The organism is Qipengyuania sp. B-5 (assembly GCF_056857815.1).
In genome coordinates this window covers 1-56,072 of the sequence record NZ_JBSXNU010000021.1, presented here as the reverse complement: position 1 = coordinate 56,072, position 56,072 = coordinate 1, and the positions used below count along the sequence as shown (strand labels likewise).

At 62.5% G+C, this 56,072-nt stretch carries 52 protein-coding genes, 2 tRNA genes and 1 pseudogene; 38 read left to right on the top strand and 17 right to left on the bottom strand.

Going from position 1 to position 56,072, the window contains the following annotated elements; genetic code table 11:
• Nucleotides 1-240: 240 nt before the first annotated feature.
• Together AC13CE_RS01785 and yghU are read right to left on the bottom strand one after the other, a co-directional pair.
• Nucleotides 241-315 (bottom strand) — tRNA-Gln (locus tag AC13CE_RS01785).
• A gap of 63 nt (nt 316-378) precedes the next feature.
• Entirely contained in the window at nt 379-1,230 is an 852-nt protein-coding gene (gene yghU / locus AC13CE_RS01780) for a glutathione-dependent disulfide-bond oxidoreductase (RefSeq protein ID WP_482971290.1), read from the bottom strand.
• 94 nt (nt 1,231-1,324) lie between these two features.
• On the opposite strand from yghU, the gene AC13CE_RS01775 reads away from it, so the two are divergent.
• The 5 genes from AC13CE_RS01775 to AC13CE_RS01755 all read left to right on the top strand — a co-directional run bounded on the left by AC13CE_RS01775 (nt 1,325) and on the right by AC13CE_RS01755 (nt 7,051).
• Entirely contained in the window at nt 1,325-2,326 is a 1,002-nt protein-coding gene (locus tag AC13CE_RS01775; protein ID WP_482971289.1) for a DNA topoisomerase IB, read from the top strand.
• A gap of 130 nt (nt 2,327-2,456) precedes the next feature.
• Nucleotides 2,457-3,470 carry a sensor histidine kinase gene (locus AC13CE_RS01770; RefSeq protein WP_482971288.1) on the top strand — a complete coding sequence of 338 codons (1,014 nt, stop codon included), beginning with the start codon at nt 2,457-2,459 and terminating at the stop codon, nt 3,468-3,470.
• Nucleotides 3,471-3,566: 96 nt separating this feature from the next.
• Complete coding sequence (locus AC13CE_RS01765) at nt 3,567-4,085, top strand: CinA family protein (protein ID WP_247710437.1); 519 nt, start codon at nt 3,567-3,569, stop codon at nt 4,083-4,085.
• Nucleotides 4,085-6,151 (top strand): NAD(+) synthase, encoded by a 2,067-nt coding sequence (locus tag AC13CE_RS01760; protein ID WP_482971287.1) that lies wholly within the window; start codon nt 4,085-4,087, stop codon nt 6,149-6,151. Before AC13CE_RS01765 ends, AC13CE_RS01760 begins: the two co-directional genes overlap by 1 nt.
• 12 nt (nt 6,152-6,163) lie before the next feature.
• Nucleotides 6,164-7,051, top strand: coding sequence for a DMT family transporter (locus AC13CE_RS01755; protein ID WP_482971286.1), 888 nt, complete (start codon nt 6,164-6,166; stop codon nt 7,049-7,051).
• Between the two features lie 60 nt (nt 7,052-7,111).
• Here the strand turns inward: AC13CE_RS01755 and AC13CE_RS01750 are convergent, their stop codons facing one another.
• Together AC13CE_RS01750 and AC13CE_RS01745 are read right to left on the bottom strand one after the other, a co-directional pair.
• The gene (locus tag AC13CE_RS01750; protein ID WP_482971285.1) at nt 7,112-7,705 is read right to left on the bottom strand and encodes an FMN-dependent NADH-azoreductase; all 594 of its coding nucleotides are present in this window, start codon (nt 7,703-7,705) and stop codon (nt 7,112-7,114) included.
• A 15-nt stretch (nt 7,706-7,720) separates the two neighbouring features.
• The gene (locus tag AC13CE_RS01745; RefSeq protein ID WP_473822439.1) at nt 7,721-8,437 is read right to left on the bottom strand and encodes a pirin family protein; all 717 of its coding nucleotides are present in this window, start codon (nt 8,435-8,437) and stop codon (nt 7,721-7,723) included.
• Between the two features lie 106 nt (nt 8,438-8,543).
• On the opposite strand from AC13CE_RS01745, the gene AC13CE_RS01740 reads away from it, so the two are divergent.
• Nucleotides 8,544-9,473, top strand: coding sequence for a LysR family transcriptional regulator (locus tag AC13CE_RS01740; protein ID WP_482971284.1), 930 nt, complete (start codon nt 8,544-8,546; stop codon nt 9,471-9,473).
• Here the strand turns inward: AC13CE_RS01740 and AC13CE_RS01735 are convergent.
• Both AC13CE_RS01735 and AC13CE_RS01730 read right to left on the bottom strand, forming a co-directional pair.
• Nucleotides 9,470-10,549, bottom strand: coding sequence for a branched-chain amino acid aminotransferase (locus AC13CE_RS01735; protein WP_482971283.1), 1,080 nt, complete (start codon nt 10,547-10,549; stop codon nt 9,470-9,472). The two genes, AC13CE_RS01740 and AC13CE_RS01735, sit on opposite strands and share 4 nt — an antisense overlap.
• 401 nt (nt 10,550-10,950) lie before the next feature.
• Nucleotides 10,951-11,511, bottom strand: coding sequence for a hypothetical protein (locus tag AC13CE_RS01730; protein ID WP_482971282.1), 561 nt, complete (start codon nt 11,509-11,511; stop codon nt 10,951-10,953).
• 49 nt (nt 11,512-11,560) lie between these two features.
• Between AC13CE_RS01730 and AC13CE_RS01725 the strand changes: the two genes are divergently transcribed.
• From AC13CE_RS01725 to AC13CE_RS01675, 11 genes are all read left to right on the top strand, one after another.
• Nucleotides 11,561-12,298, top strand: a complete 738-nt coding sequence (locus AC13CE_RS01725) for a TlyA family RNA methyltransferase (RefSeq protein WP_482971281.1) — start codon at nt 11,561-11,563, stop codon at nt 12,296-12,298.
• A 67-nt stretch (nt 12,299-12,365) separates the two neighbouring features.
• Nucleotides 12,366-13,898 carry an acyl-CoA carboxylase subunit beta gene (locus AC13CE_RS01720; protein ID WP_482971280.1) on the top strand — a complete coding sequence of 511 codons (1,533 nt, stop codon included), beginning with the start codon at nt 12,366-12,368 and terminating at the stop codon, nt 13,896-13,898.
• Nucleotides 13,895-14,155 carry a hypothetical protein gene (locus AC13CE_RS01715; protein ID WP_482971279.1) on the top strand — a complete coding sequence of 87 codons (261 nt, stop codon included), beginning with the start codon at nt 13,895-13,897 and terminating at the stop codon, nt 14,153-14,155. The genes AC13CE_RS01720 and AC13CE_RS01715 overlap by 4 nt, the downstream gene beginning before the upstream one ends.
• Complete coding sequence (gene mce / locus AC13CE_RS01710) at nt 14,152-14,601, top strand: methylmalonyl-CoA epimerase (protein ID WP_482971278.1); 450 nt, start codon at nt 14,152-14,154, stop codon at nt 14,599-14,601. The genes AC13CE_RS01715 and mce overlap by 4 nt, the downstream gene beginning before the upstream one ends.
• A gap of 117 nt (nt 14,602-14,718) precedes the next feature.
• Nucleotides 14,719-16,881: a methylmalonyl-CoA mutase gene (scpA, locus tag AC13CE_RS01705; RefSeq protein WP_482971277.1), complete on the top strand. Its 2,163-nt coding sequence runs from the start codon at nt 14,719-14,721 to the stop codon at nt 16,879-16,881.
• The gene (locus AC13CE_RS01700; protein WP_473822483.1) at nt 16,878-17,339 is read left to right on the top strand and encodes a DMT family transporter; all 462 of its coding nucleotides are present in this window, start codon (nt 16,878-16,880) and stop codon (nt 17,337-17,339) included. Before scpA ends, AC13CE_RS01700 begins: the two co-directional genes overlap by 4 nt.
• A complete protein-coding gene (gene bioB, locus AC13CE_RS01695) occupies nt 17,336-18,346 on the top strand; it encodes a biotin synthase BioB (protein WP_482971276.1) in 1,011 nt (336 codons plus the stop codon). The genes AC13CE_RS01700 and bioB overlap by 4 nt, the downstream gene beginning before the upstream one ends.
• A gap of 121 nt (nt 18,347-18,467) precedes the next feature.
• The gene (locus tag AC13CE_RS01690; protein ID WP_482971275.1) at nt 18,468-19,247 is read left to right on the top strand and encodes a heme-dependent oxidative N-demethylase family protein; all 780 of its coding nucleotides are present in this window, start codon (nt 18,468-18,470) and stop codon (nt 19,245-19,247) included.
• A 135-nt stretch (nt 19,248-19,382) separates the two neighbouring features.
• Nucleotides 19,383-19,817 (top strand): hypothetical protein, encoded by a 435-nt coding sequence (locus AC13CE_RS01685; protein WP_221540083.1) that lies wholly within the window; start codon nt 19,383-19,385, stop codon nt 19,815-19,817.
• A gap of 82 nt (nt 19,818-19,899) precedes the next feature.
• On the top strand, nt 19,900-21,966 hold the full coding sequence (locus AC13CE_RS01680; RefSeq protein ID WP_482971274.1) for an ATP-binding protein: 2,067 nt from the start codon (nt 19,900-19,902) through the stop codon (nt 21,964-21,966).
• 181 nt (nt 21,967-22,147) lie between these two features.
• The gene (locus AC13CE_RS01675) at nt 22,148-22,405 is read left to right on the top strand and encodes a hypothetical protein (protein WP_221540078.1); all 258 of its coding nucleotides are present in this window, start codon (nt 22,148-22,150) and stop codon (nt 22,403-22,405) included.
• A gap of 6 nt (nt 22,406-22,411) precedes the next feature.
• Here AC13CE_RS01675 and AC13CE_RS01670 read toward each other — a convergent pair whose 3' ends face one another.
• Genes AC13CE_RS01670 through AC13CE_RS01660 form a run of 3 tightly spaced genes read right to left on the bottom strand, consistent with a single transcriptional unit; the run spans nt 22,412 to nt 24,557 of the window.
• Nucleotides 22,412-22,876 carry a GNAT family N-acetyltransferase gene (locus AC13CE_RS01670; RefSeq protein WP_482971273.1) on the bottom strand — a complete coding sequence of 155 codons (465 nt, stop codon included), beginning with the start codon at nt 22,874-22,876 and terminating at the stop codon, nt 22,412-22,414.
• An 11-nt stretch (nt 22,877-22,887) separates the two neighbouring features.
• The gene (gene aroB, locus AC13CE_RS01665) at nt 22,888-23,997 is read right to left on the bottom strand and encodes a 3-dehydroquinate synthase (RefSeq protein ID WP_482971272.1); all 1,110 of its coding nucleotides are present in this window, start codon (nt 23,995-23,997) and stop codon (nt 22,888-22,890) included.
• The gene (locus tag AC13CE_RS01660; RefSeq protein WP_482971271.1) at nt 23,988-24,557 is read right to left on the bottom strand and encodes a shikimate kinase; all 570 of its coding nucleotides are present in this window, start codon (nt 24,555-24,557) and stop codon (nt 23,988-23,990) included. The genes aroB and AC13CE_RS01660 overlap by 10 nt, the downstream gene beginning before the upstream one ends.
• Before the next feature lie 70 nt (nt 24,558-24,627).
• Between AC13CE_RS01660 and AC13CE_RS01655 the strand changes: the two genes are divergently transcribed.
• The 5 genes from AC13CE_RS01655 (at nt 24,628) to AC13CE_RS01635 (ending at nt 30,042) form a co-directional block, all read left to right on the top strand.
• Complete coding sequence (locus tag AC13CE_RS01655) at nt 24,628-24,768, top strand: hypothetical protein (protein ID WP_221540071.1); 141 nt, start codon at nt 24,628-24,630, stop codon at nt 24,766-24,768.
• Entirely contained in the window at nt 24,765-26,609 is a 1,845-nt protein-coding gene (locus tag AC13CE_RS01650; RefSeq protein WP_482971270.1) for a hypothetical protein, read from the top strand. The genes AC13CE_RS01655 and AC13CE_RS01650 overlap by 4 nt, the downstream gene beginning before the upstream one ends.
• Nucleotide 26,610: 1 nt before the next feature.
• Nucleotides 26,611-27,489, top strand: a complete 879-nt coding sequence (locus AC13CE_RS01645) for a tyrosine recombinase (protein ID WP_482971269.1) — start codon at nt 26,611-26,613, stop codon at nt 27,487-27,489.
• Between the two features lie 10 nt (nt 27,490-27,499).
• Nucleotides 27,500-28,444: an acetyl-CoA carboxylase carboxyltransferase subunit alpha gene (locus AC13CE_RS01640; protein ID WP_221540064.1), complete on the top strand. Its 945-nt coding sequence runs from the start codon at nt 27,500-27,502 to the stop codon at nt 28,442-28,444.
• Between the two features lie 119 nt (nt 28,445-28,563).
• Nucleotides 28,564-30,042: a M48 family metalloprotease gene (locus AC13CE_RS01635; protein ID WP_482971268.1), complete on the top strand. Its 1,479-nt coding sequence runs from the start codon at nt 28,564-28,566 to the stop codon at nt 30,040-30,042.
• A gap of 92 nt (nt 30,043-30,134) precedes the next feature.
• Here AC13CE_RS01635 and AC13CE_RS01630 read toward each other — a convergent pair whose 3' ends face one another.
• Together AC13CE_RS01630 and AC13CE_RS01625 are read right to left on the bottom strand one after the other, a co-directional pair.
• Nucleotides 30,135-30,317 (bottom strand): Flp family type IVb pilin, encoded by a 183-nt coding sequence (locus tag AC13CE_RS01630; protein WP_482971267.1) that lies wholly within the window; start codon nt 30,315-30,317, stop codon nt 30,135-30,137.
• 130 nt (nt 30,318-30,447) lie between these two features.
• Complete coding sequence (locus tag AC13CE_RS01625) at nt 30,448-30,663, bottom strand: Flp family type IVb pilin (RefSeq protein WP_482971266.1); 216 nt, start codon at nt 30,661-30,663, stop codon at nt 30,448-30,450.
• A 47-nt stretch (nt 30,664-30,710) separates the two neighbouring features.
• Here AC13CE_RS01625 and AC13CE_RS01620 point away from each other — a divergent pair, with 47 nt between their 5' ends.
• Entirely contained in the window at nt 30,711-31,133 is a 423-nt protein-coding gene (locus tag AC13CE_RS01620; protein ID WP_482971265.1) for a (deoxy)nucleoside triphosphate pyrophosphohydrolase, read from the top strand.
• Nucleotides 31,134-31,177: 44 nt separating this feature from the next.
• Nucleotides 31,178-31,254, top strand: a tRNA-Arg gene (locus AC13CE_RS01615).
• 145 nt (nt 31,255-31,399) lie between these two features.
• Here AC13CE_RS01615 and AC13CE_RS01610 read toward each other — a convergent pair.
• Nucleotides 31,400-31,798: a metallopeptidase family protein gene (locus AC13CE_RS01610; RefSeq protein ID WP_482971264.1), complete on the bottom strand. Its 399-nt coding sequence runs from the start codon at nt 31,796-31,798 to the stop codon at nt 31,400-31,402.
• Between the two features lie 93 nt (nt 31,799-31,891).
• Between AC13CE_RS01610 and AC13CE_RS01605 the strand changes: the two genes are divergently transcribed.
• The 4 genes from AC13CE_RS01605 to AC13CE_RS01590 all read left to right on the top strand — a co-directional run bounded on the left by AC13CE_RS01605 (nt 31,892) and on the right by AC13CE_RS01590 (nt 36,076).
• On the top strand, nt 31,892-32,383 hold the full coding sequence (locus AC13CE_RS01605) for a hemerythrin domain-containing protein (protein WP_221540053.1): 492 nt from the start codon (nt 31,892-31,894) through the stop codon (nt 32,381-32,383).
• 2 nt (nt 32,384-32,385) lie between these two features.
• Nucleotides 32,386-33,948 (top strand): phospholipase D-like domain-containing protein, encoded by a 1,563-nt coding sequence (locus AC13CE_RS01600; RefSeq protein ID WP_482971263.1) that lies wholly within the window; start codon nt 32,386-32,388, stop codon nt 33,946-33,948.
• Entirely contained in the window at nt 33,945-34,556 is a 612-nt protein-coding gene (gene folE / locus AC13CE_RS01595; RefSeq protein WP_482971262.1) for a GTP cyclohydrolase I FolE, read from the top strand. Before AC13CE_RS01600 ends, folE begins: the two co-directional genes overlap by 4 nt.
• A 146-nt stretch (nt 34,557-34,702) precedes the next feature.
• The gene (locus tag AC13CE_RS01590; RefSeq protein WP_482971261.1) at nt 34,703-36,076 is read left to right on the top strand and encodes a transposase; all 1,374 of its coding nucleotides are present in this window, start codon (nt 34,703-34,705) and stop codon (nt 36,074-36,076) included.
• A gap of 680 nt (nt 36,077-36,756) precedes the next feature.
• On the opposite strand, the gene AC13CE_RS01585 is transcribed toward AC13CE_RS01590, so the two are convergent.
• Nucleotides 36,757-37,236 (bottom strand): redoxin family protein, encoded by a 480-nt coding sequence (locus AC13CE_RS01585; protein WP_482971291.1) that lies wholly within the window; start codon nt 37,234-37,236, stop codon nt 36,757-36,759.
• A 173-nt stretch (nt 37,237-37,409) separates the two neighbouring features.
• Here AC13CE_RS01585 and ahcY point away from each other — a divergent pair, with 173 nt between their 5' ends.
• The 9 genes from ahcY (at nt 37,410) to AC13CE_RS01540 (ending at nt 51,101) form a co-directional block, all read left to right on the top strand.
• Nucleotides 37,410-38,819, top strand: coding sequence for an adenosylhomocysteinase (gene ahcY, locus AC13CE_RS01580; RefSeq protein ID WP_482971260.1), 1,410 nt, complete (start codon nt 37,410-37,412; stop codon nt 38,817-38,819).
• Between the two features lie 84 nt (nt 38,820-38,903).
• A complete protein-coding gene (locus tag AC13CE_RS01575) occupies nt 38,904-41,246 on the top strand; it encodes a PAS domain-containing sensor histidine kinase (RefSeq protein ID WP_482971259.1) in 2,343 nt (780 codons plus the stop codon).
• A complete protein-coding gene (gene tsaE / locus AC13CE_RS01570; RefSeq protein ID WP_482971258.1) occupies nt 41,243-41,680 on the top strand; it encodes a tRNA (adenosine(37)-N6)-threonylcarbamoyltransferase complex ATPase subunit type 1 TsaE in 438 nt (145 codons plus the stop codon). Before AC13CE_RS01575 ends, tsaE begins: the two co-directional genes overlap by 4 nt.
• On the top strand, nt 41,677-42,666 hold the full coding sequence (locus AC13CE_RS01565) for an aminoglycoside phosphotransferase family protein (RefSeq protein WP_482971257.1): 990 nt from the start codon (nt 41,677-41,679) through the stop codon (nt 42,664-42,666). The genes tsaE and AC13CE_RS01565 overlap by 4 nt, the downstream gene beginning before the upstream one ends.
• The gene (locus tag AC13CE_RS01560) at nt 42,663-43,385 is read left to right on the top strand and encodes a nucleotidyltransferase family protein (protein WP_221539134.1); all 723 of its coding nucleotides are present in this window, start codon (nt 42,663-42,665) and stop codon (nt 43,383-43,385) included. The genes AC13CE_RS01565 and AC13CE_RS01560 overlap by 4 nt, the downstream gene beginning before the upstream one ends.
• Nucleotides 43,378-46,395: a double-strand break repair protein AddB gene (addB, locus tag AC13CE_RS01555; RefSeq protein WP_482971256.1), complete on the top strand. Its 3,018-nt coding sequence runs from the start codon at nt 43,378-43,380 to the stop codon at nt 46,393-46,395. The genes AC13CE_RS01560 and addB overlap by 8 nt, the downstream gene beginning before the upstream one ends.
• Nucleotides 46,392-49,871, top strand: coding sequence for a double-strand break repair helicase AddA (addA, locus tag AC13CE_RS01550; protein WP_482971255.1), 3,480 nt, complete (start codon nt 46,392-46,394; stop codon nt 49,869-49,871). Before addB ends, addA begins: the two co-directional genes overlap by 4 nt.
• A 53-nt stretch (nt 49,872-49,924) precedes the next feature.
• Complete coding sequence (gene trxA / locus AC13CE_RS01545; RefSeq protein ID WP_221539128.1) at nt 49,925-50,245, top strand: thioredoxin; 321 nt, start codon at nt 49,925-49,927, stop codon at nt 50,243-50,245.
• 70 nt (nt 50,246-50,315) lie between these two features.
• Nucleotides 50,316-51,101, top strand: a complete 786-nt coding sequence (locus AC13CE_RS01540) for a LysR substrate-binding domain-containing protein (RefSeq protein WP_221539126.1) — start codon at nt 50,316-50,318, stop codon at nt 51,099-51,101.
• Between the two features lie 20 nt (nt 51,102-51,121).
• Here the strand turns inward: AC13CE_RS01540 and AC13CE_RS01535 are convergent, their stop codons facing one another.
• The 4 genes from AC13CE_RS01535 to AC13CE_RS01520 all read right to left on the bottom strand — a co-directional run bounded on the left by AC13CE_RS01535 (nt 51,122) and on the right by AC13CE_RS01520 (nt 54,071).
• Complete coding sequence (locus AC13CE_RS01535) at nt 51,122-52,222, bottom strand: endonuclease/exonuclease/phosphatase family protein (RefSeq protein ID WP_482971254.1); 1,101 nt, start codon at nt 52,220-52,222, stop codon at nt 51,122-51,124.
• Nucleotides 52,223-52,377: 155 nt separating this feature from the next.
• Nucleotides 52,378-52,962, bottom strand: coding sequence for a GNAT family N-acetyltransferase (locus AC13CE_RS01530; RefSeq protein ID WP_482971253.1), 585 nt, complete (start codon nt 52,960-52,962; stop codon nt 52,378-52,380).
• Nucleotides 52,963-53,014: 52 nt separating this feature from the next.
• Nucleotides 53,015-53,677 carry a hypothetical protein gene (locus AC13CE_RS01525; protein ID WP_482971252.1) on the bottom strand — a complete coding sequence of 221 codons (663 nt, stop codon included), beginning with the start codon at nt 53,675-53,677 and terminating at the stop codon, nt 53,015-53,017.
• Nucleotides 53,678-53,798: 121 nt separating this feature from the next.
• Nucleotides 53,799-54,071, bottom strand: a complete 273-nt coding sequence (locus AC13CE_RS01520; RefSeq protein ID WP_482971251.1) for a hypothetical protein — start codon at nt 54,069-54,071, stop codon at nt 53,799-53,801.
• A 627-nt stretch (nt 54,072-54,698) separates the two neighbouring features.
• Between AC13CE_RS01520 and AC13CE_RS01515 the strand changes: the two are divergent.
• Nucleotides 54,699-55,893 (top strand): annotated as a pseudogene (locus AC13CE_RS01515) (IS3 family transposase).
• Nucleotides 55,894-56,072 lie beyond the last annotated feature (179 nt).

Below are 56,072 nucleotides of genomic sequence, written 5' to 3'. Positions count from 1 at the left end.
AGCGGATCGCCATCCCGGCTCAGCCGCTCCAAATGCTCCGATAGCGAAAACAGGCTCGATGGGTGCATCAGCGATATCTCCTCGCGGACGCTGAATCACATCGGCATGCGAAATGCGAGGGGTTATTGCGGGTGTCCAGCTGTATCGAGACCGCGACAGGGTGCCACGGCAGGGTGCCACGCGGTTTTGACTCGCAGGGAAACCTGAAGGATTTCAGGTGCTTGGACTATATCAGAAAAGTGGCTGGGGTGGCAGGGATCGAACCTGCGAATGCCGGTACCAAAAACCGGTGCCTTACCACTTGGCTACACCCCAGCAGGCGGGCGCTCCTATAGCGCGCCCAGCCACAATGTGAAGGGCCGATAGCCCCTTTATCTCTTACAGTTTCTTACCCAGGAAATCTGCTGGCGAGTGACGTTCGAGCAGTTGCGTGTCCTCGTCGCCCCAGGCTTTGTTGACAATCCGTCCGCGTTTCACTGCCGGACGTTCGCCGATCTGCCTCGCCCAGCGAACGACATGCTCGTACTCGTCGATCGAGAGAAAAGTCCTGGCGTCATCATAGATCGTGCCTTCGACGAAGCCTGCCAGCCACGGCCAGGCCGCAATATCGGCAATGGAATAGTCGTTCCCGCCAAGATATTCGCTCTGCGCCAGCCGCTGATCGGCGACATCGAAGAGGCGCTTAACCTCCATGGCATAGCGGTTGATAGGATATTCGTATTTCTCCGGCGCATAGGCGTAGAAATGGCCGAACCCGCCACCGATGAAGGGCGCACTGCCGATCTGCCAGAATAGCCAGCTGAGCACCTCGCCGCGGGTCTGATCGGTCGGCAGAAACGCACCGAACTTTTCGGCAAGATGGAGCAGGATCGCACCGCTTTCGAAGATGCGGATCGGGGTCTCGCCGCTACGATCGAGCAAGGCGGGAATCTTGCTGTTCGGATTTATCTCGACGAAACCGCTTCCGAACTGATCGCCATCGCTGATGTTGATGGTGAAGGCATCGTATTCCGCACCCGAATGCCCCGCCTCGAGCAGCTCCTCGAACATGACTGTCGCTTTCACGCCATTGGGCGTGGCAAGCGAATAGAGCTGGAAGTCATGTTCGCCGGTCGGCAGTTCCTTCTGCTCGCGTGCACCGGCAGTCGGGCGGTTGATATTGGCGAACTTGCCACCGCTGACGGTGTCGGCGCTCCACACGGCAGGCGGGGTATAGATCGGATCGGCCAAGTTGTTTCTCCTTTGCATAGGACGACTATTGCACGCTCCCGTTCGTCGCAAGGTGGGGAACCGTCGGCGGCTCGCCAAGGTTCTTCCCTTCGCCATGACGAAGCTCATCTATGTCGACGATCAGCTGCCCGGAATCACACGCAGGGGTGCGGGCAAAGGGTGGGCTTATTATGACCCGAAGGGATCACTGATCACCGATCAGGCGGAAAAGCGAAGGCTCAACGCAATCGCGCTGCCGCCAGCCTATACCGATGCATGGTTCTGTCCCGCACCCAACGGCCACATCCTCGCCACTGGCATCGACGCAAAGGGGCGCAAGCAATACCGATACCACCCGGATTTTCGGGCAGAGCGGGAAAGCGAGAAGTTCGACAAATGCCTTGCCTTCGGCAATCTCCTGCCGCTGGTTCGCAAGCAGGTGGATGAGGATCTGAAAGGTCGCAAGCTGACCCAGGAACGCGCAGTGGCCAGCGTGGTTCGCCTGCTCGATTTGGGCGCGGTGCGTGTGGGGAACGAAGGATATGCAGAGCGCAACAAGAGCTTCGGTGCTACGACCCTGCGCCGCCGCCACGCCGAAGTAACCGGTAAGACGCTTAGGCTGCGGTACAAGGGAAAATCCGGCAAGCTGCGCGAGGTTACGCTGACGGACGGCACCTTGGCGCGAATGGTGCGGCGCATGCAGGATCTGCCGGGGCAGAATGTCTTCAAATATGTCGACGAGGACGGAGAGATCCAGGCCGTCGATTCCGGCGATGTGAACGAATATCTCGAAACCTGCATGGGAGAACGGTTCACGGCCAAGAATTTCCGCACCTGGCATGCCAGTGTCATGGGCTTCGAATGCCTGCGTGCGGGTGAAGGGCGAATGCCGATGAAGGCGCTGTTGGAATACGTCGCCGAACAATTGGGCAATACACCGGCGGTCACGCGAAAAAGCTATATCCATCCTGCGGTCCTCGCTTTGCTGGACGACCAGGAAAACTGGCGCGCCTCCTTGCACCTGCCCAGGGCGACACGCTGGCTGACCTGCGAGGAGCGCGGGCTGCTTGAACTGCTGGCCGACTGTCCAGGAGCCAGCGACCTGCTGGCTGCATAATATGGTAAAAAGCATAGGCAAAATACGGGCTTAGGCTTATAAGGCCTGTGGCCCAGCCATACCGTTGGCCTCAGTGCACGCGCGGCGGCGCGCTGTTCTGGCCGGATTTTCCGCCCGTAGGCGTTTATCGATGCACAGATTGGCAACTTACGACGTCAGCCGTCAATTCGTCTCGCAAGGAGGGAAGATTGCTGCACAGATTGTTTTCGGATTTCTGTGCTGCGCCGCGATGGTCGGGGTACGCAAGCTGTTCGATTTGTGGGCCCCGGTGTCAGGGCCTTTCGCACTTATCTATCCGACCATTCTTCTCGCGACGCTTTATGGGCACTGGCGCGCTGGAATCGCGGCATTTCTGACCACTTTTCTGTGGGCATGGTTCTTCATACTTCCCGAACAAAACTCGTTTTTCTTCACCGACCCGACCGATCCTGCGCGTGTCATGCTCAATGCGGCCAGCGCGCTGATCGTATTGGTCTTTGCCGAAGCTTTTCGCCGCGCAGCACGTCGAACGGTCGATCAGATTACCGAGGTTTCCGATCGGAGCCTCGCCTTGCTGGCCGATCTTGAGCACCGCACCAAGAACAACTTCGCGCTGGTGGCGAGTATGCTCGAAATACAGAAGCGCCGCATCCAACAGGTCGAATTGCATGGCCCGCTGGACGATGCAATCGGCCGGGTTCGAACCTTCGCCGAAGCCTATTCCGCTCTCGCGAGCGAGCAGGGTGACGGACAGGCCGTGGCGATGAAGCCGTATCTGGACCAGTTTCTCGACCGGATCGAGGGATCTGCCCTGCCGTCGAACGTCCGCATGTACCGCGAGATCGACGAGGTCTTGCTTTCACGCGAGATTGCAGTTGCGATCGGGCTTTATCTCAACGAAGCGGTAGTAAATGCTGCCAAATATGCATTTCCCGGCGGGCGAGCAGGGACGCTTGCGGTTTTCTTCCATGTTCGCCATGGCCGGTGGCGGCTTACCATCGAAGACGATGGCGTCGGCGCGGATGCCGTATCGCACTCACCCGGCGGGATCGGCAGCAAGCTGCTCGCCGCATTCGCCCATCAAGCCGGTGCGACCCATCACGCGGGGCCCGTACTCAACGGGTTTCGCACGGAAATGCGCATGATGGATAAGGAACCGGCATAAAGTTTACAGGTTGATCCCGAACAACTCCTGCACAGCGCACACACCGACATTGCGAATGATGATTGCCTCTGCGCCACTCGTTCGCGTGCCCAACATATGGCCAGGCTTATGACCGAAACGATCGATCCAATACTGCCGAAGAATGTGTCGGTCCTCGCCGAAGAAGTCTTGAACAGTGCGGAAAGGAAGGAGTTTCGGCTTGCCACCGCGGAAAGCTGCACCGGCGGACTGCTTGCGGCCCTGCTCACTGATGTCTCCGGCCTGTCGCATGTTTTCGAACGCGGGTTCGTGACCTATTCGGATCAGGCCAAGTGCGAGATGCTCGGTTGCGACAGTCGTGAAATCGAACATTGCGGCGCGGTAAGTCGGGAAGTGGCTCTGGCGATGGCTCGGGGTGGGTTAGCGAAGTCGGAAGCCGATTTGATCGTGTCGATCACCGGGTTTGCAGGGCCCGGGAAGGCGGACGACGAGGAGGGGCTGGTGCACTTCGCTTGCCTGGACCGGAATGGGCTGGAAAACCATGAAGAACGGCATTTCGGCACTGTCGGTCGCGACGGCGTTCGTCTGGCGGCACTTGAAGTCGCGCTCACTATGATGAACAACGCGCTTCGCTAATGACCGACACTGCGCACCGCTTCTTCGACATGCACACTCACGGCTTCGTCCGGGTGGCAACGGCAACCCCTAGGGTACGGACCGCCGATGTCGCCTACAATGCCGAGGGAATACTGGAACAGGCGCGTAAGGCCGATGAAGCCGCTGTGGATCTGCTGCTCTATCCCGAATTGTGCCTGTCGTCCTATGCGCTCGACGATCTGCACCTTCAATCCGCCTTGCTCGATTCCGTCGAACGTCATCTGGCGGAGGTTTGCGAGGCATCGCGCACGCTTTCGCCGGTGCTCGTCATCGGGGCGCCTCTACGGCACAACGGACGGATCTATAACTGCGCACTCGTCATGGCGAGGGGCGAAATCCTCGGCGTGGTCCCGAAGAGCTACCTGCCCAATTATCGCGAATTCTACGAAAAGCGGTGGTTCGCCCACGGCCGGAATATCCAGGGAATGCAGCTGGAGCTCGGCGGTAAAGCCGTTCCCTTCGGCACGGATATCCTGTTCGAAGCCGCAAACCTGTCCGGTTTTATCTTCGGGATCGAGATATGCGAGGATTTCTGGGCCCCGCAGCCACCAGGCACGCTGGCCGCAATGGCGGGGGCGACCATCATCCTCAACCTTTCTGCATCGAATATTACCATCGGCAAATCCGACGAGCGCCATCTCCTCTGCCGCGCAAGTTCAAGCCGAAGCGTTTGCGCCTATGCCTATTCCGCCAGCGGTCATGGCGAAAGCACGACCGATCTGGCCTGGGACGGTCAGGGAATGATCTACGAGCTTGGCGATCTTCTGGCCGAAAGTGTGCGCTTCGATCTCGAGCCGGAGCTTTCCGTGGCGGATATCGACACACGGCGGATCCTGAACGACCGGATGCGGATGCAGACGTTCAACGATGCCGCCGAGGCTGCGGATCGTCCCGAGGATCGGTATCGCCGCATCAAATTCGAACATGCATACCGCCAAGGCGACATCGGGCTTATCCGTCCGATCCGCCGGTTCCCCTTCGTCCCCAATCGGCGCGAGAAGCTGGACGAGGATTGTTACGAGGCATTCAATATCCAGGTCGATGCGCTGATGCGCCGGATAGAGGCGACCCGGACTAAGTGCCTCGTGATCGGAATTTCCGGCGGTCTCGACAGCACCCACGCCCTGCTCGTCGCCGCCAAGGCGATGGACCGGTTGGGGCGTCCACGCAGCGATATACGCGGCTACACCATGCCCGGCTTCGGCACCTCGGAGGGTACGAAGTCCAACGCATGGAAGCTGATGGATGCCTTCCACATCACGGCGGAAGAGATCGACATCAAGCCCACCGCGACCATGATGCTGGAAAACATCGGCCATGCCTTTGCCGATGGCCACCCGGTCTACGACACGACCTTCGAGAACGTGCAGGCGGGGCTGCGAACCGATTATTTATTCCGGTTGGCAGGACAGCATGGCGGATGGGTTGTCGGGACGGGCGATCTGTCCGAATTGGCGCTGGGCTGGTGCACCTATGGCGTCGGCGACCAGATGAGCCATTATGCCGTTAATGCTGGCGTCCCGAAAACGCTCATCCAGTATCTGATCCGCTGGACGACGACGACCAGCCAGTTCGACGAAGGCGTGGATTCGGTACTCCAGGCCATCCTCGATACCGAAATCAGTCCCGAACTCGTGCCTGCGGGTGAGGACGGGGAAATCCAGAGCACACAGTCGATTATCGGACCTTACGAGCTCAACGATTTCTTTCTCCACCATATAATCCGCTGGGGCCAAAACCCCAGCCATGTCGCCTTTCTCGCCTGGCATGCGTGGAAGGACGTTGAGGCAGGTCTGTGGCCGATCGATTTCCCGCAAGATATGCGGAATCGGTACGATCTTCCGACTATTGCCAAATGGCTGGAAAAATTTCTGCAACGCTTCTTCGGGTTCAGTCAGTTCAAGCGAAGCGCAATTCCGAACGGTCCAAAGGTGAGCGCTGGCGGGGCTCTTTCCCCGCGCGGCGACTGGCGCGCACCCAGCGACGCGGTTGCCGATGTCTGGCTGGACGAGCTGAAACGCAATCTGCCGGCGAACACCCTTTAGGGCCCCGCCGCAGTGACGCTGCGCGCCATATTCATCCTGCTCGCCTGCAATATCGTGTGGGCGCTCAATGTCGTGGTCAGCAAGATTGCGGTCGACGATCTGTCCGTCCCGCCACTGTTTTATGCTGCACTGCGTTCGCTGCTGGTGATGGCGGCGCTCTTTCCGATGTTGCGCAAGGTTCCGGCAAACCTCTGGCGCGTCATGCTTGTGGGACTAGCGATAAGCGGTGGGTCCTTTGGGTTGCTGTTCGTAGGCCTGAAGACGGCCAGCCCCTCGGCAGCCGGTATCGTCAGTCTGGCGAGTGCACCGCTGACCGTCCTCTTTGCCATCCTCTTCCTGCGCGAGCAGGTACGCTGGCGGCGTGCGCTCGGCATTGCGCTGACGTTGGTGGGTGTGGCGATTGCCGTCGGCTCGCCCGCCGGTATGGAAGCGGGGGCGGGGATCGGATTCGTATTCGCGTCGGCAGTGGTCGGCGCTCTGGGGGCCGTGTTTTTCAAGCGCATTGAAATCGGCGCGGTTCAGATGCAGGCATGGGCGGGCCTTGCTTCGGTAATCGTGCTTCTTCCGCTGTCGCTCATGCTGGAAACCGATCAGCTGCCCGCCCTTGCCAGCGCGCCTTGGGCGGCCGCCGGTTGCCTGCTGTTCGCGTCGATTGTCGTTTCGGTAGGTGCCCATTCGGCCTATTACCGGATGCTACAGACCCACGATGCCAATGTGGTTGTACCTTTCACGCTCCTGACGCCGCTGATGACCATCGCCCTTGGCGCGTGGCTTACAGGCGACGAGATCGGTTGGACGTTGCTGCTCGGCGCGGGGATTGCAGTGACCGGCGTTGCGATCATCGTGCTGCGGCCGACGCGCAATGTCTTCAAGCCACTGCTGGTCCGGCCGCGTCTTTGACGGGCAAGAAAAAGGGCGGCCCGCATTCGCAGACCGCCCACAAATTTTGCCGCGGGAATATCAAGCCGCCAGCTTCTCGACTTCCTGATGCGCCTCGGCGATCTTTTCCTCTCCGCCTTCGCCCATTATGCCATCGGCAGCCACCAGTTCGAGGTCGGTCATGCCGAGGAAGCCGAGGAAGAACTTCAGCCAGGGCGACATGAAGTCGATCTCGCTGCCCATCGCGGTGCCGCCCGAAGCGGCGGTAATATAGACCTTCTTGCCGGTCAGCAGGCCTTCAGGACCGTTCTCCGTATAGCGGAAGGTGGTACCGGCGCGCGCGACGAGATCGGCCCACGCCTTGACCGTTGCGGGAACGGAGAAATTATAGACCGGGACGCTGAAAACGATTGTGTCGGCTTCCTGCAATTCCTCGATCAGTTCGTCGGCCACCTTGGCAAGGTCGTGCTGCTCGGGCGAGCGTTCGGCATAGGGCGCAAGATTGGCGGCGAAACGCTCTGCATCGATATAGGGCAGATCGTTCTTCGCCAGATCGCGCGTTACAACCTTGGCTCCCTGGTTCTCGGCAAGCCGCTCAACCAGCCTTTTGCCCAAGCTGCGTGAAACGGATTCGTCGTTACGAATGCTGGCGGTGATGTGAAGAATGGTGCTCATTGTACGGTCTCCTGTTCAGGCCGCGTCGACGAGGACGAGTTCGCTGTCCTCGAGCGCGGTGATGGTGATGCTGTCTTCCTTGGTGATGGCCAGGCCATCGCGGGCCTTGGCTTCGATATCGCCCACACGGATGCTGCCGGTGGCGGGTACAAGATAGAGGTGCCGGTCGGCCTGCGCAGGCGTGTAGGTCACGCTTTCGCCTGCCTTGACGGTGGCCCCCAGAACACGGGCGTCGGTGCGAATGGGAAGGGCCCCGTCATCGCCAGAAACGTCGTCATTTGCGGCGCCGCTGGCGAGGGGGACGAACTGGCCTGCACGATCACCCTTGGGGAACTTGCGTGCCCCCCAGCCGGGTTCTCCGCCGCGTTGGTCGGGGATGATCCAGATCTGGAACAGCGTGCATTCCTCGTCCTCGAGGTTGAATTCCGAATGTGCGACCCCGCGGCCCGCGCTCATCACCTGTACGTCGCCAGCTTCGGTGCGGCCTTCGTTGCCCATGCTGTCACGGTGCGTGATTGCACCGGTGCGGACATAGGTGATGATCTCCATGTCCTGGTGCGGGTGCGTGGGAAAACCGCTCTTCGGAGCGATCCTGTCGTCGTTCCAGACGCGCAGCGCGCCCCAGTTAACGCGGCTCGGATCGTGATATCCGGCGAAGGAAAAGTGGTGATGCGCATCGAGCCAGCCGTGGTTGGCGGAGCCGATGCTTTCGAAAGGTCTGAGTTCGATCATTGGTCTATCTCCCGATAGGAAGGCTTCGTTGAACCACGAGATAGGCCTTGCCGTCCGTTCCGATAACTGCGATAAAATAAGGCAAGGTGTTCAGGAAATCGGAACAGTGAAGTTAGGTGAGCCAAGCCTCGATCAGCTGCGTATTTTCCTCGCAGTGGCGGAAGAGGGCAGCTTCGGCGCCGCTGCGCGCAAGATGGGGCGGGCGGTGTCTGCTGTCAGCTACGGCATATCCCAAATGGAGAACCAACTCGGCGTGACACTGTTCGCGCGGGAAGGTTCGCGTAGACCAGTGTTGACCGAGGAGGGCAGGGGGCTGCTGGTAGAGGCGAAAGCCGTGGCCGACGGGATCGACCACCTGCTCGCCAAGACGCAGAGCCTCCATGCGGGGCTTGAAAGCGAAGTTTCACTGGTCGTCGACGTCATGCTGCCTGGCGAAGTGACCGCAAGCGTGCTGCGCGATTTCCGCGAAATGTTTCCTACCGTCGCGCTGCGCTTGCAGGTGGAGGCACTGGGAGCGGTGGCCGCCTGCCTGCTCGATGGCGGCGCGGACCTCGCGATCGGCGGGCCGGTCCTTGCCGACCATGCCGAACTGGAACGCCAGGCGATCGGCATGGTCGAACTGGTCCCGGTGGCCGCGCCAGATCATCCACTTTCACGATCCGGTGTTACGCCGGGCGAAAGCCGCAAACACCTCCAGCTTGTTCTCTCGGATCGCTCCCCCTTGACCGAGGGCCGCGAATTCTCGGTCCTGTCGCCGCAAAGCTGGCGACTGGCCGATCTCGGCGCGAAACACGCGCTGCTCAAGGAAGGGATCGGCTGGGGTAATATGCCGCGTCACATGGTAAGCGGTGACCTGGTCGAGGGCCGGCTATGCCTGCTCGACCTGCCCGAAAAGCCGGGCGCAAATTACACGCTCAGCGCCCTATGGCGCCGCGATGCGCGCCCCGGACCGGCGACGAGCTGGCTGATCGACGCAATCCGTGAACGGCTTGGTGCGTGCAGCGGGGTAGAGCCTTCGGTGAGCGGGGCAGCCTAGAGCTTCGTCACCCAGCCGTGCGTGTCCTCGACGACGCCCTTCTGGATGCCGACCAGTTTTTCGCGGATCTTGTGGGTCATCTGCCCGGTTCCGCCGCTACCGATCGTGAACTCCCCGTCCGGACCCAGCACGGTGCCGACGGGAGTGACGACCGCAGCCGTGCCGCAGGCCATCGTTTCGAGCAGCTTGCCGGTGGTCGCATCGGCGCGCCACTGGTCGATGCTGTAGGGTTCCTCGCGCACTTGCAGGCCTTCCTCCCGCAGCAGCTGGATCAGGCTGTCGCGGGTTATGCCGGGCAGGATCGTGCCGGTCAGCGGCGGTGTGATGACGGTGCCATCGTCGAAGACGAAAAACAGGTTCATCCCGCCTAGTTCTTCGACCCACTTCTTCTCGACCGCGTCGAGGAAAACCACCTGGTCGCAGCCATTCTCGATCCCTTCGGCCTGCGGGACGAGTGACGCGGCGTAATTTCCGCCGGTTTTGGCCGCACCCGTTCCGCCGGGTGCAGCACGGGTGTAGTTGCGACTGACCCAGATCTTCACCGGCTTGGCGCCGCCCTTGAAATAGGGGCCGACGGGACTGGCGATGAGGATGTACTTGTATTGCCGCGCCGGGCGCACGCCGAGGAAGGCTTCGGAAGCGAACATGAAGGGACGCAGGTAGAGCGAGCCGTCTGGATCGGAAGGTACCCATTCGCGATCCTTCGCCACCAGCTGGCGGATCGATTCGAGGAACATTTCCTCGGGCAGGTCGGGCATCGCCATCCGCCGCGCACTCTCGTTGAAACGGCGCGCATTCTGTTCGGGGCGGAACAGCGCGAGGCTGTCGTCGGCCTGCTTGTAGGCCTTCATGCCTTCGAAGATTTCCTGGGCATAATGCAGCACAGCCGCTGCCGGATCGAGGCTGATGTGCTCGCGCGGGCCGAGCGTCGCCTTGTGCCATCCGCCCTTATCGGCATCGTAATCGATCACCACCATGTGGTCGGTGAAGAGCTTACCGAAGCCGGGGTCCTGAAGCGCTTGCTGGCGTGTCTCGCCGGGGACGGGGGCGGGGTGGGGGAGGTGCTCGAAATCCATGTCCGCGCGGTTAATGGGAGAGCGCTTCGAGGGCAAGGTCTGGTTGCAAGCGTCCCGATCGAAAAAGGCCCGGGAAATCTCCCGAGCCACAAACACCAATTCTGACGTGGGAAAACTTTTTTTCAAGCCTTGTTTTCAAACTCGAAACGACTCAAATTAGACCCAAGATCAGCGGCGAACGCGGTCTTGGGGCCCTTGATAAGGCTTCTAGCTCACTAGCGCGAAAGGAGGTGATCCGATGTCTCATGGTTCAGCAGAGAGGTCGGCAAGTTTCCGCGCGAGGTACTATCGGTAATACCCTACCCTTAGAGACCTCGTGAGCGGCACTTCCGCCGCTGACCATGCGAAGGCCAGTTCCACCTACGGGCGTGGAGCTGGCCTTCTCATTATCCGGGGGTCGTTCAACGGCAATCCTCGATGACTCGTGTCACCTCCGCCCATGCGGGTAGGTAAAGCGTTGGCGTGCCAGCGACTTCCACAGCGAACCGTCCCTTGGTCAGTGCCATCGCGTCCAGCAGCGGATCGCGTGCGGGAACGGTAACCGTGAGGTAAGGCAATTCGCCACCGGTCGGTTGGGCGTTGAGCGTGCGCTGCGCGGTTTCGGTCAATATGCGCATCGGGACGGTCGATGCGGCGTTGCCCGCCCGCGAAAACGTGATCGAACGGGCAGAGCTGTCGCAGCGGATAGAGAACCGTGCATCGGTCTGCGCCTCTCCATAGAGTGCGACCGAGCCGCCGGTTGCAGAGCGATAGGTCCAGTCCCCTGGTGTTCGCGCCGCATCTATCCAGTTTTCCGGCGCCGGGGCCGGCATCGGACTGGGTGCCGGGGCCGGAGGCGGCGACGTCTGAACCGGAGCGGGCGTGGGGGCCGGCGTCGAATCCGGCGCGGGCACGCAGCCTGCGGCGAGCATGGCGCTCGACAGCAAGAGGGTACGGGCGATGGCGTTATGCGAGACTTTCATGCCAGACTAATGCCCGCTAGGCGCTCTGGTTTCACGGAATAGGGCTCTCATGGCAAAGAAACGTCGCCTCGATCAGATGCTCGTCGACCGCGGACTGGTCGAAAGCCGCACCCGGGCGCAGGCATTGGTGATGGCGGGGCTGGTCTTTTCGGGCGAGCAGAAGCTGGCGAAACCGGGGCAGCAACTGCCGGAAGACGCGCCACTCGATGTGCGCGGACGGGATCATCCCTGGGTCAGCCGCGGCGGCATCAAGCTGGCGCATGCCATCGAGCATTTCGGGCTCGATCCCACTGGCGTCACGGCGATGGATATCGGCAGTTCGACCGGCGGCTTCACCGATGTGCTGTTGCAGGGCGGGGCGGAGCATGTCTTCGCAGTCGACAGCGGCACGAACCAGCTCGCCTGGAAGCTGCGCCAGGACGATCGCGTCACTGTTCTCGAACAGACCAGTGCGCGTATCCTCACGAGGGAAATGATTGATCGCCCGGTGTCCTGGATCGTCTGTGACGCGAGCTTCATCGGCCTCGCCAAGGTGCTCGAGCGCCCTTTCGAGCTGGCCGAACATCATTGCCGTGTCGTTGCACTGATCAAGCCGCAGTTCGAGGTGGGGCGGGAAGAGGTCGGCAAGGGCGGCGTGGTCCGCGACCCAGCGCTCCATGCCCGCGTGTGCGAAGAGGTCCACGAATGGATGGATGGGCTTGGCTTCGCAGTGCAAGGCATCGCCCAAAGCCCTATTATCGGCCCGGAAGGCAATGTCGAATTCCTGATATCCGCGTTGAGAGAATAGCAAGGCGCGATTGACCTTACGTCGCACTCCGCTCTAGGCGCACTGCAATCGTATCCACGGAGAGTCTATGTCCGCCAATATCGCCGAAATGGAACGCCGCCGCGAAGCCGCCTGGATGGGCGGCGGGCAGAAGCGGATCGACGCTCAGCACGCGAAGGGCAAGCTGACCGCCCGCGAACGGCTCGAAGTGCTGCTGGACGAGGACAGTTTCGAGGAGCTGGATCGTTATGTCGAGCACGATTGCGTCGATTTCGGCATGCAGGACCAGAAAATCCCCGGCGACGGCGTGGTGACTGGCAGCGGCACGATCAACGGCCGCCTGGTTTATGTTTTCTCTCAGGATTTCACGGTCTTCGGCGGCTCTCTTTCCAAACGACATGCAGAGAAAATCTGCAAGGTTATGGACACCGCGATGAAGGTCGGCGCGCCGGTAATTGGCCTCAACGATTCCGGCGGCGCGCGCATCCAGGAAGGCGTGGCGTCTCTGGGCGGTTATGCCGAGGTGTTCCAACGCAATGTGCTGGCGAGCGGCGTGATCCCGCAGATCAGCCTCATCATGGGGCCTTGCGCGGGCGGCGCGGTTTATTCCCCGGCAATGACCGATTTCATCTTCATGGTGGAGGACAGCAGCTACATGTTCGTGACCGGGCCCGACGTGGTAAAAACGGTCACCAATGAGGTCGTCACGCAGGAAGAACTGGGCGGGGCGAAGACGCACACCACCAAGACCTCCGTTGCCGACAACAGCTTCGAAAACGACATCGAAACGCTGCTCGCGACGCGCAATTTCTTCGATTACCTGCCGCTGTCGAACCGCGAGGATGTGCCGGAACGTCCGACCAGCGATGCGTGGGACCGTGAGGAGCACAGCCTCGACACGGTAATCCCCGACAATGCCAACCAGCCTTACGATATGCACGAAGTCATCCGTAAGACGCTGGACGAGGGCGATTTCTTCGAAATCCAGCCGAACCATGCCGCCAACATCATCTGCGGTTTTGGCCGGGTGGAGGGACGCACGGTGGGCGTGGTGGCGAACCAGCCGATGGTGCTCGCCGGCGTGCTCGACATAAATTCGTCGAAGAAAGCCGCGCGTTTCGTGCGCTTCTGCGATGCTTTCGAGATCCCGATCCTGACTTTCGTCGATGTGCCTGGATTCCTTCCCGGCACGAGCCAGGAGCATAACGGCATCATCAAGCACGGCGCGAAATTGCTCTTCGCCTATGCCGAGGCGACCGTGCCCAAGATCACGGTGATTACCCGCAAGGCCTATGGCGGGGCATATGATGTGATGGCGTCCAAGCACCTGCGCGGCGATCTCAACTACGCATGGCCCACCGCCGAAATCGCCGTGATGGGCGCAAAGGGCGCGGTGGAGATCATCTTCCGCCAGGACCGCGACGATCCGGACAAGATCGCCGAGAAGACCAAGGAATACGAAGACCGCTTCGCCAACCCCTTCGTGGCAGCGAGCCGCGGCTATATCGACGAGGTGATCTACCCGCACTCGACGCGGAAGCGGATTGCGCTGGGGCTAAGGAAATTGCGGACCAAGCAGCTTGAGAACCCTTGGAAGAAGCATGACAATATTCCGTTGTGATCGTCGTTAAGCTCTTTCTTGCCGCCGTTTTCGCGCTGATTGGCCTCTGGCTATGGAGAATGGCGGACAGGTGGTCGGACAATAAAGAAATCCCGAAGGAATGGGTGGAATCAATCGATCCGCAGCCAGTGGGCCGCGATGATCCTCACTTTCGGAAAGCCCTTGCTTGGCAAAGAGTGATGGCGCTCATGACATGGGTTTTCGCAGGACTTATTGTCCTCTCGATTGGCTTTGAATTGACAGGAAATCTCTTATGAAACTCGGCCGTCTCAACCATATCGGCGTAGCCACGCCCTCGATCGAGGAATCGGTGCGCTATTACCGCGATGTCATGGGCGCGACCTCGTTCCACAAACCCTTCGATCTCGAGGCGCAGGGGGTGAAGGTCTGTTTCGTCGATACGCCCGGTCTCGACGGGACCAAAGGCACGCAGATCGAGCTGATCGAGCCGCTCGGCCCCGACAGCCCTATCGCGAAATTCCTCGAGAAGAACCCCGCCGGCGCGCAGCACCATGTCTGCTACGAAGTCGAGGATATCGAGGACGCGCGCAAATGGTTCGAGGAGCTCGGTAAACGCATCCTCGGCCCCACGCGCATCGGCGCGCATGGCACGCCGATCTTCTTCCTCCACCCCAAGGACATGATGGGGCAGCTTACCGAGATCATGGAAACGCCCAAGGACAATGCGCACTGGTCGAACTAGGCGCTGACCTCTCACCCCGTTCGTGCTGAGCCTGTCGAAGCACCGTCCTTCTTTGTGGACAACGGGACCGCTAGAAGCAAGGACTGCCCTTCGACAGGCTCAGGGCGAACGGATGTTATGGCTGAAGATAAGACCCCCACTTACGACGACTGGAAAGCCCTCGCCGACAAGGAGGTGAAGGGCCGCGACCTCACCTGGCACACGCCCGAAGGGATTGAGGTCAAGCCGCTCTATACCAGGGAGGATACCGCCGATCTCGAGCCCGGTGTGCCCGGCATCGCGCCGTTTACGCGCGGGCCCTATGCCTCGATGTACACCGGCCGTCCGTGGACCATCCGGCAGTATGCCGGCTTCTCCACCGCCGAGGAATCGAACGCCTTCTATCGCCGCAACCTTGCCGCAGGCCAGAAGGGGCTTAGCGTCGCTTTCGACCTCGCCACACATCGCGGCTATGACAGCGACCACCCGCGCGTGGTCGGCGATGTCGGCAAGGCTGGCGTCGCGATCGACACCGTGCGCGACATGGAAATCCTGTTCGACCAGATCCCGCTCGACACGATGAGCGTCAGCATGACGATGAACGGCGCGGTGATCCCGGTGCTGGCTTTCTACATCGTTGCGGCAGAGCGGCAGGGCGTGAGCCAGGACAAGCTTTCGGGGACCATCCAGAACGACATTCTCAAGGAGTTCATGGTCCGGAACACCTATATCTACCCGCCCGAGCCGAGCATGCGGATCGTCTCCGACATCATCGCATATACCTCGGCCAATATGCCGAAATTCAACAGCATTTCGATCTCGGGCTATCACATGCACGAAGCCGGGGCGACGGCTGTGCAGGAACTCGCCTTCACCATCGCCGACGGCAAGGAATACGCCAAGCGCGCCATGGAGGCGGGCCTCGATATCGATGCCTTCGCGCCGCGCCTATCCTTCTTCTGGGGCATCGGCATGAACTTCTTCATGGAGATCGCCAAGATGCGCGCCGCGCGTGCGTTGTGGCACGACGTGATGGAAGGGCTGGGCGCGCAGAACCCCAAGTCGAAGATGCTGCGCACTCACTGCCAGACGAGCGGTGTGAGCCTGCAGGAGCAGGATCCATACAACAACGTCATCCGCACCACGATCGAAGCGATGGCCGCGGTGCTCGGCGGCACGCAGTCGCTCCACACCAATGCGCTGGACGAGGCGATTGCGCTGCCGACCGATTTCAGCGCCCGCATCGCGCGCAACACGCAGCTGGTGATCCAGGAAGAGACCGGCATCACCAATGTCGCCGATCCGCTGGGCGGAAGCTATTATATTGAAAGCCTCACCGCCGCTCTGGTGGAAGAGGCGAAAAAGATGCTCGACGAGGTCGAGGCAGCGGGCGGCATGACCGAATATGTCGCCAGCGGCAAACCCAAGGCAGCCATCGAAAGCGCCGCCGCCACCAAGCAGGCCAGCGTCGACCGGGGCGAGACGGTGATCGTGGGCGTCAACAAGTACCGCCGCGACAAGGAAGACGAGATCGACACGCTCGATATCGACAACCACGCCGTGCGCCAGAGCCAGATCGCGCGGCTGGAGAAGGTGCGCGCAGGCCGCGATGCCATGGCCTGCCGCGCTGCGCTCGACGCGCTGGCTCGCGGAGCGGCGCAGCGTGACGGCAACCTGCTCGGTCTTGCAGTGGAGGCTGCCCGCCACGATGCCACGTTGGGCGAAATCAGCCAGGCGATGGAAGACGCCTATGGCCGCTACGACACGCTGCCCACGCCCGTGCGCGGCATCTATTCCAAGGCCTATGCCGAAGATGATCGCTATGCCCAGGTCGTGGAAGGCGTGAAGGCGGTCGAACGCCGCCTCGGCCGCGCGCCGAAGCTGATGGTCGCCAAGATGGGGCAGGACGGGCACGATCGCGGCGCAAACGTGATCGCCAGCGCCTTTGCAGACATGGGCTTCGAGGTCGTCTCCGGCCCGCTGTTCCAGACCCCCGCCGAAACCCGCGACATGGCGCTCGATAAAGACGTCGACGCCATCGGCGCGAGCAGCCTCGCCGCTGGTCACAAGACTCTGATCCCCGAACTCATCGGCCTGTTGAAAGAAGCGGGCCGCAGCGACATCAAGGTGATCGCCGGCGGCGTGATCCCGCAGAAGGATTACGACTTCCTGCGCGATGCCGGGGTGCAGGGTATTTACGGCCCGGGCAGCAATGTCGTCGAATGCGCGGCGGACGTGCTGCGCCTGCTGGGGCACAACATGCCGCCGGCGGGCGAAGATCTCGACGAGGCGGCGGAGTGAGTGAGCCCTCTTCGAGCGCCTTCGTCCCGATAGCCGCGATGATGTTCGCGGCAGGGCTGGGCATTCCGGTCTTTGCCGCGCTCAATTCCGCCCTCGGCCAGCAGCTCGGCGGACCGGTGGCCGCCACCGCGGTGACTTTCGCAGTGGGCTTTGTGATCGCTGCTGCGATGCTCGTCGTTACCGGCTTTCCCGATCCTGCTTCGTTCACATTCGAGCGGCCATGGCTCTGGATCGGGGCGGTGGTCATGTTGTTCTACGCCACATCGGTGGCTTTTTCCGCGCCGCGCATCGGCCTTGGCAATGCGATATTCTTCGTGCTGCTCGGCCAGATCGTGGCCGCGGCCATAATCGATCACTTCGGCCTGCTGGGCTCCATCCAGAGCGCGATTACTTTCAAGCGCGCGCTTGGTCTGGTTGTCATGGCGATCGGCCTCTATCTTGCCAGGAAGCCTGTATGACTCAAATCCGCACCGACTGGACCCGCGAGGAAATCGCGGACCTTTTCGACCTCCCTTTCACAGAGCTGCTCTTCCGCGCGGCCACGGTCCACCGCGAGTTCCATCCGCCCGAGCAGGTCCAGCTCTGCACGCTGCTCAGCATCAAGACCGGCGGCTGCCCCGAGGATTGCGGCTATTGTTCGCAGTCGGTGAAGGCGGACTCCGGCGTCGAGGCGACCAAGTTGATGGAGGTGCAATCGGTCCTCCAGCGCGCGGCGCAGGCGAAGGATGCGGGCTCCCAGCGCTTCTGCATGGGCGCCGCCTGGCGCAACCCCAAGGACCGCGACATGCCCGCGATCGTCGAGATCGTGAAGGGCGTGCGCGCCATGGGCCTCGAAACCTGCATGACGCTGGGCATGCTAACGCCGAAGCAGGCGGACATGCTCAAGGAAGCGGGGCTCGATTATTACAACCACAATGTCGACACCGGGCCAGAATATTACGAGCGTGTGATCTCCAGCCGCAAGTACGAGGACCGGCTCGACACGCTCCAGAACGTGCGCGATGCGGGCATCAATGTGTGCAGCGGCGGGATCGTCGGCATGGGCGAAACGCGCGAAGACCGGGTCGGCTTCGTCCACACGCTCGCCACGCTGGAGTGCCATCCCGAAAGCGTGCCGGTCAATGCGCTGGTGCCGGTCAAGGGCACGGTGCTGGGCGATATGCTGGCAGACACGCCGCTCGCCAAGATCGACGATATCGAATTCGTTCGCACCGTGGCGGTGGCGCGCATCTGCATGCCGATGAGCATGGTGCGCCTGTCCGCGGGCCGCGAAAGCATGAGCGAAGCCACGCAGGCGCTGTGCTTCATGGCGGGTGCGAATTCGATCTTCACCGGCGACAAGCTGCTCACCGCGCCTAACGCGGGCGATGATAGCGATGCGGCACTGTTCGCGAAGCTCGGGTTGACGCCGCTGGAGCAGGAAGAGCCGATGCGGGCCTGCAAGGTAGCGGAGCCGGCGGAGTGAACAACCGTCTCCATCCGTTCGCCCTGAGCCTGTCGAAGGGCCGTACTTTCTTCAAGCGCCGCGCTTGTCGATTGGAAGGACGGTGCTTCGACAAGCTCAGCACGAACGGAATGGGGGGATAGTGCTCGGCTTCTCCGTCGACGAACTGCTGCCAAAGGCGCGTGGCGGGGGCGTGCTCAAGATGGGGCTCGCCAAGCTGGACGAGAGCGAGTGGCTCCAGCCCGACCCGGATCTTGCCGTGCGCGCCGAGGGCTTCGCGGCCTATCCCGAAGGCGTCCAGCTATTGCCCGAGGTCGAGGCTCCGGGCGCGGAACTCGCCACTATGCTCGGCATCTCCGGCGGCCTGCCCGAAGCGGCGGCTGCGCATCACGAGGATATGTGCCTGCTCACCCTTCGCCCGGGCGACGAGCAATACCGGCTCATCGGCGCGGCGGTGGCCTGGCCATCAGACTGGGAGCCTGCCGCAAAGCTGGGCCTGCCGCTCCGCGCGCTGCATGCCCCGATCCAGGGCTATGAGGAGCAGCTCGGCAGCGGCGTCGACAATTTCATGGCGAAGCTGAAGCCCGGCGCGATCTACGGGCGCTGCAACTGGTTCATCGCTGCTACGGGGGAGCGCCGCTGGGTGGCCGAGCCGCCCGAACGGGCCTTTGCCCATGTCACGCCCGAAAACGCGGGCGAAACGTTGTTCGTCCGCTCCGAACGCCAGACCCTGAGTCGTCTGCCCGAAACTGGCGCGGTCCTCTTCACCATCGGCATCTATGTCGCTCCGCTGGGCGAGCTATCGAAACAGAACATTGCGCGACTCGCGGAGGCCATGCCCCGCCTGCTGGACGGTGAAGGCGACCGCCGCGGCGCGGATTCCTATGCCCAGGCCCTGACTAGATATTCGGCAAGCCTCTGAACCGGAAACCGAATCCGGAAGGCTTGACAGGCCAATGAAACAGGCCTCCCATGCGCGGCGCTGGGGGTACATCAGCATTATCAAAAATCGGATCGCTTCTTAGGGTGGTATTCCTGTTTCAGGGGAGAAGACTGCATGAAGAAGTTACTTTTGACCGTTGCCGCAATCGGCATGGGAATGTCCGCCGCATCCGCACCGACCGCCGCCAGCGCGCAGGAAATGCGCGAGGTCGACTGGTACAATATCAGCATGATCAAGTGGAAGTCCGGCAAGGGCGAACGCGCGCACGAAATCATCGAGATGTTCGAAAAGGTCGACGAAGCACTGGGCCGGGACGACGTGATCGATTTTCACATGCAGACGGGCGAATGGCATTCGATCGTCGCCTTCAAGATGAAGGACGGACCTGCCGCAATGGCGTGGAAGGAAAATCCTTACGAGAAGGAATGGGAAGCCGAATTCATCAAGCAGGTCGGCGGCGAGGACAAGGCCAAGGCGCTGTGGGCGGAGTTCAACGATACCATTCTGGAGGAGCAACGCCACATCGGCCATATCGACGTTGGCGAATGATGCTGCCAGCATAACTTGATACCGGGCCTCCGCTGCGGCATGGGCGTTGCAACACGCTTTTTGACCGCCTCCGGAGGCCCGTTTGTTTTCCAAGATCCTGATCGCCAACCGCGGTGAAATCGCCTGCCGCGTCATCAAGACCGCCCGCCGCATGGGCATCCAGACCGTGGCGGTCTATTCCGATGCCGATGCCCGAGCGCCCTTTGTGAGAATGGCGGATGAGGCGGTGCATATCGGCCCTGCCGCTGCTGCGGAGAGCTATCTGGTTGCCGACAAGATAATCGCTGCCTGCAAGCAGACTGGGGCCGAAGCGGTGCATCCGGGTTATGGCTTTTTGTCCGAACGCGCGAGCTTCGTGGAAGCGCTGGCAGCCGAAAATATCACGTTCATCGGTCCGCCTGCGGGTGCCATCGCCGCGATGGGCGACAAGATCGAGAGCAAGAAGCTGGCGAAGGAAGCGGGCGTCAATGTCGTCCCCGGCTTCGTCGGCGAAATCCGCGATACAGACCATGCGGTCGAGATCAGCAATGATATCGGCTATCCGGTGATGATGAAGGCCAGCGCCGGCGGCGGCGGCAAGGGCATGCGACTTGCGTGGAGCGAGAAGGACGTGCGCGAAGGCTTCGAGGCGACCAAGCGCGAAGGACTGAACTCCTTCGGTGATGACCGTGTCTTCATCGAGAAATTCATCGAGAACCCGCGCCATATCGAGATCCAGATCCTCGGCGACAAGCATGGCAACGTGATTTACCTCAACGAGCGAGAATGCAGCATCCAGCGCCGCCACCAAAAGGTGGTGGAAGAAGCGCCGTCGCCATTCGTCACGCCCAAGATGCGCAAGGCCATGGGCGAGCAGTGCGTCGCTTTGTCCAAGGCGGTGAATTACCATAGCGCCGGGACAGTCGAACTGATCGTCTCGGGTGCGGACCCCACGGGCGAGAGCTTCTACTTCCTCGAAATGAACACCCGCCTGCAGGTGGAGCATCCGGTGACCGAGGCGATTACCGGCGTCGATCTGGTCGAACAGATGATCCGCGTTGCGGCGGGTGAAAAGCTCGAAATCACGCAGGAAGACGTGAAGATCGACGGATGGGCGATCGAAAACCGCGTCTATGCCGAAGACCCCTATCGCGGCTTTCTGCCCTCTACCGGCCGCCTGGTGCGTTATCAGCCGCCGGTAGAGCCCTGGGCCGACGACGGAGCGGCGAATGGAAGGCGCGGCGTCGATGGAATCCGTGTCGATGATGGCGTCTTCGAAGGCGGCGAGGTGTCGATGTTCTACGACCCCATGATCGCCAAGCTGGTCACTTGGGGCGAAACGCGCGATGAAGCCGCGGACCTGCAGGTCGCCGCGCTCGATGCCTTTCGCATCGAAGGGTTGGGCCACAATGTCGATTTCCTCAGTGCGATCGTGCAGCACGAGCGTTTCCGGTCGGGCGAGCTGACCACGGGCTTCATTGCAGAGGAATATCCAGAAGGCTTCGAAGGAGCCCCGGCAAGCGGTGATCTCACCCGTGTGTTGGCTGCCGTAGGCGGCGTGATCGCCACTGCCGACGCCGACCGGGCTCGGCGGATCGAAGGGCAGCTGTCTGACGATCTCTACGCTCCCGGCGACTGGACCATCCGCATCGGCGAGCGTGAGGACGGCTCGACCAGCCATGATGTCCGGCTCGAAGAGGACGCGCTTACCGTCGATGGCGAGCAGGTCACTATCGAGATGCAGTACACGCCCGGCGAAAGCATGATCGATGTCGCACTTTACGGCGATGATACGGGCGAGGATGCCGAACCGCTCGACATATATACGATCCAGCTGAAGCCCACGCGCACCGGTTATGCCATGACCACGCGCGGTGCGACGCACAACCTACGTATCCTCCAGACCCGCATCGCCCATCTCGCCAGCCACATGATCGAGAAGGAACCGCCTGACCTTTCCAAGATGCTGATCTGTCCCATGCCCGGTCTGCTGGTGAAGCTCCATGTGGCAGAGGGCGAGGAAGTCCAGCCCGGCCAGCCGCTCGCCACGGTCGAGGCGATGAAGATGGAGAACATCCTGCGCGCAGAGAAGCAGGCAGTGGTGGGCAGGATCAATGCCGCCGAAGGGGACTCCCTTGCGGTCGATGAGGTCATTCTCGAACTCGAATAGGCGTCAGCGGCATTCCGTTTATGAAATATCTGCGCAACAGCTTGCGCGGTTGCATAGCTGAATCTTGCGAATTTGAACCTGCCCGGGGCCTTCTAGGTAAACGCGCTTTTAACGACTCGCCTCTGCGGAGATACTGATAGCCTTCGAGTCGCATGTTGAACGGACATGCAGGAGCAATCGGATGGCACACAGGGGAACAGGGTTTTTCGATACGCGGGGGCACTATTTCAAAACCCCCGAAGAGGCGACGGTCAGCGATCTCGCCAGCATTTTGGGCAAGATCGGGGATGGCGAAAGTCTCGCGCCGGGTATCGCACATATGTTGCTCGAACGCCGGAGCGAGATCGAGCGGCTGTTTGCCGAACATGATGCGATGCTGGCCGAATACCAACCAGTCGGCGCCGAAAAGGTCACGCGGCTTCAGTCGCTCGCAAGCTAAGACCCCTCACGGGGCTTGCAGGTCGAGGTGGTAGCACTGGTTGTGGGAGCCGTTCGCATAGTCTGCGAAGGCCTCTCCGCGGGCAAAGCCGTGGCGTTCGTACAGGGTGATGGCGGGAAGGAATTTCACGCTCGTCCCCGTTTCGAGGCTCAACCGGAGAAAGCCTTCGTTTCGCGACAGCGCAATCAGTCCCTCGAGGATCGCCCGCGCGGCGCCCTTGCCAAGATGTGCGGGCAGGGTGCGCATCGACTTCAGTTCCGCCGACTGCTCGTCCAGCCGTTTCAGGGCACCTATGGCGATCAGCGTGTCGCCTTCCCAGGCTCCAAGAACGGTGATTTCCGGACCCGATAGTCCTGACAGGTCCAGTGCATAGCTGGTCCCCGGCGGCGACATTTCCTCCATATCCTGCTGGTGGAAGGCGATCAGCGCGCGGACCTCTTCGTCATCGAGTGATGCTTCACGGATTTCCATGATCGCGCTTCTCAATGCACCTGCAATTGTTCGTCGAGAAATGATGCCACGTCGGCAAGCTCGACGTCGCGCGCCAGATAGGCCTCGCCAATCCCGCGCAGTAGGATGAAGGGGAGGGTGCCTGCATCCATTTTCTTGTCGTGGAGCATGTGATCGGCAAGTCTTAGGCCGGTGCACTGGAGACCAAGGGCGGAAATCTCTGCGGGGAGGCCCGCCGCATCGATGGAGCGGGTCACGCGTTCTGCCTCGTCCAGCGATATTTCGCCGCGCCGCGCCGAGTAGCGCGCCGCAAGCACCATCCCCAGCGCCACCGCTTCGCCATGTAACAGCCGGTCGGAAAATCCCGTTTCGGCCTCGAGCGCGTGCCCGAAAGTATGTCCGAGGTTGAGCAGCGCGCGCGCACCGCCGGTTTCGCGTTCGTCCTGCGCAACTATGTTCGCCTTGGCGCCCACACTGGTCGCGACCGCCTGTTCCAGCGCATCGGCATCGAGAGCCAGCACACGTTCGCCGTGTTCTTCCAGCCAGCCGAAGAAATCGGCATCGCCCAGCACACCGTATTTGAGCACTTCGGCATAACCTGCGCGCAGCTCACGCGCAGGGAGAGTGGACAAGCTGCCGAGGTCCGCCAGCACCAGCGACGGCTGGTGGAAGGCGCCGACGAGATTCTTGCCCGCCGCCGTATTGATCGCGGTCTTGCCGCCGACCGAACTGTCCACCTGGGCGAGGAGCGTGGTGGGCAGCTGCACGAAACCGCAGCCGCGCTTGAGGATGGCGCAGGCAAAACCGGTGAGGTCGCCCACAACACCGCCACCCAGCGCAAGGACATGGTCGCCCCGCTCCACGCCTTCGGCCAGCAGCCAGTCGGTCAGCTTCGCCAGGCTTTCCCAGCTTTTCGAACCTTCGCCGGGCTCGACCTCGTACCAGTGCGGCTCCTTCCCTGACGCCGACAGGGAACGCTCGATAGCTGCGCCCCAATGCGCTTTCGCATTGGCATCGGCGACGATCGGCACCCTGGTCTTGCGCAGGAATGGCGCGGCCTCGCTGGCGATATCTGCCAGCAATCCGCGCCCTATGCGCACCTCATAGCTGCGCCCCGCCAGTTCGACCGGTATCAGCGCCATGCGGCAAGTTCCTCCAGGATACGGTTGACCGTCGCCTCGTGCGGGCCATTGTCCGTGACGACATGGATTTGCGCCTGCGCGTAGGCCGGGCTGCGATTTTCCTTGAGGCTGCGCAGTATGGCGCGCGGATCACCGCTTTTGAGGAGCGGGCGCGTATCCTTGCGCGACGTTCGTTCGACCAATGTATCGAGTTCGCAATCGAGCCAGATGGCAATGCCCTTTTCCAGCACAAGCGCCCGGGTCTCGTCATCCACGAAAGCTCCGCCGCCGGTGGCGATCACGCCATGACCTTCTTCCATCAACCGGGCGATCACCCGCCGTTCCCCGTCGCGGAAATAGGCCTCTCCGTGGGCTTCGAATATCTCGGAAACGCTGCGGTCGGCTGCACGCTCGATCTCTTCGTCGGCATCGACGAAACTGCGGTCCAGCGCATTCGCCAGCCGGCGCCCGATCGTCGTCTTGCCTACACCCATGAGGCCGACGAGCACCAGCGGTCGGTCGATCCGCCCTGCCGAAGCGGCGAGCCCCCCGTTGCCGGTCATAGAGTGCGCGTTGCTCATTGCCGCTCGGCCTATAGATGCGCTAGGGCGCGGGCAAGCCATCGGATTATTGCATGAGGATACGAAAAACTTGGCCGTCAAACGTTCAGGCATTCTGTGGGTCGGATTGCTGGTAATCGTCGGAATCCTCATCGCCGCATGGATCGACGGGGGTGAGGAGCCCTTGCGGACTATCAGCCAGCCGGTGGAAATTCCGGAGGGCACGCTATGACGCGCGGCATTTTGCTGGCGGGCGCGGCGCTCGCGCTATCTTCCACGGTGGTCCTCGCCCAGCGCTCGCCCGAAAGCATCCTGCCGCCGGGCTTCGATACTCCCGCGCCCAGTCCTTCGCCGACACCCGCACCGGCTCCAACTCCAGCGCCTGCGTCCTCACCCGTGCCAGCCGCCCCTGCCGGAAGCGGTGAGGTGGTACAGCCGTTGCCGGTCGAATCCGATCCCATCGAAGCCACGGATGTCGAACTGTCAGACATTCCCTCCGTCGCCGAACTCGAGGCGATGACCACCGAGGAACTGGACGAACTCTTCGGCCTGAAGCCGCGCTACGACATTCCGCCCGCCGCCCGCCGGGCCACAACCGAAATCGGCGTGATCGGACCTCGCGAAGGCGGATTCCCTACCGGTTCTCTCGCGCGCCAGCCAGCTTCGATAGTGCGGGCCGCGCTTGGTGCGACCGAAGGGCCGATGATCTCTCGCTGGGGGCATATTCTCCTCCGGCGTGCGCTGGCCAGCCGTCTCAACGCGCCCGAGGGCATGGATCCGGTCGAATTCGCGGCGCTCCGGGCGAGCACGCTGAATACCATGGGCGAACATGCTGCGGCGCGCGCCTTGGTGCAGGATGTCGATACGGCGGAATATAGCGGTGCGCTGACCAACGCGGCCCTCGGCGCGTATCTCGGCACGGCGGATATCGTCGGCGCATGTCCCGTCGTTCGCCTCGAAGGCGTCGATGGCGAGGGCCTTCAGTGGTCGATGTTCGAGGGCATCTGTGCCGCCTACGCTGGCGAATCGTCCTCCGCCCAGAACGATCTGCGCCGCTTGCTGAACCAGACCGAGGAAGACCGGATCGATGTGCTGCTGGCGCAGCGTTTTGCCGGGGCCGCCGGGCAGGGGCGCCGGGCAGTGACCATCGAATGGGACGGCATCAATCAGATGAACCCCTGGCGCTTTGCGCTCGCGAACGCCTTGGGAGAGCCGATTCCCGAAGGCCTGTCCGAAACGCTCGATCCCTATTACCTGAAATCCTCCGCACTCATCCCTGCGCTGCCGGTCCGCCAGAGGTTGCGCGGCGCGGAAGTTGCCGCAGCCTCGGGTATTCTTTCGTCCAAGGCGATGGTCGATCTCTATTCGCAGCTTTACGCCCAGCGCGGGCAAGAGGCCGAAGAGGGGGGCGGACTGACCACTGCCACGCGCCTGCGCGACGCCTATGTCGATCCTTCGCCCGCCGCCCGGCTGGCTGCGATCAAGGATGTCTGGGGCGGAGACAATGCGGATTATGGGCGCATGGTCCTGACCGCTTATGCAGCCGCGCGTCTCACGCCCAGCGACGACTTCGCAGAAGACGCCGGTCGCCTCATCGCCTCCATGCTGACTGCCGGACTTGAACGCGATGCGCTGCGATGGACTGACGTGGTCGATGAAGGTTCGCTCGGTTGGGCGCTGCTCGCATTGGCCGACCCCGATGGCGGCGAAGTTTCCGATGGCGCGCTCGATGGATTCGTCGATGACGACGATTCGTCGAACAAGCGGAAATCCCGCATGTTGCTCGCCGGGCTCGCAGGGCTCGGTCGGACCGGTTCCGGAAATGTCGGCGAATACAGTGACCGCCTCGGCGTGAACCTTTCGGCGCCGACCGCCTGGACGGTGATGATCGACAAGGCGGCACAGGCCGACAATCCGGCGCTGGTCGCAATCCTCGCGGGATTGGGGATGCAGGGCACCGGCTGGGAACAGATGACATCCCGCCATCTCTATCAAATCGTGTCGGCCCTCAATCGCGTGGGGCTCGAAGCAGAGGCCCGGATGATCGCCGCGGAGGCGGTCGCGCGCGCCTAGCGTGAGCGGGATCGACGATTTCCTCGCCATGCTCGCTGCAGAGCGTGGAGCAGCGCGAAACACGTTGCTCGCTTATGGCCGGGACTTGAATCAGGCGGAAGAAATGCTGGGCGCGAAACTGGCCGAAGCGTCACCTGCACAATTGGCGAAACTGGCACAGGGCTGGTCTTCGCTGGCGCCTTCCACGGTGGCGCGCAAGGTTTCGGCGCTTCGCCAGTTCTTCGGGTTTCTGGTGGACGAGGGCGAACGGGAGGACGATCCGACCCATGCCCTGCCACGCCCGGTGCCGCGCAGGCCATTGCCGAAGATTCTAACCCATGCGCAGGTCGAGGCATTGTTCCTCCGCGCCGAAGACGAGGCTGCGAGCGACCGTCCCGATGCCGTGCGCCTGCTCGTAATGCTAGAGCTTCTCTACGGCTCGGGCCTGCGCGCGACCGAGCTCGTCTCGCTCCCCTTGTCGGCCGTCCCCCGGGACGAACCTTTCCTGACCGTGACCGGGAAGGGCGGGCAGGCCCGGCTGGTCCCCGTCAGCAGACGGGCGCGGCACGCGCTCGGACGATGGCTGGCGATCCGTCCATCGGGTTCACGCTACCTGTTCCCATCGCGCAACAGCCACCTGACGCGCATCCGTCTCTACCAGTTGCTGAAGCAGCTGGCAGTGCGTGCTGACCTGCCGCCCGAAAAGCTGAGCCCGCATGTGCTGCGCCACGCCTTCGCCACACACCTGCTCGAGGGAGGGGCGGATTTACGCGCCTTGCAGACGCTGCTCGGCCATGCCGATATTGCCACCACGCAGATATACACCCATGTGGATGCTTCACGGTTGGTGAAGCTGGTCAATGAGCGCCACCCGCTTGCACAGCTGCGCCGCAGCGACTAGCGGACTTGCGATGATTTCCTATCTTGAATTCGAAAAGCCGGTCGCCGAACTCGAACAGCGCATTGCCGAACTGCGGGCAGCTTCCGAAGGCGACGAAGTCGATATCTCTAACGAGCTGAAAAGGCTCGAGGCGAAGAGCGCTGCGCTGCTCGAAAGCACTTACGAATCGCTGACACCGTGGCAGAAGACGCAAGTCGCGCGGCATCCATCGCGCCCGCATTTTCGCGATTATGTCGAGCATGCTTTCGAAGAATTCATGCCGCTGGGCGGGGACCGTGCCTTCGGCGAAGACGAAGCGATCATGGGCGGCTTTGCGAAGCTGAATGGCCGCAAGGTCGTGCTGATCGGGCACGAAAAGGGGAACGATACCGCCAGCCGTATCCGGCACAATTTCGGCATGGGCAAACCCGAAGGCTATCGCAAGGCGATCAGGCTGATGGAACTGGCCGGGCGTTTCGGCCTGCCGGTCGTCACGCTGGTCGATACTTCGGGGGCATTCCCCGGGGTCGAGGCCGAAGAGCGCGGACAGGCCGAGGCAATCGCCCGGTCGACCGAAGCCTGCCTTGCCCTTCCTGTCCCAATGGTGGCGAGCATCGTGGGCGAGGGCGGCTCGGGGGGCGCAGTCGCGCTGGCAAGTGCCGAACGCGTACTGATGTTCGAACACGCCGTTTACTCGGTTATCTCTCCCGAAGGCTGCGCCTCCATCCTCTGGCGCACGGCCGAAAAGGCACCCGATGCTGCCGAAGCGATGAAGATCACCGCCCAGAACCTCGAAAAGCTCGGCGTGATCGACCGTATCGTGAAAGAGCCCGTCGGCGGTGCCCATCGCGATCCGCGGGCAGCGGCCAAGGCACTTGGCGATGCAATCGGCGAAGAACTCGATATGTTGTCGCGCAACTCCGGCGATGAGCTGAAGCGCATGCGAGAGGAACGTTTCCTGCAGATCGCAGGCTGAACATCGGCAGACAGGCGACGGGAACAAGCGTTCGCCCGCCAAGTTTCTCCTTCCATAGACAGAACTTACGGGCGTGAGGGCATTTGTCCGTGCGTCTGCAAAAAGGGGAGCCTACCTAAATGCCCAGCTTCAAGTCACTCGCCGCCGCCTCGACCGCCACGCTATCGCTTGCTCTCGGGGGTTGTGCCGCCCTGCCCGGGGGCGGAAATATACCCGGCGCATCGGAACCGATCACGCAGAGCGAAGCCCAGATCGGCGCGGAAGCGCACCCGCAGCTGCTCGCGGAATTCGGTGGCGCGATGACCGGCCCGCAGGCACAATATGTCGAGCAGGTCGGCCAGAATATCGCCGTCCAGTCCGGTCTCGGCAATGCGCGGGAAAGCTTTACGGTAAGCCTCGTCAACAGCCCGGTAAACAACGCCTTCGCGATTCCGGGCGGCTATGTTTACACCACGCGTCAGCTCGTCGCGCTGATGAACAACGAGGCGGAACTGGCGGGCGTACTCGGCCACGAAGTCGCCCACGTCGCGCTGCGTCATTCGCAGCGTCGACAACAGACTGCCACGCAGAATCAACTACTCGGCGTTGGTGCGGCGATCCTTTCCAGCGTGCTGCTCGGCAGCAACCCGCTTGGTCAGCAGATCGGCCAGGCCGCACTGCAAGGCTCGCAGATGCTGACGCTGAAGTTTTCCCGCAGCCAGGAGCTCGAGGCCGACGTCAAGGGTATCGAATACCTGAATTCTGCCGGTTACGATCCTCGAGCCATGGCGACAGTGCTTGCCAGCCTGGCCGCACAGAATGCGCTTGATGCGCGGCTGCAAGGACGCGACGATGCGCGGATGCCCGAATGGGCGTCGACCCACCCCGATCCCGCCAGCCGGGTGCAGTCCGCCCTCAGCCGGGCACAGGGCATGACCGGTGTGACCAACCGTGACACGTTCCTTAGCCGGATCGACGGGCTGACCTATGGCGACGATCCCGCACAGGGTATCGTCGAGGGCCGCCAGTTCATTCATCCGGATCTGCGCCTGTCCTTCCAGGCACCGCAAGGCTTCTACATGGTCAATGGCACCACTGCCGTGACCGTCAACGGCCAGAGCGGCAAAGCCCAGTTTACGATGGCCCAGTATAACGGCAATTTGCAGACCTATGTGAACAGCGTCTTTGCGGGTCTGAGCCAGCAGCAACAGATCCGTCCGGCGAATATCCAGACGACGACGGTGAACGGTCTACCTGCCGCTTATGGTACTGCGCGCGTCAACGGCAGCAGCGGGCAGGTTGACGTGACGGTCTTCGCTTATGAATTCTCGAACGACCGGGCTTATCATTTCCTCGCGATTACCCCGGCCGGCCGGGCCAGCACGTTCAACCAGATGTTCGCTTCCATGCGCCGCATCACGCAGCAGGAAGCTGCAAATGTGGTGCCGCGCGTTCTGGATGTCGTTACGGTGCAGCGCGGCGACACCGTAAGCTCGCTTGCCCGCCGCATGGCCTATTCGGATGCGCAGGAAGAACGCTTCCGTGTCCTCAACGGCCTGTCATCGGGCCAGGGCGTCAGCGCCGGACAGAAGGTCAAGATCGTGGTGCGGGGAAGGTAATATCACGCACTGTTCGTCGCGAATTGTAGGCGAATAAGAGAAAAGGCGGCGAGGTTTCCCCCGCCGCCTTTCTTTTTGGCTAGGCCAGTCGATCAGACGCCGGCGTTGTTCGCCGTCGACATCGTATCCTTCACGGTCGTGAAGGTTTCGGTAAGCTCGGTGCCCAGAGCGCCCATGGCGGTCATGGCAGCGACGGCGATCAGAGCAGCGATCAGGCCGTATTCGATAGCGGTTGCGCCTTCTTCGTTCTGGCGCAGCTTTTTGATGAACTTCATGTGTAGTCTCCTGGTTCAGTCTTCGGTACCCGACTCTCGCCGCGTCCAGACGGCTTGAGCTATCCTCGTTCTGACGCCGACTGGTTGACAATTCGTAACCGGATCGGCGTAATTCTTGACCAAATGGGAATTAATCTCCCGCCGACCCGACTTGCGAAGAAATGTTATTCCACATTTCAATCGTCTCTTGTCCGAAGGCTTCGACTGCTCCCATTATCGCGAAGAAAATCAGCGCGAGGATCAGCCCGTATTCGACAGCGGTGGCGCCGTTTTCATCGCGTTCCAGTCTTTTCAGAAAATGGACCACTCGACTTGCCCCCAATGTCAATTCGTAGCTGACACTCATTGGGTAATCCGGCAGGTCTTAAGAAAAAGTTGCGAGGCAGGATCGTTTTGGAAAATAATCCGACATGGACACCCGTTGTCGCGCTCGCTCTTGGCGATGCCGAAGGACGCTGGCTGATGCACAAACGCCCGAAGCACAAGCATCACGGCGGGCTCTGGGAGTTCCCGGGCGGGAAGGTCGAAACCGGCGAAACGCCGGTAAATGCGCTGGTCCGCGAAATTCGCGAGGAGCTCGATATAGCCCTGGAGGCGGATCGCCTGACGCCCGCGGCATTCGCCCAGGAAGATGGTGCGGCCCATGAATGCCCGATTGTCATTCTTCTTTACACATGCCGCCAGCCCGGCTGCGAGCCCCGGGCGATGGAAGGGGGGACGATCGGCTGGTTTACTCCGCGACAGATCGAAGCTCTCGACAAGCCGCCGCTCGACCGTGAGCTGGTGCAATCTCTCTTTGCAAAAATGCCGGATTAGGTGTTGCCAAGGGCGGAGCACCTGCCTATGTGCCGCCCTCCAACGCGCCAGTAGCTCAGCTGGATAGAGTACCTGACTACGAATCAGGCGGTCGGAGGTTCGAATCCTTCCTGGCGCGCCATTAAAGGCCATCCCTTGCAAAAGGGGTGGCCTTTAATGGTTCTGCCGTATGGAAAGTTCGAAATTCGGAATCGAAGCCGTGCTGTGGCGGAGAGGGGGGGCGCGAAGCGACCGGCCCAATCCTTCCCCTTTCCAAAGCGCAAACCCTAGTCCGCGCTTTGTTCCAACGCGTGCATGTCCTCGTCGCTGAATCCGAAATGATGCCCGGCCTCGTGGATCACGACGTGCCGCACCAGATCGTCCATCCGCACGCCGGTTTCGCGCCATTCGGCGATCAGCGGTTCGCGAAACAGCCAGATCCGGGCGGGCATGCGGTGGCTCTGCCAGATCGACCGGTCGGGCAGCGCCTCCCCTTCGTAAAGCCCGCTCAGCTCCCATTTGTCGTCGAGGTCCACAGCCGCCAGTTGCTCCGGCGTCGCGAAATCCTCCACCCGCAGCACGATGTCTCCCATCTGCACACGGAATTCGTCCGGCAGCGAAGCGACGACCGCCTCGGCCATCTGCTGCATCTGCGCCGGGGTGGGGCCGTCTTTCGAGTGCATCATGCCGGGGATATGAGCTTATCTGCACCTCGCTTCAAGCAACAGCGGAACCCGGCGAGCCCCTGCCTGTTCTCAATGCAAAGGAGAACAGCATCAATGACCGACTCTCGGGAAATCTTCGATCGACTCAAACAGGATCATGACAGGCATCGCGCCCTGCTCGACAAGCTGCTTGAAACGAGCGGCGACAGCGGCGAGCGCAAATCCCTGTTCGAAGAACTGACGAAGGAGCTCAAGAGCCACGCTTCGGCCGAAGAGCAGGCGCTTTATTCGACCATGCTGCGCAAGCCGCCGACCACGGACGAAACGCGGCATTCGGTGGCCGAGCATCACGAGATCGAGGAAGCGCTGAACGATCTTGCCGCAACCGATATGTCCGAAGGCGGATGGCTGACGAAGTTCAAGACCTTCGACCACGACTATCGTCACCATATCGACGAGGAAGAGCAGGACCACTTCCCCGATTTCGCCAAACATCTGACCGAAGAAGACATGGAGCACATGCGCTCGGTCTTCGAGCGACGCAAGAAAGAGGAGAAGTCCGAGGCGGAGATCACTCCCGAAAAGAAAGAGGATGCCAAGGAATAGGCATGCTGGAGGAGGGGGCCGAAAAGCCGGGCGAGGAAACGCCCGATCCGGAACGGGTATCCCGTCTTGAGGACGGCGAATCGCCCAGCGTCTGGCGTTATGCGAAGGTGGAGCGCGCAGCGGTACTGATCGACGCGGCGGATTATTTCGCCGCCATGCAGGCCGCGATGCTGAACGCGCGCCACCGCATATTCCTGATCGGCTGGGATTTCGACACGCGCATCCACCTGGCCGAAGGGCGGCGCTGGTGGCAGCGAAGCTACACGGACAAATATCCCGTTCGCCTTGGCAGCTTCATCGGCTGGCTGGTGCGGCATCGGCCGACGCTCGAAATCCGCATCCTGAAATGGAGCTTCGGGGTTTTCAAATTCGTGGTGCGCGGATCGATGTGGTGGGATCTCGTGCGCTGGGCCCGCCATCGCCGGATCGACTTCAAGTTCGACAGCGCCCACCCGACCGGATGCAGCCATCACCAGAAAATTGCCGTTCTCGACAACCGGCTTGCGGTGTGCGGCGGGATCGACATGACGATAAAGCGCTGGGACACGCGCGAGCACAAGGAAACGGACGAACATCGCACTACGCCGAACGGTCACGAATATGGACCCTGGCACGATGCATCCATGATGATGGAAGGCGAAATCGCCGACGCATTGAGCGATCTGGGGCGCGATCGATGGATCCGCGCCGGAGGCACGCCGCTCCTGCCGATCCAGGCGCGTGAGGACAGTCTGTGGCCCGATGGTCTGAAAGCAGACTTCGAGAATGTGGAAATCGGCATAGCGCGCACACGCGCAGCCTATCGCGACTGGGAAGCGGTCAGGGAGATCGAGCATCTGTTCGCCGAACACATCAGGCGCGCAAGGAAGTTCATCTATGCCGAAAGCCAGTACTTCGCCTCGCGCGCCATATGCGAGGCCATCTGCGAAAGGATGACCGAGGATGATCCGCCGGAAATCGTTATCGTGCATCCCCGCAATGCCGACGGCTGGCTCGAACAGCAGGCGATGGATCATGCGCGCGCAGAATTCGTCAGGAGCATATCCGAAGCCGATCACAAGGGCAGGTTCAGCATCTGGAACCCTTACACGGGCACGACACCGATCTACGTCCATGCCAAGGTAATGATCGTCGACGACCGGATATTCCGCATCGGGTCGGCAAATATGAACAACCGTTCGATGGGGCTGGACAGCGAATGCGATGTCTTCGTCGACTGCGATCGCGAGGGCAATGAGCATGCCTCCGCGGCGATCGAGAAGATCCGCCTGTCCTTGCTGGCCGAACATTGCGGGCTGGACGAAGGCGAGATCGGCGAATTGCTCGAACGGTACGGTTCGATGGCGGCCGTCATCGATCATTCGATTACCGAGGACGGGCGCAACCTCCTCCGCTATCATCCACCGGAGCTCAATGGCGCCGAAGAAAAGCTCGCCGAAAGCGGATTGCTCGACCCCGAACATCCGGATGATATGTTCGAGCCGTTTGCAAAGGGTGGTCTTTTCCGCAAGGGATCCCGCCTCGAGCGCTTTCGCTCCAGGTTCAGGAGGAAAAACGGCAAGTGAGTAGCCTTATAGGACCCGATGAGGACGATCCCCGCGGCAAACCGCCCGTGCCGCAGCACGTTCAGGATGCAATCCGTACCCTGATCGAATGGACGGGGGACGACACGACCCGTGAAGGCCTTCTCGATACGCCCCAGCGCGTCGCGCGTGCGTGGAAGGAATATTGCGTCGGCTATGACGAGGATCCCGCCGTGCACCTGGACCGTGTGTTCGAGGAAGTCGGCGGGTACAACGAGATTGTTCTTCTGAAAGACATCCCGTTCCAGTCGCATTGCGAACACCACATGGCGCCGATCATCGGCAAGGCGGCCATCGCCTATCTGCCGAATGACCGGGTGGTGGGTATTTCAAAGCTGGCCCGCGTGCTCCACGGTTTTGCCCGGCGCCTGCAGGTGCAGGAACGGCTGACCGCCGAAGTGGCCGATTGCATCTGGGAACATCTCAAGCCGCAGGGCGTGGCCGTGGTCATCGATGCCCAGCACAGCTGCATGACCGCCCGCGGCGTGCGCACGCCCGGCGTCGGCATGGTCACCAGCCGCATGATGGGCACCTTCCTCGACGATCCACGCAGCCGCGAAGAGGTGCTGAAGCTGATGGGATATGGTTGAAGAGGCGGGGCGCGGGGCCGATTGCGGACTGTCCGTTTACGACGCTATTCTGTTGAAAAACTCCCTCTTGCAGCGGTGCTAAACTATTGATTGTGCTCTGCACGCCTTCGGCTCCAGTGTTTCTGCAACCACGCGGAGACTGACTGATGATGGGCGAGCGGACGGTGATGCAGGAGGCGCTGTTCTACAGCTTCCGCATTGAGGATCATGTGCCGCAGGATCACCTGCTGCGCTCGGTTGACCGGTTCGTCGATCTGACGGGTATCCGAGAGCACCTGAAGCCGTTCTACAGCTCGACCGGGCGGCCTTCGGTTGATCCTGAGCTAATGATCCGGATGCTCCTCATTGGCTATTGCATGGGCATACGCTCGGAGCGCCGCTTGTGCGAGGAGGTGCACCTCAACCTAGCCTATCGCTGGTTCTGCCGGCTCGATCTCGATGGGTCAGTGCCCGATCACTCCACCTTCTCCAAGAACCGGCACGGCCGGTTCCGCGACAGCGACCTGCTGCGCAAGCTGTTCGAGATGACCGTCGAGCGCTGCATGAGAGAAGGACTGGTGGGAGCAGAAGGCTTCGCGGTCGATGCGAGCCTGATCCGCGCCGATGTCCACCGCCAGCGTTCGGTACCGGGAGAAGAGGGGCTCCCGCCCGAAGCTGTCGGTCGTGCGGTCGCTGAGTATCTCGAGGTGCTCGATGATGCAGCCTTCGGCGGAGCAACGCCTGTCGAGCCGAAGCGGGTCAGCCTGACCGATCCAGCGGCGCGCTGGACTGCGGCGACGCGCGATGCGGCTTTCTACTCCTACTCCACCAACTATCTGATCGACCTCGATCACGCGGTGATTGTCGATGTGGAGGCAACGACATCGGTGCGGCAGGCCGAGGTGCTTGCGCAGCGAAGGATGATCGAGCGAACGCAGGAACGCTTTGGCTTGTGGCCCGAGAAGCTCGTGGCCGACACTGCTTATGGCTCGGCGCCGAACCTTGCCTGGCTGGTCGAGGACAAGGGTATCGAGCCCCATATCCCCGTGTTCGACAAGTCTGCACGCAGCGACGGCACCCTCGCGCGGTCCGACTTTACCTATGACGCCGAGGACGACAGTTACCTCTGCCCTGGCGGAAAGCGGCTGAGACCATCCAACCGCAACTTCAAGGCCCCGCGCCCGCTGGCCAATGCCGATGGCTTCATCCGCTACCGTGCGAGCCAGAAGGACTGTCAGGCATGCAATCTCAAGCAGCGCTGCGCACCCCGCACGGCGACCCGCAAGGTCGTGCGCTCGGTCCACGAAGGCGCACGCGACCTGGCACGCGATATCTCCAAAAGTGACGCATATCTCGTCTCATGCCGCCAGCGAAAGAAGGTCGAAATGCTCTTTGCGCACCTCAAGCGGATCCTGAAGCTGGACCGCTTGCGTCTGCGTGGTCCCAACGGAGCAAAAGACGAGTTCCACCTCGCCGCCGCAGCCCAGAACCTACGGAAACTGGCCAAGATGCGGCCCATGCCGGGCCTCGCCACCGCCTGAGAGAGGCATCGGCCTCACTCGCCCTCGATCTAGAACCTTAAACCAGCGCAGCCAGCGGGGACTTTTTCAACGGAATACACCCCAAAGCAGACCATACGTCACCCCGGGAAGCGAAGCTGTGCAAAGCACACTTGATCCGGGGTGGTGCTTCTTTTCGTCGGCAGGATTGAAGTGAAGCACCGGCCCCGGGTCAGGCTCGGGGCGACGGGGTTATGCGGTGGGTGTTTTCGCTTCCGGCTAGCAGAACCGGCGAGGGCGCAAAGCGTGGATCGCCGTCCGTCAGCTGTGCCGTCTGACGCCTCTGTCCTACACGCGCGCCCCGCGGTAATGCGGGGCCTGTTCCAGGATTTTGAGGCTTGGCAATATGGGCCGAAGTTGCGTGCGGCCAGTGTGCCGCGCTGCCGCGAACCTTGGCACACGCAAAGAACAGGACATGGACCGGCCCCATTTTGAAAAGTCACATCGCCTTCGCGAAAAACGCCGCCAATATCTTGAAAAACAAGGAAACCTGTGAAAGGTCACGGGTTTGGGAGAAGCGTTGCGCGGTCGATGTGTCGGTGGATCTCGGAATGTCGGGAGCGCTTGGGCCTGCAAACGAAAAGGGCGGACCGATGCGGCCCGCCCCTCTGCGATTGTCGATAAGATACCCGGTCGGCGGCAATCCGCGCCGGTTGGGCGGCCTACAACTGGCCGAGCATGTGCTCCGCGCTGGAGACCGAGAAATCGCCCGGTGCCTCGACATTGAGCTGCTTCACGACGCCGTCTTCGACGAGCATCGAATAACGCTGGCTGCGATGGCCCATGCCGAAGCCGGAGAAATCCGTATCGAGGCCGGTGGCCTTGGCGAATTCGCCATTGCCGTCGGCCAGGACGGTGATGTCCTCGCTGCCGGCCGACTTGTTCCAGGCGCCCATCACGAAGGCATCGTTGACTGCGGTGGCGACGATTTCGTCGACCCCCTTCGCCTTCAGCTCTTCTGCCTTCTCGACATAGCCGGGCAGATGCTTGGCGGAGCAGGTGGGGGTAAACGCACCCGGCACCGCGAACAGCGCCACGGTCTTGCCCTTGAAATAGTCGGAAGATTGAACCTGTTCGGGCCCGTCGGCGGTCGCCTTGACCAGCTTCACGTCGGGCAGTGTGTCACCCACCGAAATCGTCATCACGCAATATCCTTTCGTAAACTTCCCGTTCCGTGCCCGATATACGGCATGTGACGCGTGCGACAACCACCCAGCATATAAAGATATCTTTATATTTGCGTCATGGAGGCCATATCGCTAGGGCACGCCGCGATTGGCGCATGCATGGCGTCGCACAGTTTCAGGAGCATTACGTGGCCCAGTTCACCGATTACGTCATCAAGGATATCAGCCTCGCCAATTACGGCCGCGAGGAAATCCGCATCGCCGAAACCGAAATGCCGGGCCTGATGGCCACGCGCGAGGAATATGGCGCGGCGCAGCCGCTCAAGGGCGCGCGCATCGTCGGCTCGCTCCATATGACCATCCAGACCGCCGTGCTAATCGAAACGCTGGTTGCGCTGGGCGCCGAAGTGCGCTGGGCGACCTGCAACATCTTCTCGACGCAGGACCATGCCGCCGCAGCCATAGCAGCGCAGGACATCCCGGTCTTTGCAGTGAAGGGTGAAAGCCTGGCCGATTACTGGGACTATGTCGGCAAGATCTTCGACTGGTCCACCGAGGCTGACGAAGACCTCACCGCCAACCTCATCCTCGACGATGGCGGCGATGCGACCATGTTCGCCCTCTGGGGTGCGCGCATCGAAGCGGGTGAAACGATGCCCGAGCCGCAGAATGCCGAGGAAATCGAGATGCAGCGCGCGCTCAAGGATTTCCTCAAGCGCAAGCCGGGTTATCTCACCAAGTCGGTCAAGGCGATCAAGGGCGTGTCGGAAGAGACCACCACCGGCGTCCACCGCCTCTACCACCTCGCCAAGCAGGGCAAGCTGCCGTTCCCCGCGATCAACGTGAACGACAGCGTGACCAAGTCGAAGTTCGACAACCTCTATGGCTGCCGCGAATCGCTGGTCGACGCGATCCGCCGTGCGACCGATGTCATGCTTTCGGGCAAGGTTGCCTGCGTTGCCGGATACGGCGATGTCGGCAAGGGTTCGGCCCAGTCGCTCCGCAATGGCGGCGCGCGCGTGCTTGTGACCGAAATCGATCCGATCTGCGCGCTGCAGGCGGCGATGGAAGGCTATGAAGTCGTGACGATGGAAGAGGCCGTGAAGCGGGCCGACATCTTCGTCACCACCACTGGCAATGAAGACGTGATCACCGCCGAGCACATGAAGGCGATGAAGCCGATGAGCATCGTGTGCAACATCGGTCACTTCGACAGCGAGATCCAGATCTCCGCGCTGGACAATTACGAATGGACCGAGCTCAAGCCGGGCACCGACCTGGTCAAGTTCCCCGATGGCAAGGAAATCATCGTGCTGGCCAAGGGCCGTCTCGTGAACCTCGCCTGCGCCACCGGCCACCCCAGCTTCGTAATGAGCTGCTCCTTCACCAACCAGGTGCTGGCCCAGATCGAGCTGTGGAAGAACACCGACGAATACGAGAACGACGTCTACGTCCTGCCCAAGAAGCTCGACGAGAAGGTGGCTGCGCTCCATCTCGACAAGCTCGGCGTCCAGCTGACGAAGCTCAGCCAGGAACAGGCGGATTACATCGGCGTGCCGGTCGAAGGTCCGTTCAAGCCGGAACATTACCGCTATTGATCTGTCGGATTTGGCGGCCCTGCCATCGCGGGGCCGCCAGCATTCCGGTTGCATCCGTGACGCTGGCAGAATAGCTGGCACGTAATGGAAATCTCGCCCATATTCCTGCCCGTCATCGGCGTGCTGCTTGCGCTGTGGACCGGCTGGGCGGTGTCGTTGATGCTCAAGGCGAGCCGCGATACGCAGAAGGCCGAGGCGCATCGCAAGGCGGCCAGGCGCCTTTCCCGTATGGTCGAGGAAGGCCCCGCCATCCCGCTGCTGGTGCGGGTGGACGGGCGGATCGAGGCACCCGACCGTTTCGCGCGGTGGATTGGTCTCGACAAGGTGCCCGAATATCTCAGCGAATTGGCCGGTCCCGAGGGGATGGGCCTTTCCGAAGAACAGGTCGAACGCCTGTCCGCCAATGTCCGCCGCACGCAGAAGAGTGCAAGGCCGTTCAAGATGGCATTGCGCCCGCCCGGCTCGCAGAAATCGCTCGCCCTGCGCGGCGCGCTGGCCGATCCCGCCGTCTCGCCCAGTGGCGCGGCGCTTATCTGGGTATTCGATTTTACCGAAACCGAAGACGAGCTTGCCCGCCTGAGCGAGGAGGCGGCCCGCGCGCGCGACGATTTCGGCGCCCTGGTCGGGCTGATCGAGGCCGCGCCCATGCCAATGTGGTTCCGCGGCGGGGATATGCAGCTTCGCCTTGTCAACAAGGCCTATGTCGAAGCGGTCGGCGCGCAAAGCGCGGATCAGGTCGTTGCCGAACAGATCGAACTGGTCGAAAAAGTGGGTGGACGCACCGCGGCACAGGTCGCTCAGCAATCTGCGGACCGCCGCCAGCCCATCGAGCGGATCCTGTCCGCTACGATCAATAATGCACGGCGCACGGTGCGAGTCACAGATTTGCCGCTGATGGGCGAAGGCATCGCCGGATACGCGATCGATATCGAGGAAATGGAAGAGCAGGCGCGTGAATTCCGCGCCTTCCGCGAAGCCCAACGCTCGATGCTCGACCAGCTTTCCATCGGTGTGGCGCAGTTCGATGCGCAGCAACGGATGAGCTTCGCCAACCAGCCGTTCCACCGGGTTTTCTCGCTGCCACCGGGCGTCGTGTCCGAACGTATCCGCTTCGACCAGATGCTGACGATTGCCCGCGAGAACGGAAAGATTCCCGAGGTCCGCGATTTTCCCGCCTGGCGCAAGGAAATGGCCGAGTGGTTCCTCATGGACGAGCCGGAGGAGGTAAACTGGCCGCTTCCGGACAGCACCCATTTGCGCATCGTCGCCCAGCCGCTGCCGGATGGCGGCCTCGTTCTGATCGCGGAAGACCGCACCGAACAGCTCGCCCTTTCGGCCACGCGCGACACGCTGCTGCGCACGCGCACGGCAACCTTCGACAGCCTGTTCGAAGCGCTGGCCGTGTTTGCGCCCGACGGCCATCTGGAGTTGTGGAACCGCGGTTTCCCCATCGCATGGGGGCTGGAAAGCGAAGTGCTGGACGGCCACCCGCAGGCCGAGCAATTGCTTGCGGAAATCGCCAAGCAGCTTGCCGATCCGAAGGCTATTTCCGAAATCGGACAGACGATCCGCGCAGCCACGCTCGACCGCAAGAAGCGCGATGGACGCATCGAACTCGCCGATGGTCGCACGCTGACCTATGCCGGCGTGCCGCTACCGGACGGCAACGGCCTGCTCACAGTGCTCGACGTGACCGCCTCGCAGCAGGCCGAAGAGGCGCTGCGCGAACGCAACCGGGCTCTGGAAGAGGCCGATGCGGTCATGACCCGTTTCCTCGCCAACATGTCCTATGAATTCCGCACGCCGCTGACGTCGATCGGCGGCTTCGCGGAATTGCTTGCACAGGGCATCGCGGGCGATCTCAGTTCGCAGGCTCGCGAATATGTCCAGGCGATTACCACTTCGGTCGGCAAGCTTACCGAACAGGTCGAAAACGTACTCGATCTCTCGCAGTCGGAAGCCGGCCTGATGCCCTTGCGCAAGACGAAGGTCGAACTTTTGCCTTTCATCGAACAGATCGTCAGGAAGCGCGAACAGGCGATACTCGGCGGGGGGCTCACGCTGGACCTCAATGGAAACGCGAACAAGGTGGTCGAGGCGGATCGCCAGCAATTGCAACGCGCGATCGGCCATCTGCTGGACAATGCCATCACGCATACCCCCCGCGGCGGGCGTATCCTGATCGACATTGCCAAGCGGCGCGGGCTCAATCGCATCGCGATTTCCGACAATGGCGAGGGGATGAGCCAGCATGAACTTGCCCGCGCGCTCGAGGGCATCCGTATGAGCGCCGACGGCAAGGGCATCGAACGCCGCCATGGCCTCGGCATCCCGCTCGCGCGCCAGCTGATCGAGGCGCATGGCGGAACGCTCGAATTCCAGTCCCGCAAGAATGCCGGCACTACGGCGACGATCACGCTGCCGTGACGGTTCCTCTTCCCGACCTTGCCGCCATGCAGGAATTCGGTGCGCGCATAGCTGCCAGGCTGGAACCGGGCGACGTGGTGGCGCTTTCCGGCGGTCTGGGAGCGGGGAAGACGACATTGGCGCGCGCGATCATCGCCGCGCTCGGGCACGAAGGCGAAGTGCCGTCACCGACATTCACCATCGTCGAGACTTATGACAATCTGCCGGTGCCACTGGTCCATGCCGATTTTTACCGGCTGGAGCATCCATCGGAGGCCGAGGAGATTGGCCTCGACGACTACCGCGAGGGAGCCGTATTGATCGCAGAATGGCCTGATCATGCGGGCGGTTTCGAGCATGAGCCGACTTGTCTCGCAATTGCGCTGGAAACGGTGGGCGAGGGCAGGCAGGCCATTGTGAAGCCGGGCGAGGCTTGGCAAAGCCGCATCCCATGAGCGACGCGTTACTCGAAGACATTCACGGCTTTCTCGGTGCAAGCCGCTGGGAAGGTGCCGAAATCGCCCCGCTGGTCGGGGATGCCAGTTTCCGCCGATATTTCCGCATCCGAAGGGGCGACCGAAGCGCGATGCTGATGCATGCGCCGCCGCCGCATGAAGATCCCCGTCCTTTCCTGCATGTCGCGAAATGGCTGAACGACAACGGCATGCGCGGACCGCAGATTTACCGCGAGGACGCCGCCAATGGCTGGGTGCTGACGGAAGATTTCGGCGACACGCGGATGAAAGAATGGATCGACGACCACCCCGGCGACGAACACGATATCTACGCCAAGGCGATCGATGCGCTGGTCCAGCTTCACCGCCTGCCGTCCGGCCCGTTCGAGCCCTATGATATGGCGGTCTATCAGCGCGAAGCGGCGCTGTTTACCGAATGGTACTGCCCTGCGGCCGGCCTGAGTGTCGATCAAGCGGGCTGGACCAGAGCATGGGAGGAAGCGCTCGCGCCTATGCTCCCGCGGCAGGACCCGGGCGTCACGGTCCTGCGAGATTATCATGCGGAGAACATCATGCTGCTCGAAGAGGGCAAGCTGGCTGGCGAACAGGGACTGATCGATTTCCAGGACGCGCTGGTAGGGCATCGCGCCTATGACATCGTCAGCCTTCTGCAGGACGCGCGGCGGGACGTGTCCGAACAGCTCGAACACGACATGCTATGCCGCTATCGCGCCGCGACCGATCCCGGCGAGCATTTCGAGGCCGATTACGCGCGGCTCGGCGCGCAGCGGAATGCCAAGATCGTCGGCATCTTTACCCGGCTTTACAAGCGTGACGGAAAACCGCGTTATCTCGACATGATCCCGCGCGTCTGGAAGGCGATGGAGCGCGATCTTGCGCATGAGGCGATGGCGCCGGTCGCTGCATGGTTCGATGCGAATATCCCGCAGGCGCTTCGCGATGCCCATGGTGGAGAGATCGCTTGAGCAAACTTGTCACCGATACGGCAATGCTGATGGCTGCCGGTCTCGGCAAGCGTATGCGGCCGCTCACGGCCTCCACGCCCAAGCCGATGGTTCGCGTCGCCGGGAAGCCCTTGATCGACCGTGCACTCGACCGGCTGGAGGATGCGGGGGTCGAGAAGGCGGTGGTCAATGTCCACTATCTCGCCGAATCGATCGAAGCGCATTTGAAGCCACGAAAATGTCCGGCGGTGAGTTTTTCGGACGAGCGCGAGGAATTGCTCGAGACCGGCGGCGGCATGGTGAAGGCCAATGACGCCGGCCTGCTGCCCGATCCGTTCTACGCCTGCAATGCGGATAGCGTCTGGCTCGACGGGCCGCGCAATGCCTTCGCCGATCTTTCCGATGCCTGGGATCCGGAGAAGATGGACGCGCTGCTGCTGGTGGTGACGCATGCCCGGGCAAAGAATTTCGACGGTACGGGCGATTTCTACATGGACGGTGCGGGTCGACTTACGCGCAAGTTGCCGGGCCGCATCGCGCCCTTCATCTACACTGGCATCCAGCTCGTTTCGCACCGTCTCCTGCGCGATGCGCCCGAGGGCAAGTTCTCGACCAATATCCTGTGGGACCGCGCTATCGGGGAAGGCCGCCTTTATGGCGTCGCCTTCACCGGCATGTGGTACGAAGTCGGCACGCCTGCACACATCAGACCGACCGAAGAGGCCCTGACGGGTGGCTGAAGGGCGGGCCGGGCCGCGTGTCTATACCATAGCCGCGCACCGGGGCTTTGCCGATGCGCTCGTCGCGGGTCTGGTACCGCGTTATTCCGATCCCGAACTCGGGTTGGCGAGGCTCACCTTGCTTTTGCCAAGCAGCCGCGCGCGGCGCACCGTGTCCGAGGCTTTCATTCGCCACGCCGGAGACGAGGGGCGTGCGGGCCTGTTGATGCCGCGCATGGCGGTGGTGGGCGATCTCGATCTTGACGAGGCGCTCGGGCCACTGCTTGATCCGCTGGGGGCTAGCGAAATACCGCCCGCCATCGACCCGCAGCGCCGCATGTTCGCGCTTGCTCGCCTGATCGCGGAGGAGATGGGGGAAGAAGCTCCCAAGGGCGCGACATTGCTGCGGCTGGCGCGCGAAGCAGGGGCGACCATGGACCGCCTGCTGGTCGAGGATGTCGGGCCGGAACAACTGCTTGACGATAAGGTCGTCGGCATTTTCCCGGACCTGTCGAGGCACTGGCAGGATTCGATCCGGCTCTTCGCCAACGTCCAGGTCAAATGGCTGGCATGGCTGGGCGAAAACTATGTGCTCGACGCCGCCGCGCGACGCAACCGCCTGTTCGACAAGGCGCGCGAGGCGTGGAAGGCGAACCCGCCCGCATCGCCCATCGTCGCGGCAGGTGTCACCAGCGCCGCGCCCGCACTCGCCAAGCTGCTACGGGTTGTGAGCGAACTGCCGCAAGGCGCAGTAATTCTTCCCGATTTCGATCTCACCATGGATGCAGCGGTGTGGGACGAGCTTGGCCGCGCAGGCGATCGCCCGACGCCGGAAGACACCGCCTTCGCTCGTGAGGATGCGGTGACGCATCCCCAGTATCACCTCAAACTACTGCTGAACCGCATGGGCGTGGCGCGCGAGGAAGTGCAGCCCTGGCATCGCAAGGGCATGACCGCTGCGTCGCCCGAGCGCAGCCATGCGATCTCTGCGCTGTTCCTCCCTCCCGAAGCGAGCAAGGTCTGGGTCGACCTGCCACCCGAAAAGCGCCGCCTTTCGGGGGTGCGGATCATGGAAGCCACCAATCCCGAGGAGGAGGCGCAGGCGATCGCGCTGCTGGTGCGCAAGGCGCTGGCAGAGCCGGAAAGGCGCGTCGCCGTGGTTACGCCCGACCGCCCGCTTGCAAGGCGCGTGGTGCATCACCTCGCGCGCTGGAACATCGTTGCCGACGATTCCGCCGGACGTCCGCTTTCGCACACTGCCGCGGGCCGTGCTTTCCTGCTCGCTGCCGAAGTCATGGCCGAAGGCGCGCGGGCGGTGCCGCTGATGGCACTGCTCGGCCACCCGCTGGTCGATGGCGGGATGGAGCGCGGCATCTGGCTGCGGCGACTGCGCAGGCTGGAGCGTGAATTGCGCGGGCCGCGCCTCACGCCCGGGCTCGAACCGGCGCGCGCGGAGATTGCGAAGCTCACCCAGCGCCACCCCGAAATGGCCGAGTGGTGGGCGATTGCCGAGGAGCTGCTGGTTCCGCTGGTCGAGATCGACCGTGAAACGCCCGCCAGCCTCGCCGAATTGATCGATACGCTCGCAGCCAGTGCCGAGGCGCTGTGCGGCGAAAAGCTCTGGGCGCAGGAAGATGGCCGCACGCTCGCCGGGTTCGTCGAGGAATTTCGCCTCCACGCACGCGAATCCGGTTTTGCCGTCGCCCCCCGCGATGTCGCCGCGGTGCTTGCCGATGCAATGGAAGAGCGTGCGGTACGCCCGCCCTATGGCGGCCATGCGCGGGTGCAGGTGCTGGGCCTGCTCGAAGCGCGGATGAACCGGGCGGACCTCGTGATCTGTGCCGGCCTGAACGAGGGGGTGTGGCCCGCACGCGGGAGTATCGATGCCTTGCTCGCCCCGCCGGTCCTGCGTGCGCTTGGGGTGCCGGGTGGGGACTTTCGCATCGGCCTATCCGCGCATGACCTGGCGGGCGCGATGGGTGCGCCCGAAGTGGTCCTGAGCCGATCGAACCGCGACGAGGGCGGCCCTGCTATTCCCAGCCGTTTTCTCCTGCGCGTGCAAGCGCTGCTCGGCGACCTCCTGCCCCGCCATCAGGACAGCGAAATTATCGCGCTCGCTCGCGCCATGACCCGTGCCGAGCCGGCTCCCGACTATCCGCGCCCCATGCCCAGGCCCACTCCGCAGCAGCGCGACGTGGACATTTCCGCCACCGCGCTCGATAGGCTGCTGGGCGACCCATACCAGTTCTTCGCGCAGAAGATCATGGGCCTGTCCGATCTGGATGCGCTCGATGCCGATCCGAACCCGCTGTGGCAGGGCAATATCGCGCATGAAATCCTAGAGCTCTGGCACAAGGCGCATAAATCCGACCCCGCAGCGCGGATCGCGCCGATTATGAAGCAGGTGCTTGACGAGGAGAACGCCGATCCGCTGGTCCGAGGCCTGTGGCAGCCGCGCCTGCAGAAGGCACTCGAATGGATCGAGGAAACTGTCACAAGCTATTCGGATCGCAAGGTTTTGGCGGTCGAAGCGAAGGGCTCGATGCATTTCGAGGATGTCTTCGTCCACGGCCGCGCCGACCGGATCGACCGGTTGGAGGACGGCAGCCTCGCCATTGTCGATTACAAGACCGGCAAACCGCCCAGCGCGAGCATGGTCGAGCAGGGCTTCGCGCTCCAGCTCGGCATCCTCGGGCTGATCGCCGAACAGGACGGCTTCACGGAGGCGCCGGGGCAGCCGGGCGCGTATGAATACTGGTCGTTAGGCCGCGCGAAGGACGATAACCCGCACGGCTTCGGCTATGTCGAGGTGCCACTCAAGATGGGCAAGAAGCGTAGCGGCATCGAGCCGGAAGAATTCCTCCCACTGACCCGCGCCAAGCTTGGCGAAGCCATCGGCAAATACATTAAGGGCGATGCGCCGTTCACCGCGCGCGAGAATCCCGACTATCCGGCCTACGACACATATGACCAGCTGATGCGGCTCGAGGAATGGCTCCCACGCCAGGCCGATGAGGGGGACGCCCCGTGAGCGGCAAGGTCTATCCCCTAGAGGGTGCGCAAGGCCTTAGCGTGAACCCGCTGGAAAGCGTCTGGCTTTCCGCCAGCGCCGGGACGGGCAAGACGCAGGTGCTCTCCGCACGAGTGCTGCGGCTGCTGCTCCAGCCGGGGGCCGATCCCTCGCAGATACTCTGCCTCACCTTCACCAAAGCGGGCGCAGCCGAGATGGCGGTGCGCGTCAACGCGGTGCTTGCGCGCTGGGTACGCATGGACGCGGGGCAACTGGCGAAGGAACTGGGCCATCTCGGCGCGCCCATCGATCCGGACACGCAGGCCCGCGCCCGCTCGCTCTTCGCCCGCGTGCTCGATTGCCCGGGCGGCGGCCTGCGCATCGACACGATTCACGCTTTCGCCCAATATTTGCTGGGCGCCTTCCCGAGCGAGGCAGGCGTGCTCCCCGGCAGTCAGCCGATGGAAGACCGCGACCGCGACCTGCTCAGCCGCGACGTGCTTTCCGACTTGCTGGCCGAAGGCGATGCGCAGATTCGCGAGGCGGTAGCCGAAATGAGCCGCCGCAAGGGCCCCGATGCGGTGCTCGGCTGGCTCATGCGCTGCGCTCGCCACAAGGAATTGTGGGACCAACCGGGCTGGCAGACTGGCCTAGATCAGCCGGTGCGCCGCCTGCTGGGTATCCCGGTCGATGCGGACGCAGGCTGGGTGGCGGAAGCCTGTTCGGATGACGTGTTCCCTGTCGCCGACCTGCTTGCCTGCAGCCGCATCAATGCGGATTGGGGCAGCAAGACGGGTCTCGACAATGCCGATTTCGCTTCCGGGTGGCTGGCAGCGAGCGAGGGCGAACGCCTTGCGCGGATCGACCAGTTCCTCGGCACGCTGCTGACCAAGAAGGGCGAGCCGAGCCGCCTGTCGAATCTCGAAAAGGTCGATCCCTCCTACGGCCTTCATATCGCCCGCGTGCTGGAGGGGGTCGAACAGGTGCGTGAACGCGCCTCCCTGCTCGATCTCGCCGCCTTCCTCGCCCCGCAATTGACCGCCGGCCGCGCCTTCGCCCGGCGCTGGGAAGAGGCCAAGGCACGCGAAGGCCTCGTCGATTTCGACGATCTCATTCACCGCGCCGCGCGGCTGCTCTCCTCCAGCCAGATGGCCGACTGGATCCGCTACAAGCTCGACCGCAGCTTCGATCATATCCTCGTCGATGAAGCGCAGGATACCAACCGCGCGCAATGGGCCATCGTGAAGGCGCTGACCGACGATTATTTCGACGGGCTGGGCGCGCATGGGAATGCCGTGCGAACCATCTTCACCGTTGGCGACTACAAGCAGGCGATCTTCGGTTTCCAGGGCACCAGCCCGGAAAACTTCCGCGAAGCGCGCGACTATTTCCGTGAGCGAATGGAAGCCGCAGCCCTCGCCGCCGAACAGGCGCGCGCCGATGTGAATGCGGGGCGATTACGCGAATTCGACCTCGAGCGCAGCTATCGCACCAACCAGACCGTGCTCAGCTTCGTCGACGATGCGATCCGTACGATCGGGCCGCAGGGTTTGGGCCTCGAGAAGAGCGATGGCGAACATATCGGCAGCGAAACGCCCGGTCTCGTCACGCTGTGGAAGGATGTCCGCGTTGCGGAGGGCGAAGATGACGACGGGGAGCAGAAGAACGGCTGGCTCGCCCGGCATGACCGGCTGATCGCGGACCGGATCGCGCGGCAGGTCGCCGAATGGCTCGATCCCAAGGGCGAAGGCTTTACGCTGGTCAAGGGTGACAGGCCCCGCCGTGCAGGCGCGGGCGATGTCATGGTGCTGGTGCAGAAGCGGCGCGAGCTTGCCTCGCTGATCGTCGCACGGCTCTATGCGCATGGCGTGCCGGTGGCGGGTGTCGACCGGCTCAGGCTCGGCAATCCGCTGGCGGTGAAGGATTTGATGGCGGCAATCCGTTTCGCCGCGCAGCCGCTGGATGATCTCACGCTTGCCAACCTCCTCGTTTCGCCGCTGGTCGGCTGGAGCCAGGAAGATCTGCTCGCCTATGGCTGGCGCGAGAAGGGCATGCGGTTGTGGGAGCATCTGCGCGGTTCGGACGAACCGTTCGTGGTGCAGACCGTCCACACTTTGCGCGAAATTCTCCGCCGCGCCGATTTCGACAGTCCGCAGCAATTGCTGCACTGGATTCTGGTCGGCCCGATGGATGGACGACGCAAGCTGGTTGCAAGACTGGGACGCGAGGCGAACGACCCGTTGGACGAACTGCTCAACGCGGCCAATGCCTGTGCCAGCAGCCATGTGGCAAGCCTGCAGGGTTTCATTCGCTGGTTCGATGCTGGCGATGGCGAGCTGAAGCGCGAAGCGGGTGAGGGCGGGGATCAGGTCCGCGTGATGACCGTCCACGGATCCAAGGGTTTGCAGGCCCCCATCGTGATTCTCGCCGATGCGGCGATCCGTCCTGATGCCTCGGGCGATCTGTCGCTGGAGGAAACACCGCTCGGCTCGGCCGAGAGCAACGTCATCCCGCTTCCTTCGCTGACCAAGGACGAAAAGGTCGGCCCGGTGCGCGCGGTGGAGGAAGCGAATGCCGCACGCTCGATGCAGGAACATTGGCGATTGCTCTATGTCGCCATGACCCGCGCGGAGGAAGCGCTGTTCATCGGCGGCTCGCTCGGCCCGCGCGATGCGAAGAACGGTCCGCATGAAGACAGCTGGTATGCGCGACTGGCGGCGCTGTTCGATGCCGATGCGGCGCTTGAAGACCCGATCTGGGGGGCGCGCTGGGAAGTGGGCGAACGCGCGCCTTCCGTATCGCCTACGGACAAGCGCGCGGCTGCACCTGTCTCGGAACTGCCCGACTGGGCGCGGCAACCCGTCGGCCCTGAGCCGCGCCCGCCGCGTCCGCTTGCGCCATCGGGCCTTGGAGAGGTCGAAGGCAGCGATCCGCCGCTCCCGCCCGAAGTGGCGGCAGGGGCTGCGCGGCGCGGCGTGCTGATCCACGCGCTGCTCGAACGCCTGCCCGAGGTGACGAGTGATAAACGCGAAGAGCGGGCGCGTGCCTGGCTCGCCCATCAGGCACCCGATCTGGCGGAGGAAGAGCGGGAGGAAATGCTCGCCCGCGCGCTTGCCGTGCTTGCCGAACCCGGCTTCGCCGAGATTTTCGGAGCGGGAGCGCTGGCGGAAATTCCGCTTGCCGCCACGGTCGAGGGGCAGGTCGTCATGGGTACGGCCGACCGGCTGCTGGTGACCAGCGAAAAAGTGGTGGTGGTCGATTTCAAGACCGCCCGCCGCCCGCCGACCTCGATAGACACCATACCCGACAGCACCATGCGCCAGATGGCCGCCTATGTCGCGGCGCTTGAAGCGATCTATCCCGGGTACCCCGTCGAGGCCGCCGTGCTCTATACCCAGACGCCGCAACTCATCGCCTTGCCTGCCGATAAACTCGCCGCTTACAAGGCCGCGTTTGCGGATCGGCAGGAAAGCTTTCCTGTGAGCACCGTTGAGTAATTGACCCCCGCGCCCATATGAACGGGCAAGACATCAGACTTCAGGAGTATCCCATGGCCACGATCAACGTCACCGACGAAGGCTTCCAGACAGACGTTCTCGATAGCGACAAGCCCGTCCTCGTGGATTTCTGGGCCGAATGGTGCGGGCCGTGCAAGATGATCGCTCCGGCGCTGGAAGAACTTTCGGACGAGCTGGCCGACAAGGTGACTATCGCCAAGATGGACATCATGGAAAACACCGGCGTACCCGGAAAGATGGGCGTGCAGTCGATCCCCTACCTGGTATTGTTCAAGAACGGCGAACCGGCGGCACACATGCGCGGTGCGGCACCCAAGGGACAGCTCAAGCAGTGGCTCGAAGCCGAGCTTTAAGCCTGCCTTTCGCATCATCATTCCGCCGCAATCTTGTTTTGCGGTGCAACATTGCTAAACGCGTGAGACCATGAAGCGCACGCATCTGCCCCTCAACGCCCTGCGCGTCTATGACGCAGCGGCCCGCCACCTCAGTTTCACCCGCGCCGCGGACGAGCTGGCGGTGACGCCTGCCGCGGTCGGCCAGCAGATTCGCGCGCTCGAAGATCACCTCGGCACCGTGCTGTTCCGCCGCACCAGCAAGGGACTGGAGCTGACGCAGGAAGGCGCGGCGGGGCTCGACGCTCTGCGCGAAGGCTTCCTCAAGTTCGAGGAAAGCGTCTCCGCCATGCAGGCGGGACAGGCCAGCGACAGCTATACCATCGCCTGCCCGCGCGAATTCTATGCGCAGTGGCTCGCCCCGCGGCTGGCCGCCTTCGCGAAGGAAAATCCCGACATCCGCTTTGCCTTCGTGGCGGACGAGAATGCCGATTTCACCGAAGCGAATCTCGACTGCGCGATCCGCTTGGTCGATGGCCCGGGCGATTTGCAGGGCGTCGAACTCGCCGCCGCGCGCCGGGTGACGGTGGCCGCGCCGGGTGCGCCGGACAAGTGGATCGACTGGGGCCTGCCGCTGCAGGACGGCGTGCAGGCGCATGTCACGGTAAGCAATGCCGGACAGGCGCTCTCGGGCGCGATGGCGGGGCTGGGCAAGGCGATCCTGCCCGAACTGCTCGCCAAGGAAGCGATCGAGGCAGGGCAGCTAGAAGTGCTCGATGGACCGGAACAGGGCACGCGCGCCTACTGGCTCGTCGCCCCCACGCCGCAATGGCGCACCAAAAAGGTGAAATCGCTGGTGGCCTTCCTTTCGGCCTGACCGGCCCGGGGTTTCTTCGCTTATTCCCCCTGTGCCTGGTCTTCGACGGCGTCTTCCTTGTACTCCTCCATCACGTCGCGGGATTCCTCGCGGTCATCCGCATCGGCGTCTTCCGCTCCGTCATTTACGGCGCGTGCGGTGGCGGGGTCGAGGCACAGCCTCGCGATGATCGGCCGGTGGTCGGAATTGACAGATGGCAGAACCTGCATCTCCCGCATCAGGAATTCGTCGGTCAGGAACAGGTGATCGAGCGGCCAGCCAAGCCAGATCATGTTCGCCGGAAAAGTCGCGAAGGTGCCGCGGCCTACGCGGGGATCCAGAAACTCGCCAGTTTTCATGAACAGCGAAGTGGTGTTCGACCAGGCGACATCGTTGAAATCGCCGATGGCCATGACGGGTATGGATGATTCCCTGGCGTGGCGGGCGGCAACCACCAGCTCGGCATCGCGTTCCTCCGTATCCTGTCCGGGATGCGGTGGGCGCGGGTGCAGCGCGATCATGCGGAAATCGCGTTCGCCTGCGGTAATGGTTGCGAATATCGAGGGCGTATCGGCCTGCGCCAGGTCACGGATCATCGCATCGCGCGTTTCCAGCCGGGTATAGAACGCCATGCCATAGGTATTATCGATCGGTCGTTCGAGTTTCGTAGGGTATCGAGCCACCGCAGGCTGCATCGCATCGAGCCATGCCTGGTCGGTTTCCATCAGCAATAGCATGTCGGGATCGGTCCGCTCGATCAGATCCAGCGTCGCGCCATAGTCGCGGTTCTTCTGCAGGACATTGAGCGAAAGGACGGAGAAGCACGCATCGCCCGGTTCGGTATCGACGTCCATCTGCGCCACCGTGGTCGGGGAAAGCGGGGTATAGGGGTAGATGCGATAGATTTGCCACAGCGTCAGCGCCGCCATGGCCAGCGGCAGCCAGGGCCTCCAGCCACGATCAACCTGCCACATGATCAGCCCCAGCAGCACCATCGCCGCGACCAGCTGCACGCGGGGGAAATCCCACATGCGAATCCACCACTGGTTCAGATCACTGGTGCTCAGCAATACGCCTCCGATCAGGATCACGGAAACGATGCGCAGTCCCCACAGGATTGCGGGATGCACGGCGGAAGGCATTGTTTTGTTGATCGTTCTTCCCCTCACTCAGGTGCCTGGACTATATCACCGGCGCAGCAGGGATGAAGCGAAATATCGGATTCCTTCCCCGCGCCATGTCGGCCTGCTCATGCTGCGGAAGCTGTTGGCCTCTCTATCGGCCTGACCAACCGGGTTTAGCCCCGAAACGCCGCATATACCGCGGCGATGCCCGGCGGATCGCCGGCCGCTTCCAGCCGTTCCAGAGCCTCGTCCACGCCGAGCGTATAGGACAGCACCGTGCCGTCCGATCCGCTGCGTTCGCCGCCCAGCAGGCGGGCAAAGGCGATGGCGCTGCGGTTTTCCGCCAGCGTGTCCATGCTGAAGCGCGCGATGCCCTCTGCTCGCGCCTCGTGCAGCAGCGTGGCGGTGAGGATCTTGCCCAGTCCCATGCCGTGCCATTCGTCGAGTATGCCCACGGAAAACTCCGCACACCCGCGGTCTTCGGCATCGCGGAAGGCGTGGACCGCACCGATCGCGGGCTCTTCCGCGTCGGATGTGTCGATCGCCCCCCAGGCGAGATGCATGTCGCCATCGGCATCGAGCAGCCGGTCGATCACCCAGTCGGGCGGGGTGGAGGCGCCGGAGAAGAAGCGCATATAGCGCGAATGCGGGCTCATCCGTGCGATGCCCTGCCTGATGCGCGCCTCGTCATCGCGCGTCACGCGGCGCAGGCAGACGGGCGTGCCGTTCTCCAGCCGGGTTTCGATGATGTCGGGCATCGGGGTGATCATGACGGGGGCAGCATAGCAGCGCTACGGCGCGGGGGGAGGTCTAATCGTCGCCCGGCTCAGGCAGCGCTCTGTCGCGCTCGTCCTCACGCACAGCCTCCCGCGCCAGCCGGTCGGCGAAGTGGCGGGAAAGGGCGCATTCGCGGGTTTCCTCGGCCTGACCCTGCGCGCCGTCGGTACGGGCGGGCAGGCTCGCCAGCACTTCGCGGCGGATGCGTTCATAGACGGGGTGGCCGGGGCGGATATGCTCGGAATAGCGTTCAGGGCGGCGGTTGCGCAGGAAGAACATCACCAACGCCTCGTTATGCTTGGTGCCATAGGTGATCAGGCCGCCGTCGCCATCGGTCTTCCATACGGGCGTGCCCTGGATAGCGCGGGCGAGCGCGCTGTCCTCCAGCCGCTGCACCCCGCGCTCCAGCGCCGCATCCCAGGCCGCCGCAAAGCCCTCCGCGCCCGGCTTGTTGCGCAGCTTGTAGAGCGCCTCCATGCTCTTGCCGATGGAGAGCGCCGCCTGCGTGACGATCCCTGTGGCCGCAAGGCTGGCGACAAAGCGCCGCTGGAGCGTTGGTGTGATAGAATTGGAACGCGGCTGCATGTGGAGATAGGGCGCGAAACCGAGCAGCGGATCGTCCGCAGCTGGCTCGGGCGCGACATGCGCGACGGCGGAGGTGGCCTGGCGGGCGATCTTGCGGGTCGGTTCAGTCATGTTGCTTCCCGTCATTGCGAGGAGCCGCAGACGACGCGGCAATCCATGGCGATGGTCTATGGATTGCTTAGCTACGCTCGCAATGACGTGTAGGAAAACGCTTTCGATCTGGCGCTTTAAGCTAGTTCCCCTTCAGCCACGCCAGCGCGCCTGCTTCCATCCCCTTGAACTTGGGCCAGCCCTCCGGCTCGTCCGCCAGCGGCGCGCAGAGGAGGGCGGTGCCTTCGGGCAATTGCCACTTGATCCGGTGATAGAGTTTGGAGCGGGTGAGGGCGGAGCGCACCAGCCAGAGGCCCTCTGCCAGCGGATGCCCGTCCCCATGCAGGTCGAGCGGCTGGGAAGGAGCGGCCCCGGGTTCGTGCCAGATCAGGTAGAGCGAGGTTTCGTCGGCCATACCGGATCAATGCAAGACCGCCCCAATGGTTCGGGGAATATCCGCAATCCATCTGCCGGGAGTGTCCCGGTCCGCGCCCAGCGGACCGCAAGCGCGACCGCGCGCCGCGCCTTATGGCGCGAAGCCAAGGAGCGCGGATGCGCTCCGCCCGGCGCCTGAGGGCGCAAAACAAAAACCGCAAAGCCGAACAAGGCTCTCGGTCAGGCTCCCCTAACCCAACAGCCCGAACACCAGCGCGAGCAGCGCAAACCCCACCAGCCCGGCGATGAAGATCGCCCGGTTGCGGCGCTTGGTCAGGATGATCTCCGGCCCGCGCACCTAGTCGGCATCATAGTGGATGGGTTCGTCGTTTCGGTCCTCTGGTGTGGGCATGGCGTTCTCCTTGCCGGACCAACGGGTGAGGGGCGGGGAGAGGTTCCGAGAGGGATAAGTCCAGCGCCCCAGAAAATTCCAGCCACTGAACCCCGTGATTTGCCACCGCTCCATAAGCGGTGGCAAATCATTCTACTCTTCGCTTGCTACACAGCATGTAGAGCGCTCCCAGACTGCTCTGCCACCTGAAAACTGGACCATTTCTGGTTAGAGTTTTCCGCCGTATGTATCCTTGGCTGGGCGATGAGTTACGGCATGAAGGCATCGAAGTTTACGGACGCGCAGAAGGCGTTCGTGGTGAAGCAGGGGGAAGAAGGAACTCCCGTGGCGGAGATTTGCCGCAAGGCAGGAATCAGCCAGGCAACCTACTTCAACTGGAAGAAGAAATACGCGGGGCTGATGCGGTGTTGCTTCGCAACGCCTTCGGCTCCGGAGATGCGGCGGCTGCGCGAGCTGGAGGACGAGAACGGCCGGCTGAAGAAGATCGTGGCTGACCTGACTTTGGATCGGGAGATGCTGCAGGACGTTATCAAGCGAAAGCTCTGAGGTCGGATCGCAAGCGCGAGATTATCGACGCGGTTCGGCAGGACTGGCAGGTAACGATCCGCAGGGCATGTTCGGCTTTGCACTTCGATCTATCCACCTACCACTACCAGTCCCGCCGAAGCGATCCGGCCTTTCTGAAGAAGCGGATCAAGGAGATCTGCGAGACGCATGTCCGCTATGGCTACCGGCGGGTGTATTACATCCTGCGCCGCGATGGTTGGCATGTGAACCTGAAGAAGGTTTACAGGCTTTACAGGGAGTTGGGCTTGCAGCTGCGCAACAAGACGCCCAAGCGGCGGGTTAAGGCGAAGCTGCGCGAGGATCGCGCGCCTGCTATCCGGCCGAACGATGTGTGGGCGATGGACTTTGTGCACGACCAGCTAGCAACGGGTCGCAAGCTTCGCATCCTGACGGTGGTCGATACGTTCTCGCGGCTCTCACCGGTAATCGATCCCCGGTTCAGCTACCGGGGCGAGAATGTGGTTGCTACGCTGGACGCGACTTGCCGGAAGATCGGCTACCCGAAGACGATACGAGTGGACAATGGCAGTGGAAGCGCAGCTGTGCAAAGCACAATTTATCTCTCGGGACATGGATCTGTGGGCTTACCAGCGCAGTGTGATCCTCGACTTCTCCCGCCCTGGCAAGCCCACAGACAATGCGTTCATCGAAGCGTTTAACAGCAAGCTGCGCAGCGAATGCCTGAACGCGCACTGGTTTCTGTCGCTGCAAGATGCCCCCCGAAAAGCTGGAGGCCTGGCGTAGACACTACAATGAAGAGCGACCGCACAGCGCGATTGGGAATATCCTCCCGATCATGCTGGCAAACTCAGCCGGTGCAACCAGCCCACCGGATCTGGGAAAGGCGGAAAACTCCAGACCCAAGCGGTCCAAGGTTGGGTAGCAGTGCAAACAACCGTCCGGCTCGAATCCCAGCTGGGGGAAAGCTGGGGGTCATGTGTGGACGGCTCTCGCTGCGCAAGAGTTTTCTGCAGTGATGAGATCGGTCGGGTGCATCCATGTGTTCGGCCTGTTCGCGCAGCACCGTATGGCTGCTGGCCCTGATGAAGTCCGCAGGTCGGC

Excerpts from the sequence above, each read along its gene's own strand:
- AC13CE_RS01775 (WP_482971289.1), top strand. The coding sequence starts at position 1,325 with ATGACGAAGCTCATCTATGTCGACGATCAGCTGCCCGGAATCACACGC.
- AC13CE_RS01770 (WP_482971288.1), top strand. The coding sequence starts at position 2,457 with ATGCACAGATTGGCAACTTACGACGTCAGCCGTCAATTCGTCTCGCAA.
- AC13CE_RS01765 (WP_247710437.1), top strand. The coding sequence starts at position 3,567 with ATGGCCAGGCTTATGACCGAAACGATCGATCCAATACTGCCGAAGAAT.
- AC13CE_RS01760 (WP_482971287.1), top strand. The coding sequence starts at position 4,085 with ATGACCGACACTGCGCACCGCTTCTTCGACATGCACACTCACGGCTTC.
- AC13CE_RS01750 (WP_482971285.1), bottom strand. The coding sequence starts at position 7,705 with ATGAGCACCATTCTTCACATCACCGCCAGCATTCGTAACGACGAATCC.
- AC13CE_RS01745 (WP_473822439.1), bottom strand. The coding sequence starts at position 8,437 with ATGATCGAACTCAGACCTTTCGAAAGCATCGGCTCCGCCAACCACGGC.
- AC13CE_RS01735 (WP_482971283.1), bottom strand. The coding sequence starts at position 10,549 with ATGGATTTCGAGCACCTCCCCCACCCCGCCCCCGTCCCCGGCGAGACA.
- AC13CE_RS01730 (WP_482971282.1), bottom strand. The coding sequence starts at position 11,511 with ATGAAAGTCTCGCATAACGCCATCGCCCGTACCCTCTTGCTGTCGAGC.
- AC13CE_RS01725 (WP_482971281.1), top strand. The coding sequence starts at position 11,561 with ATGGCAAAGAAACGTCGCCTCGATCAGATGCTCGTCGACCGCGGACTG.
- AC13CE_RS01720 (WP_482971280.1), top strand. The coding sequence starts at position 12,366 with ATGTCCGCCAATATCGCCGAAATGGAACGCCGCCGCGAAGCCGCCTGG.
- mce (WP_482971278.1), top strand. The coding sequence starts at position 14,152 with ATGAAACTCGGCCGTCTCAACCATATCGGCGTAGCCACGCCCTCGATC.
- scpA (WP_482971277.1), top strand. The coding sequence starts at position 14,719 with ATGGCTGAAGATAAGACCCCCACTTACGACGACTGGAAAGCCCTCGCC.
- bioB (WP_482971276.1), top strand. The coding sequence starts at position 17,336 with ATGACTCAAATCCGCACCGACTGGACCCGCGAGGAAATCGCGGACCTT.
- AC13CE_RS01685 (WP_221540083.1), top strand. The coding sequence starts at position 19,383 with ATGAAGAAGTTACTTTTGACCGTTGCCGCAATCGGCATGGGAATGTCC.
- AC13CE_RS01675 (WP_221540078.1), top strand. The coding sequence starts at position 22,148 with ATGGCACACAGGGGAACAGGGTTTTTCGATACGCGGGGGCACTATTTC.
- AC13CE_RS01670 (WP_482971273.1), bottom strand. The coding sequence starts at position 22,876 with ATGGAAATCCGTGAAGCATCACTCGATGACGAAGAGGTCCGCGCGCTG.
- aroB (WP_482971272.1), bottom strand. The coding sequence starts at position 23,997 with ATGGCGCTGATACCGGTCGAACTGGCGGGGCGCAGCTATGAGGTGCGC.
- AC13CE_RS01660 (WP_482971271.1), bottom strand. The coding sequence starts at position 24,557 with ATGAGCAACGCGCACTCTATGACCGGCAACGGGGGGCTCGCCGCTTCG.
- AC13CE_RS01650 (WP_482971270.1), top strand. The coding sequence starts at position 24,765 with ATGACGCGCGGCATTTTGCTGGCGGGCGCGGCGCTCGCGCTATCTTCC.
- AC13CE_RS01640 (WP_221540064.1), top strand. The coding sequence starts at position 27,500 with ATGATTTCCTATCTTGAATTCGAAAAGCCGGTCGCCGAACTCGAACAG.
- AC13CE_RS01635 (WP_482971268.1), top strand. The coding sequence starts at position 28,564 with ATGCCCAGCTTCAAGTCACTCGCCGCCGCCTCGACCGCCACGCTATCG.
- AC13CE_RS01630 (WP_482971267.1), bottom strand. The coding sequence starts at position 30,317 with ATGAAGTTCATCAAAAAGCTGCGCCAGAACGAAGAAGGCGCAACCGCT.
- AC13CE_RS01625 (WP_482971266.1), bottom strand. The coding sequence starts at position 30,663 with ATGAGTGTCAGCTACGAATTGACATTGGGGGCAAGTCGAGTGGTCCAT.
- AC13CE_RS01610 (WP_482971264.1), bottom strand. The coding sequence starts at position 31,798 with ATGATGCACTCGAAAGACGGCCCCACCCCGGCGCAGATGCAGCAGATG.
- AC13CE_RS01605 (WP_221540053.1), top strand. The coding sequence starts at position 31,892 with ATGACCGACTCTCGGGAAATCTTCGATCGACTCAAACAGGATCATGAC.
- AC13CE_RS01600 (WP_482971263.1), top strand. The coding sequence starts at position 32,386 with ATGCTGGAGGAGGGGGCCGAAAAGCCGGGCGAGGAAACGCCCGATCCG.
- AC13CE_RS01590 (WP_482971261.1), top strand. The coding sequence starts at position 34,703 with ATGATGGGCGAGCGGACGGTGATGCAGGAGGCGCTGTTCTACAGCTTC.
- AC13CE_RS01585 (WP_482971291.1), bottom strand. The coding sequence starts at position 37,236 with ATGACGATTTCGGTGGGTGACACACTGCCCGACGTGAAGCTGGTCAAG.
- AC13CE_RS01575 (WP_482971259.1), top strand. The coding sequence starts at position 38,904 with ATGGAAATCTCGCCCATATTCCTGCCCGTCATCGGCGTGCTGCTTGCG.
- AC13CE_RS01565 (WP_482971257.1), top strand. The coding sequence starts at position 41,677 with ATGAGCGACGCGTTACTCGAAGACATTCACGGCTTTCTCGGTGCAAGC.
- trxA (WP_221539128.1), top strand. The coding sequence starts at position 49,925 with ATGGCCACGATCAACGTCACCGACGAAGGCTTCCAGACAGACGTTCTC.
- AC13CE_RS01540 (WP_221539126.1), top strand. The coding sequence starts at position 50,316 with ATGAAGCGCACGCATCTGCCCCTCAACGCCCTGCGCGTCTATGACGCA.
- AC13CE_RS01535 (WP_482971254.1), bottom strand. The coding sequence starts at position 52,222 with ATGCCTTCCGCCGTGCATCCCGCAATCCTGTGGGGACTGCGCATCGTT.
- AC13CE_RS01530 (WP_482971253.1), bottom strand. The coding sequence starts at position 52,962 with ATGCCCGACATCATCGAAACCCGGCTGGAGAACGGCACGCCCGTCTGC.
- AC13CE_RS01525 (WP_482971252.1), bottom strand. The coding sequence starts at position 53,677 with ATGACTGAACCGACCCGCAAGATCGCCCGCCAGGCCACCTCCGCCGTC.
- AC13CE_RS01520 (WP_482971251.1), bottom strand. The coding sequence starts at position 54,071 with ATGGCCGACGAAACCTCGCTCTACCTGATCTGGCACGAACCCGGGGCC.